This is a genomic window from Streptomyces sp. NPDC088733 (genome assembly GCF_044751185.1).
In the GTDB taxonomy this organism is placed as follows: Bacteria; Actinomycetota; Actinomycetes; order Streptomycetales; family Streptomycetaceae; genus Actinacidiphila.
Genome location: NZ_JBIVLH010000003.1, coordinates 110772 through 167624 on the forward strand (window position 1 = coordinate 110772; position 56853 = coordinate 167624).

Annotated in this window: 50 protein-coding genes, 3 tRNA genes and 1 pseudogene (2 of these 54 running past the window's edge); 18 read left to right on the plus strand and 36 right to left on the minus strand. The window is 73.8% G+C overall.

Going from position 1 to position 56853, the window contains the following annotated elements:
• The 8 genes from ACIP64_RS06585 to ACIP64_RS06620 all read right to left on the minus strand — a co-directional run.
• A protein-coding gene (locus tag ACIP64_RS06585) for a pyridoxal phosphate-dependent aminotransferase (RefSeq protein WP_401582563.1) crosses the window boundary here: on the minus strand, nt 1-1042 show its 5' portion. 578 nt of this gene lie to the left of the window's left edge; the window shows 1042 of its 1620 coding nt (coding positions 1-1042); the start codon lies at nt 1040-1042; its stop codon lies beyond the left edge, outside the window.
• 287 nt (nt 1043-1329) lie between these two features.
• A complete protein-coding gene (locus tag ACIP64_RS06590) occupies nt 1330-2547 on the minus strand; it encodes a pyroglutamyl peptidase (protein ID WP_401582564.1) in 1218 nt (405 codons plus the stop codon).
• A gap of 110 nt (nt 2548-2657) precedes the next feature.
• Entirely contained in the window at nt 2658-3878 is a 1221-nt protein-coding gene (locus ACIP64_RS06595; RefSeq protein WP_401582566.1) for an exo-alpha-sialidase, read from the minus strand.
• Between the two features lie 102 nt (nt 3879-3980).
• Nucleotides 3981-4763 (minus strand): class I SAM-dependent methyltransferase, encoded by a 783-nt coding sequence (locus tag ACIP64_RS06600; RefSeq protein WP_401582568.1) that lies wholly within the window; start codon nt 4761-4763, stop codon nt 3981-3983.
• Between the two features lie 60 nt (nt 4764-4823).
• Nucleotides 4824-5018 (minus strand): hypothetical protein, encoded by a 195-nt coding sequence (locus tag ACIP64_RS06605; RefSeq protein ID WP_401582569.1) that lies wholly within the window; start codon nt 5016-5018, stop codon nt 4824-4826.
• 37 nt (nt 5019-5055) lie between these two features.
• A complete protein-coding gene (locus tag ACIP64_RS06610) occupies nt 5056-5256 on the minus strand; it encodes a hypothetical protein (protein ID WP_401582571.1) in 201 nt (66 codons plus the stop codon).
• Nucleotides 5257-5293: 37 nt separating this feature from the next.
• Nucleotides 5294-6103, minus strand: a complete 810-nt coding sequence (locus tag ACIP64_RS06615; RefSeq protein WP_401582572.1) for an EI24 domain-containing protein — start codon at nt 6101-6103, stop codon at nt 5294-5296.
• Between the two features lie 61 nt (nt 6104-6164).
• A complete protein-coding gene (locus tag ACIP64_RS06620; protein WP_401582574.1) occupies nt 6165-6743 on the minus strand; it encodes a hypothetical protein in 579 nt (192 codons plus the stop codon).
• A 390-nt stretch (nt 6744-7133) separates the two neighbouring features.
• Here ACIP64_RS06620 and ACIP64_RS06625 point away from each other — a divergent pair, with 390 nt between their 5' ends.
• On the plus strand, nt 7134-9170 hold the full coding sequence (locus ACIP64_RS06625) for an alpha-galactosidase (protein ID WP_401582575.1): 2037 nt from the start codon (nt 7134-7136) through the stop codon (nt 9168-9170).
• Nucleotides 9171-10079: 909 nt separating this feature from the next.
• Here ACIP64_RS06625 and ACIP64_RS06630 read toward each other — a convergent pair.
• Entirely contained in the window at nt 10080-12563 is a 2484-nt protein-coding gene (locus tag ACIP64_RS06630; protein ID WP_401582576.1) for a glycoside hydrolase family 3 protein, read from the minus strand.
• Nucleotides 12564-12724: 161 nt separating this feature from the next.
• Here ACIP64_RS06630 and ACIP64_RS06635 point away from each other — a divergent pair.
• Nucleotides 12725-13281: pseudogene (locus tag ACIP64_RS06635) on the plus strand (TetR/AcrR family transcriptional regulator).
• Nucleotides 13282-13426: 145 nt separating this feature from the next.
• Here ACIP64_RS06635 and ACIP64_RS06640 read toward each other — a convergent pair.
• Complete coding sequence (locus ACIP64_RS06640; RefSeq protein WP_401582577.1) at nt 13427-14434, minus strand: NADP-dependent oxidoreductase; 1008 nt, start codon at nt 14432-14434, stop codon at nt 13427-13429.
• 86 nt (nt 14435-14520) lie between these two features.
• On the opposite strand from ACIP64_RS06640, the gene ACIP64_RS06645 reads away from it, so the two are divergent.
• Nucleotides 14521-14946, plus strand: a complete 426-nt coding sequence (locus tag ACIP64_RS06645) for a MarR family winged helix-turn-helix transcriptional regulator (RefSeq protein WP_401582579.1) — start codon at nt 14521-14523, stop codon at nt 14944-14946.
• 182 nt (nt 14947-15128) lie between these two features.
• Nucleotides 15129-15503, plus strand: a complete 375-nt coding sequence (locus ACIP64_RS06650; RefSeq protein WP_401582581.1) for a hypothetical protein — start codon at nt 15129-15131, stop codon at nt 15501-15503.
• A gap of 471 nt (nt 15504-15974) precedes the next feature.
• Here ACIP64_RS06650 and ACIP64_RS06655 read toward each other — a convergent pair whose 3' ends face one another.
• Together ACIP64_RS06655 and ACIP64_RS06660 are read right to left on the minus strand one after the other, a co-directional pair.
• Nucleotides 15975-16838 (minus strand): SMP-30/gluconolactonase/LRE family protein, encoded by an 864-nt coding sequence (locus ACIP64_RS06655; protein WP_401582583.1) that lies wholly within the window; start codon nt 16836-16838, stop codon nt 15975-15977.
• Nucleotides 16835-17611, minus strand: a complete 777-nt coding sequence (locus ACIP64_RS06660; RefSeq protein WP_401582584.1) for an IclR family transcriptional regulator — start codon at nt 17609-17611, stop codon at nt 16835-16837. Before ACIP64_RS06660 ends, ACIP64_RS06655 begins: the two co-directional genes overlap by 4 nt.
• Before the next feature lie 294 nt (nt 17612-17905).
• Here ACIP64_RS06660 and ACIP64_RS06665 point away from each other — a divergent pair, with 294 nt between their 5' ends.
• A complete protein-coding gene (locus tag ACIP64_RS06665; protein ID WP_401582585.1) occupies nt 17906-18274 on the plus strand; it encodes a chaplin in 369 nt (122 codons plus the stop codon).
• 74 nt (nt 18275-18348) lie between these two features.
• Here ACIP64_RS06665 and ACIP64_RS06670 read toward each other — a convergent pair whose 3' ends face one another.
• Complete coding sequence (locus ACIP64_RS06670; RefSeq protein ID WP_401582586.1) at nt 18349-19620, minus strand: S8 family peptidase; 1272 nt, start codon at nt 19618-19620, stop codon at nt 18349-18351.
• 171 nt (nt 19621-19791) lie between these two features.
• Between ACIP64_RS06670 and ACIP64_RS06675 the strand changes: the two genes are divergently transcribed.
• Nucleotides 19792-20112, plus strand: a complete 321-nt coding sequence (locus tag ACIP64_RS06675; RefSeq protein ID WP_401582587.1) for a chaplin — start codon at nt 19792-19794, stop codon at nt 20110-20112.
• 1095 nt (nt 20113-21207) lie between these two features.
• On the opposite strand, the gene ACIP64_RS06680 is transcribed toward ACIP64_RS06675, so the two are convergent.
• The 7 genes from ACIP64_RS06680 to ACIP64_RS06710 form a co-directional block, all read right to left on the minus strand.
• Nucleotides 21208-22446 (minus strand): beta-ketoacyl synthase N-terminal-like domain-containing protein, encoded by a 1239-nt coding sequence (locus ACIP64_RS06680; protein ID WP_401582588.1) that lies wholly within the window; start codon nt 22444-22446, stop codon nt 21208-21210.
• Nucleotides 22443-23807 carry a beta-ketoacyl-[acyl-carrier-protein] synthase family protein gene (locus ACIP64_RS06685; protein ID WP_401582590.1) on the minus strand — a complete coding sequence of 455 codons (1365 nt, stop codon included), beginning with the start codon at nt 23805-23807 and terminating at the stop codon, nt 22443-22445. Before ACIP64_RS06685 ends, ACIP64_RS06680 begins: the two co-directional genes overlap by 4 nt.
• Complete coding sequence (locus tag ACIP64_RS06690; protein ID WP_401582592.1) at nt 23804-24697, minus strand: cupin domain-containing protein; 894 nt, start codon at nt 24695-24697, stop codon at nt 23804-23806. The genes ACIP64_RS06685 and ACIP64_RS06690 overlap by 4 nt, the downstream gene beginning before the upstream one ends.
• 101 nt (nt 24698-24798) lie before the next feature.
• On the minus strand, nt 24799-25257 hold the full coding sequence (locus tag ACIP64_RS06695; RefSeq protein ID WP_401582593.1) for an SRPBCC family protein: 459 nt from the start codon (nt 25255-25257) through the stop codon (nt 24799-24801).
• A 61-nt stretch (nt 25258-25318) separates the two neighbouring features.
• Nucleotides 25319-25504, minus strand: a complete 186-nt coding sequence (locus ACIP64_RS06700) for a hypothetical protein (protein ID WP_401582595.1) — start codon at nt 25502-25504, stop codon at nt 25319-25321.
• Nucleotides 25505-25532: 28 nt separating this feature from the next.
• Nucleotides 25533-26339 carry a family 1 encapsulin nanocompartment shell protein gene (locus ACIP64_RS06705; protein WP_401582596.1) on the minus strand — a complete coding sequence of 269 codons (807 nt, stop codon included), beginning with the start codon at nt 26337-26339 and terminating at the stop codon, nt 25533-25535.
• Nucleotides 26336-27367: a Dyp-type peroxidase gene (locus ACIP64_RS06710; RefSeq protein ID WP_401582597.1), complete on the minus strand. Its 1032-nt coding sequence runs from the start codon at nt 27365-27367 to the stop codon at nt 26336-26338. Before ACIP64_RS06710 ends, ACIP64_RS06705 begins: the two co-directional genes overlap by 4 nt.
• A 145-nt stretch (nt 27368-27512) precedes the next feature.
• Here ACIP64_RS06710 and ACIP64_RS06715 point away from each other — a divergent pair, with 145 nt between their 5' ends.
• From ACIP64_RS06715 to ACIP64_RS06725, 3 genes are all read left to right on the plus strand, one after another.
• Entirely contained in the window at nt 27513-28169 is a 657-nt protein-coding gene (locus tag ACIP64_RS06715; protein ID WP_401582599.1) for a YoaK family protein, read from the plus strand.
• Between the two features lie 283 nt (nt 28170-28452).
• Complete coding sequence (locus ACIP64_RS06720) at nt 28453-30168, plus strand: PHP domain-containing protein (protein WP_401582600.1); 1716 nt, start codon at nt 28453-28455, stop codon at nt 30166-30168.
• The gene (locus tag ACIP64_RS06725; RefSeq protein WP_401582601.1) at nt 30165-30809 is read left to right on the plus strand and encodes a hypothetical protein; all 645 of its coding nucleotides are present in this window, start codon (nt 30165-30167) and stop codon (nt 30807-30809) included. Before ACIP64_RS06720 ends, ACIP64_RS06725 begins: the two co-directional genes overlap by 4 nt.
• 43 nt (nt 30810-30852) lie before the next feature.
• On the opposite strand, the gene ACIP64_RS06730 is transcribed toward ACIP64_RS06725, so the two are convergent.
• Nucleotides 30853-31767, minus strand: a complete 915-nt coding sequence (locus tag ACIP64_RS06730) for an NmrA family NAD(P)-binding protein (protein ID WP_401582603.1) — start codon at nt 31765-31767, stop codon at nt 30853-30855.
• A gap of 177 nt (nt 31768-31944) precedes the next feature.
• Between ACIP64_RS06730 and ACIP64_RS06735 the strand changes: the two genes are divergently transcribed.
• The 3 genes from ACIP64_RS06735 (at nt 31945) to ACIP64_RS06745 (ending at nt 33976) form a co-directional block, all read left to right on the plus strand.
• The gene (locus ACIP64_RS06735; protein WP_360906700.1) at nt 31945-32103 is read left to right on the plus strand and encodes a hypothetical protein; all 159 of its coding nucleotides are present in this window, start codon (nt 31945-31947) and stop codon (nt 32101-32103) included.
• A 116-nt stretch (nt 32104-32219) separates the two neighbouring features.
• On the plus strand, nt 32220-33455 hold the full coding sequence (locus tag ACIP64_RS06740; RefSeq protein ID WP_401582605.1) for a glycoside hydrolase family 88 protein: 1236 nt from the start codon (nt 32220-32222) through the stop codon (nt 33453-33455).
• A gap of 110 nt (nt 33456-33565) precedes the next feature.
• Complete coding sequence (locus ACIP64_RS06745; protein ID WP_401582606.1) at nt 33566-33976, plus strand: hypothetical protein; 411 nt, start codon at nt 33566-33568, stop codon at nt 33974-33976.
• A 32-nt stretch (nt 33977-34008) separates the two neighbouring features.
• Here ACIP64_RS06745 and ACIP64_RS06750 read toward each other — a convergent pair whose 3' ends face one another.
• The 6 genes from ACIP64_RS06750 to ACIP64_RS06775 all read right to left on the minus strand — a co-directional run bounded on the left by ACIP64_RS06750 (nt 34009) and on the right by ACIP64_RS06775 (nt 35771).
• Nucleotides 34009-34236, minus strand: a complete 228-nt coding sequence (locus ACIP64_RS06750; RefSeq protein WP_401582607.1) for a hypothetical protein — start codon at nt 34234-34236, stop codon at nt 34009-34011.
• A 240-nt stretch (nt 34237-34476) separates the two neighbouring features.
• Nucleotides 34477-34674 carry a hypothetical protein gene (locus tag ACIP64_RS06755; protein ID WP_401582608.1) on the minus strand — a complete coding sequence of 66 codons (198 nt, stop codon included), beginning with the start codon at nt 34672-34674 and terminating at the stop codon, nt 34477-34479.
• Between the two features lie 56 nt (nt 34675-34730).
• The gene (locus ACIP64_RS06760) at nt 34731-35009 is read right to left on the minus strand and encodes a hypothetical protein (RefSeq protein WP_401582609.1); all 279 of its coding nucleotides are present in this window, start codon (nt 35007-35009) and stop codon (nt 34731-34733) included.
• A 363-nt stretch (nt 35010-35372) separates the two neighbouring features.
• Nucleotides 35373-35446, minus strand: a tRNA-Ile gene (locus ACIP64_RS06765).
• 165 nt (nt 35447-35611) lie between these two features.
• Nucleotides 35612-35684 (minus strand) — tRNA-Asn (locus tag ACIP64_RS06770).
• A gap of 14 nt (nt 35685-35698) precedes the next feature.
• Nucleotides 35699-35771: transfer RNA gene (locus ACIP64_RS06775), tRNA-Asn, on the minus strand.
• Nucleotides 35772-35950: 179 nt separating this feature from the next.
• Here ACIP64_RS06775 and ACIP64_RS06780 point away from each other — a divergent pair.
• From ACIP64_RS06780 to ACIP64_RS06795, 4 genes are all read left to right on the plus strand, one after another.
• A complete protein-coding gene (locus ACIP64_RS06780) occupies nt 35951-36247 on the plus strand; it encodes a YtxH domain-containing protein (RefSeq protein ID WP_360906713.1) in 297 nt (98 codons plus the stop codon).
• 62 nt (nt 36248-36309) lie between these two features.
• Nucleotides 36310-37764: an FGGY family carbohydrate kinase gene (locus tag ACIP64_RS06785; RefSeq protein WP_401582611.1), complete on the plus strand. Its 1455-nt coding sequence runs from the start codon at nt 36310-36312 to the stop codon at nt 37762-37764.
• A gap of 102 nt (nt 37765-37866) precedes the next feature.
• A complete protein-coding gene (locus tag ACIP64_RS06790) occupies nt 37867-39609 on the plus strand; it encodes an ABC transporter ATP-binding protein (protein ID WP_401582613.1) in 1743 nt (580 codons plus the stop codon).
• Between the two features lie 44 nt (nt 39610-39653).
• On the plus strand, nt 39654-41561 hold the full coding sequence (locus ACIP64_RS06795; protein ID WP_401583194.1) for an ABC transporter ATP-binding protein: 1908 nt from the start codon (nt 39654-39656) through the stop codon (nt 41559-41561).
• A gap of 82 nt (nt 41562-41643) precedes the next feature.
• Here the strand turns inward: ACIP64_RS06795 and ACIP64_RS06800 are convergent, their stop codons facing one another.
• From ACIP64_RS06800 to ACIP64_RS06825, 6 genes are all read right to left on the minus strand, one after another.
• Nucleotides 41644-42921 carry an RNA polymerase sigma factor gene (locus ACIP64_RS06800; protein ID WP_401582614.1) on the minus strand — a complete coding sequence of 426 codons (1278 nt, stop codon included), beginning with the start codon at nt 42919-42921 and terminating at the stop codon, nt 41644-41646.
• 800 nt (nt 42922-43721) lie between these two features.
• A complete protein-coding gene (gene dnaG, locus ACIP64_RS06805) occupies nt 43722-45635 on the minus strand; it encodes a DNA primase (RefSeq protein ID WP_401582616.1) in 1914 nt (637 codons plus the stop codon).
• A 31-nt stretch (nt 45636-45666) separates the two neighbouring features.
• Nucleotides 45667-46119, minus strand: a complete 453-nt coding sequence (locus ACIP64_RS06810; protein WP_401582617.1) for a GNAT family N-acetyltransferase — start codon at nt 46117-46119, stop codon at nt 45667-45669.
• Nucleotides 46120-46149: 30 nt separating this feature from the next.
• Entirely contained in the window at nt 46150-47412 is a 1263-nt protein-coding gene (locus tag ACIP64_RS06815; RefSeq protein WP_401582619.1) for an NAD(P)/FAD-dependent oxidoreductase, read from the minus strand.
• Between the two features lie 162 nt (nt 47413-47574).
• Complete coding sequence (locus tag ACIP64_RS06820; RefSeq protein ID WP_401582620.1) at nt 47575-48882, minus strand: deoxyguanosinetriphosphate triphosphohydrolase; 1308 nt, start codon at nt 48880-48882, stop codon at nt 47575-47577.
• 794 nt (nt 48883-49676) lie between these two features.
• Entirely contained in the window at nt 49677-50105 is a 429-nt protein-coding gene (locus tag ACIP64_RS06825; RefSeq protein ID WP_401582621.1) for a gamma-glutamylcyclotransferase family protein, read from the minus strand.
• A gap of 38 nt (nt 50106-50143) precedes the next feature.
• On the opposite strand from ACIP64_RS06825, the gene ACIP64_RS06830 reads away from it, so the two are divergent.
• Both ACIP64_RS06830 and ACIP64_RS06835 read left to right on the plus strand, forming a co-directional pair.
• Nucleotides 50144-50845 (plus strand): vancomycin high temperature exclusion protein, encoded by a 702-nt coding sequence (locus ACIP64_RS06830; RefSeq protein ID WP_401583195.1) that lies wholly within the window; start codon nt 50144-50146, stop codon nt 50843-50845.
• 107 nt (nt 50846-50952) lie between these two features.
• Nucleotides 50953-51150, plus strand: a complete 198-nt coding sequence (locus ACIP64_RS06835) for an antitoxin (protein WP_401582623.1) — start codon at nt 50953-50955, stop codon at nt 51148-51150.
• Nucleotides 51151-51204: 54 nt separating this feature from the next.
• On the opposite strand, the gene ACIP64_RS06840 is transcribed toward ACIP64_RS06835, so the two are convergent.
• From ACIP64_RS06840 to dusB, 3 genes are all read right to left on the minus strand, one after another.
• Nucleotides 51205-52566: an O-antigen ligase family protein gene (locus ACIP64_RS06840; protein WP_401582625.1), complete on the minus strand. Its 1362-nt coding sequence runs from the start codon at nt 52564-52566 to the stop codon at nt 51205-51207.
• Nucleotides 52567-52698: 132 nt separating this feature from the next.
• Nucleotides 52699-55395, minus strand: a complete 2697-nt coding sequence (gene ppdK, locus ACIP64_RS06845) for a pyruvate, phosphate dikinase (RefSeq protein ID WP_401583196.1) — start codon at nt 55393-55395, stop codon at nt 52699-52701.
• A gap of 417 nt (nt 55396-55812) precedes the next feature.
• On the minus strand, nt 55813-56853 hold the 3' portion of the coding sequence (gene dusB, locus ACIP64_RS06850; protein WP_401582626.1) for a tRNA dihydrouridine synthase DusB. Its footprint extends 111 nt past the window's final position; only the last 1041 of its 1152 coding nucleotides appear in the window; the start codon falls outside the window, past its right edge — the gene reads right to left on this strand; it ends in the stop codon at nt 55813-55815.

Below are 56853 nucleotides of genomic sequence, written 5' to 3' on the forward strand. Positions count from 1 at the left end.
CGCACTCGCGGACCAGGACGCCGTGCTCGGCCAGCAGCCGGTCGCGCAGGATCGCGCCGTCCACACCGTCGGGCAGCTTGACGAAGACGAAGTTGCCCTGCGACGGGTAGACCGTCAGGCCGGGCAGCGCCGCCAGCTGCCAGATCATCTCCTGGCGGTCGCGGGAGACCATGCGCAGGCTCTGCGCGTACTCCTCTCGGTGGTCCTTGAGCATGAAGACCACGGCCTCGGCGAAGGAGTTGAGGTTCCACTTGGGCAGCATCCGGCGCACCTTCCCGGCCAGCGCCGGGTTGGCGACCATGTAGCCGAAGCGGATGCCGTGCAGGCCGAAGTTCTTGCCGAGGCTGCGCAGCACGATCACATTGGGCCGCAGCACGGCCTCGTCCGCCACGCTGGGCCACGCCTCCGCGTCGGCGAAGTCCAGGAACGACTCGTCGATGACGACCAGGTCGAGATCCGCGAGGGCGTCCATCAGGCCGACGACCGCGTGCTTGGGGAGGAGGCCGCCGTCGGGGTTGTTCGGGTTGCAGATGACGGCGGTGCGCGAGCCGCGGGCGCGGACGAACGAGACGAAGGCCGCCGGGTCGAGTGCGAACCCGGCGGCCTCGGGGAGGAGGAACATGTCGACGCGCTTGCCGGTCTCCATCGGCTGATCGGTCCAGCGGCCGAAGGTCGGTATGGGGATGGCGAGACTGTCGCGGACCAGGAGGTGGTCGATCCAGGTGATCAGCTCGGTCGAGCCGTTGCCCATGGCGACGGTCTGCGGATTGAGGCCGAGCAGCGAGCACAGCTCGCCCGTGATGACGTCGGTGCTGCTCGGGTAGTAGGTGAGGATGTCCTGCATCGACTGCTGGAGCTTCTCGTACATCGCCGGGCTCGGGAAGTACGGATTGCACGGGATGCAGAAGTCGACGATGCCGGCGGCGCCTTCGGGGGAGGACGCACCGCCCGCGCGGCGCAGGGCGAAGTACGAGGGACTGTGCGCGGTATTGGCGCGGAACAACTCGGTGGCATTACCGGTGACGCCGACGGCGACGGTCACGGCAGGACCTCCCTCGATCACGCGGGCCGCCCCGCGGCGGCCTGCTTCCCCTTGCCCGCGCAGCCCGGCCCGGTCGCCCGCCCCGCACCGGCGGGCATGCGGGACACGAACGGGACCTGAGGTGCGCGAGGTGTCTGTCTTGCGGTCTTCCGCAGTCCCTTACGGCTCCGTCCCGGCTTCCGTTCAGCCCTCCGCGGCCGCCACCGGCCGCGGACCGGTGCGCGGTGGTGGCGGCGGGGCGCCCCGCCGGCGCCGCGCGCCCCGGCGGTCGTCGGGTGGCTCGGGCCTCAGGCGCCGGCGGCCGCGGTGAGGATCGCCCTGATCTGGGCGGTGATGGCCTGGCGGTCGGCCACGAACGCGGGATCGGTGACGCTGCCGGTGCCGGGGTCGGTGTTGCCGGGGCCGAAGTGCAGGAGGGGGGTGTGGACATGCCCGCCCGGCGCGTGGAGCGCGAGTTCGTCGCGGAGCAGGGTGGCGCGGTAGGCGATCTCGTTGGAGAGGTAGTCGCCGCCGCCTCCGGCGCGCGCCGCGGAACCGGGCGTCGGACCGAAGTCGCTGACCACGGGCACACCGGCCCCGGCGGGGAGCTCCGTGACCTCGGTGCGGTCGTACACCGGGAAGGGGCCGGTCCCGGCCGCGGCGACCGCCCGGTACGGCAGTCCCGTGGTGGTCCACTGCGGCGGCTCGTGGCCGTACGGGACGGGAACGGGACCGGTGGCCGGGACGCCGGCGTTGTCCGGGAGGCCGCCGCGCCAGGCCCCGTTGAAGCGTTCGAGGTCGAAGCGGCCGTCGCGGCCCTGGCTGACGGTGGCGAACAGGTCGACGCGGTGCGGGCCCGGGCGGAACCACGGGCGCAGCGCGCGTTCGACGCTGCCCCGCGTGAAGTCGGCCCAGCGGACCGGGAACACGACGGCCGCCACGCGGGCCGGCCCGCGGGCGGTGCGGAGCATGACGCCGTCCAGGGCGAGCGCGGCGGCGCCCGAGGGGTTGCTGCGGCGGACGTCGGCGTCGAGCCGGAAGGGGTCGAAGCCGGTCAGCAGGATACGTCCGACCCCCTCTTCCACGGGCGGCAGGACGGTGTCATGACCGCGTGAGGTCCACTCCAGCCGGTCCAGCAGGGCGGCGCGCCCGGCGTCCCCCAGCGGGAAGGACGGCTGCCACGCGCCCAGGGCCCGGGTCAGGGACAGCCGGGCCCAGTACAGCGGCCGGTCGTCGTCGGGGCTGAGGTCGCCGCCGGCCGGGCCGCGTCCCTGTGCCCTGCCGACCGCGTCCTGCCACAGGGCGCGGCCGTGGCGGCGCACGACGCGTTGCGCCGCGGCCCTGGAGTGCGCCGCCGCCAGCTCCCGCGCGAAGCGGGGGGCCGCGGCGTCGAAGCCGCTGCGGCGCAGGATCTCCTGGGGCGCGGCCCGGTCCAGCCGGGCCTCCTCCACGGTCGGCGCAGCAAGGGTCGGGGCGGACGCGGGCGGCGCGAGGGCCGGCACGCCGCTCTGGGTGGGAAGCCGCACTGTCCGGGACCCTCCGAGCCGATCAGGTGCGCGCCCGGCGGACGCGCGCTCCCAGCATCGCCGACCGGCCCGGCGGAACGCCAGGGGCCCCCGCCCCGGCACCCGGCGGGTCAGCGCAGGATCGAGGCGAGGGTGAGCCGGGTGAAGGTGATGGTGTCGTAGGGGGTGTCGCGCCCGGTCTCGTACAGCAGGCCCACGTGCTCGCTGTCGATCTGCACCAGGTCCGAGTAGGCCGCCTTGGCGTCCGACACCCGGTATCCGCGCGACCAGGTCGCGCCGCCGTCGAAGCTGGCCCGCACGGTCATCCCCACCCGGTCCCGGGGCTCGCCGGGAGCGGCCAGCAGCAGCGGGCCCGAACCGCGGCCGTTGTACGTCTGCAGCAGGCTGCCCTCGACGGACGGCGCGATGATCCCGGGCACCGTCCTGAAGGGTGCCTGAAGTGTCGCGCCGCCGTCGTCGCTCCAGGCGTGGGCCCGGCTGCCGCGCTCGCTGCCCTTCTGGTCGCGCGCATTGAAGTAGACCCGGCCGTCCGGGAGTTGGGCGACGGCCGTTTCGTTGACATTGACCCGGCCGTCGACGTCGGTGTCGACGTAGCCGATCCGCCAGGTCCTGCCGCCGTCGTCGCTCAGCAGGCTGTGGCCCGCGTACCAGCGCGGCTCCGAGCCGTTGTCCCCGCTGCCCGGCGACGGGGTGACGGAGTGGTTCGCACCGACGACGAGCCGGCCCTTGTGCGGGCCGGTGGTCAGCGCGACGCCGTGCCCGGGGCCGGTGGCGTACCAGCGCCAGCCGGGACGCTTGACCTGCGCGGTGATCTCCCGCGGACGCGACCAGGTGACCCCGGCGTCGTCGCTGGACCGCACGAAGACGCGCCGCCCGTCGGCGGGGACGGCGTCGCCGGACATGATGTCGGCCTCGGTGGCCGCGGCCCCGTTGCGGGTGGTCAGCAGCACCAGCCGGCCGGACGGGGCCACCACCGGCGCCGGGTTGCCCAGGGTGTTCGGCCCGGCGTCCGCGATCCTGCGCAGCGCCGTCCAGGTGCAGCCGCCGTCCGTCGAGCGGCGCTCGACGACGTCGACGTCCCCGTGGTCCGCGCCGGACTCCCGCCGGCCCTCGGCGAAAGCGACGAGCACCGGGCCCTCAGCACCGGACCCCGGCACCTGGACCACCGCGGGGATACGGAAGGCGCTGTAGCCCTTCTGGCCCGCGACGAAGACACGGGTCGGCGCGCACCCGGCGCCGGACGCCGCCAGTTCCGTGGTGTTCGTGGAGTGGCACGCCGCGGCCAGGACCGCGCACACGGCCGTCACCAGACGCCCAGCCCACCGCACCACGCGCCACTCCCCGTACCGGCCGCCGCAAACACTCCGGACAGTAACAAAAGGGATGCCGCGGCCTCCGTCCCGGCGTCCGTCCGGCGCGGCGTGCCTGACGGCTTACGCGGCCTTGCGGACCAGGAAGAAGATGCTCGGCCCGAACGTCACCCGGGCCAGCGGCCGCTGCAGCGCCACCTCGGCGCGGGCCAGGGCGCCCCGCGACACCACCCGCTTCAGCCGCGTGCTGCGCAGGTTCGACACCGACAGCCGCTGCTGCACCCGCAGCCCGGCGGCCTCCAACTGGGCCGCCACGGTGGCCGGGTGGTGGTTGACGAACGGGATGCTGTCGCGTTCGCGGTTGGCGGCGGAGCGTATGTCGACCGGCTGCCGCGGGACGCGCCGGCGCCGGGCCGCGTACCGCAGCCGGTTCGCGGCGTGCGCGAGATTGGCGCTCTCCACGACCGCGGTGCCCCCGGGTCGCAGGACGCGGGCGATCTCGGCCAGCGCGGGCGCCGGGTCCGGCAGGTGGTGCATGACCCGCACCATCGTCACCAGGTCGACGCTGCCGGAGCGCAGGCCGAGCCCGGCCACGGTCGTCAGCCGCATGGTGACGCCCGCCAGGCCCGCCAGGTACTCCTCCGCGTCCTGGAGTTGACGGCGGCTGGAGTCCAGCAGCGTGACCCGGTCGGCGAACTCCCGCAGCACCGGCACCAGACGCCCGTACCCGCCGCCGACGTCCGCAGCGTGGCCGAAGTGGCGGCCTGCCAGCAGCCGGCGCAGCGCGGCGACCTCGGCGTCGTGCTCGTAACCGCGCCCGTCCCAATAGGTCCGGTAGCTGCGCTGGTTGTCGTCGTACTGGTCGGCCCGCTGCTCCATCGCGTCCCCCTCGCGTCCTGCCGTCACCCTTCACCGTTCAGGTCACACACCGGACGGGGAACGGTTCCCTCCGGACGGCGGGCGGCGCTACGGCTTGCGGAAGTCCAGGGGACGCGACGCAGGCGCGGGCACGGTACCGGGCTCCCCGGACTCCCCTTCCATCCGCGGCGGCAGCAGGTCGCGGACGAGAAGGGTGGCACCGGCCACCGCCGGCAGCCGGCGCAGCGCGGCGACCTCGGCGTCGCGCTCGCGGCCGCGGCCGTCCCCATAGGTCCGACACACCGGACGGGGAACAGTTCCCTCCGGACAGCGGGCCGCGCTACGGCTTGCGGAAGTCCAGGGGACGCGACGCAGGCGCGGGCACGGGCACGGGACCGCGCTCCCCGGGCTCCCCTTCCACCCGCGGCGGCAGCAGGTCGCGGACGAGAAGGGTGGCACCGGCCACCGCCGGCAGCCGACGCAGCGCGGCGACCTCGGCGTCGCGCTCGTGGCCGCGGCCGTCCCCATAGGTCCGACACACCGGACGGGGAACGGCTCCCTCCGGACAGCGGACCGCGCTACGGCTTGCGGAAGTCCAGGGGACGCGACGCGGGCGCGGGCACGGGCACGGTACCGGGCTCCCCTTCCACCCGCGGCGGCAGCAGGTCGCGGACGAGAAGGGTGGCACCGGCCACCGCTCCCGGCATCAGGAAGACCGCGACCACCGGCACGAGGAAGCACAGCACCAGCGGCACACCGAACCCGAGGCTCAGCATCATCCGGCCGCGCAGTATCCGCAGCCGCTCGCGCAGCGGCACCTCGCGGCGCTGGAAGGCGACGCCGCTGAGTTCCAGGGCCAGGAAGAAGCCCGACACGCAGAAGCCGACCACGGGCACGACGGTCTGCCCGACGACGGGGATGAAGCCGGCGGCGAACAGCGCGACCGTCCAGGCCGTGACCCGCACCAGCACCCGCAGGCTGTCCCAGGCGGACTGGAGCAGCTCCCGCCACAGGGGGAGGTCCGGGCCGGCCGGGGCGCCGCCCTCGGTGTCGTCGACGCGCTCCGCCAGCGACTCGTAGAAGGGCTGCCCGACCAGCAGCGTCACCGCGGTGAAGGAGATCACCGCCAGCACGAGGCCGCCGCAGAAGACGACGGCGGTGAGCAGACCGCGGAAGAGCCCCTGCCACGGCGAGCCCCAGCCGTCGGCGAAGGGGGTCGCCCAGGCGGTCGCGTCGTCGGCCCAGAACGCCAGCACGACCAGCGCCGCGACGTAGCCGACGAGCGTGATGAGCGCGGGCAGCAGCCCGAAACCGAACCAGCGGCCGTGCCGGACGACCCAGCGCTGGCCGTCCACGAAGTGACGTATCCCGGTCGCAAGATCTCGCATGCGCGACAGGGTATGCGACCTCCCCGGGACGGCGGGACCGTCCGGCCGCCGCGGAGCGGGATCAGGCCAGGATCTCGCAGTCCGCCGGGCCCGTCGGCTCGGCGTCGAAGAGGCACACGTCGGTGTCGGCGTCGCCGGTGACGCTGCCCGGGCCCGCGTCGTCGGCCTCGACGGAGATGAAGTCGGCTCCCGCACCGCCGTTCACGGCACCGGAGTTGGCGACGGTGTCGGCGGAGAGGTCGATGATGTCGGCCTCGGTGCCGCCGGTCACCGTGCCGGTGTTGCCGCCGTCGATCTCGATCAGGTCGGTCCCGGCGCCGCCGTCGACCGTGCCCGCGTTGACCCCCGTGACCGTGATCACGTCCACGCCGCCCCCGCCGCTGACCACCGTCCCGGCGGGCACTCCCGCCGGGCAGTCGATCTCGTCGGCGCCCTCCGTCCCCGTCACCACCGCGCCCGCGACGGCCGTGCCGTTCACCGTGCAGCCGGCGGCGGCCACCACCGCGGTGGGGTCCGCCGGGTCCGGCGGACCGGCGACGGCCGTCGCGGAACCCGACAGCAGGGCGGTGGCGGCGGCGAGGACGAGCGCTGCGCCGGCCGCGACCGGCCGGGGACGTATCCGGGGACGTATAGCGGGCATCTACGGCTCCTTGGGGGGACGCCTCGGGTCGGCGCGGATGCCACGAGCGTCACCGCGCCCGCCCCGCCCCGCAATCGGGCCGCGTCCGGCCGGGGGACGCCGGGCGCCCGCGCGCGCCGGAGCGGGCCGCGCGGCGATCCGCCGCCGCCGTGCCGCGGGACGCGCCAACACGCCCCGCCAGACCCCGCCAGCCCGGCACGCGCCCGTGAACAGGGGCGGGACCGCCGCGCGCGGTGCGTCCGCGGGCAAAGCGGAGCGGCCACACGCCGGGCCTCAGTCTTGCGTTCGGGGGCGCGTCAGGTGCTCGTAACGTCGAGTGGGGAACGTGAGATCGCACGGCCGCACGTCAACACGCCGCATCTCGACGCCCTGAAGAGCATTGGAGTCCGTGTGTACGCATGGGGAGACCTGACCGTCCGCTGCCCCGCCGACCGAGGTGTGCGGGCGCTGGAGCTCCTTCCCACCGCGCTCGCGGCGCGGGCCGCCACGGGTGACGGCCGGGCCGCCGAGCCGCTGGCCACGGCGGCGCGCGCGGGCGACATGGCGACCGAACCCCACGTCGCCGCACGCACATTGCGGCGCGGGACGACCGCGGCCGCGGTGCGCGAGCGCGCGCACGAGGCCGCGGACGACGCCGTCACCACCGAACTGGCCACGGACGACGGACTCGTCCTGCACCACCGGATCGTGCGGGGGGACCGCTTCGTCCGGGTCCGTACGAGCGCGGTCAACGAGGGCGACCGGCCGCAGACGCTGGAGATGCTCAGCTCCTTCACCCTCGGCGGGCTGACGGCGTTCGCCGCGGAGGACGCGGAGGCCCCGGAGACCGAAGGGCGCTACGTCGTGCACCGCCTGCGCTGCGCCCGCGGCGCCGAGGCCCGGCTGGTCTCCGAGCCGGTCGAACGGCTCGGCCTGGAGGGTCCGCGGGACGGCGACGCCGGCACGGTGGCGGAGCGGTTCGGCGCCACCGGGCTGCTGCCGGTGGCGGGATGGCTGCCCTTCCTGGCCGTGGAGGACACCGTCGCGGGCGTCCTGTGGGGCGTCCAGCTGGCCGCGTCCGGGCCGTGGCAGCTGGAGGTGCTGCGCTCCGGCGCGGGGCTGGCCATCGGCGGCGGTCCCGCCGACGCCGCCTTCGGCGGGTGGCGCCGCACGCTGCCGCCGGGCGGCCGCCTGGACGCGCCCGAAGCGGTGCTGTCCGTGGTGCGCGGCGGCCTCGACGAGCTGTGCCACCGGCTGACGTCGGCGCAGTCCGGGCATCCGCGACCGGGAGCCGAGACCTCGCTGCCCGTCGGCTTCGTCGTGGACGACCCCGGCCACGACCGGGCCCTCGCACTCGCCGACCGCCTCGCGGGCACGCCCGTCCGTACCGTCACCCTGGGCCCCGGCTGGTACGGCGACCCCGGCACCGACGCCGACCGGACCCACGGCGACTGGGAGCCCAGCGCCGCCCGCTTCCCCGACGGCCTCGCCGCGACCGCCCGCGCGCTGCGGGAGCGCGGTTTCGTGCCGGGCCTGTGGTGGGCACCGGAGACCACCGGCGAACTGTCCAAGCGCCACGCCACGGAGGACGGGCACGTCGCCGGCGAGGACGGCCCGGCGGCGGCCGCCGGACGGCGCCTGCTCGACCTGCGCCGCCCGGACGTCGCGGAACCGCTGCTCGACCGGATGACGGCGGTGCTGCGCGACTTCGGGCACGTGAGCGTCGACTGCGGCGCGGACCCGGCCCTCGACGGCGAGACCGCCCGCCAACTGGGCGACGCCGCCGTCTCCTTCCTCACCGCGTTGGCCGCGCGCCTGCCGGATCTCGTGATCGAGAACCGTGCGGGCGGCCACCGCGTCACCCCCGCGTACACCGCCGTCACCGCACTGTCCTGCGGAGCGGGCGCCGTCGACGCGCGCGAGGTCCCCGTCGTCGCGGCGAACCTGCACCGCGTGCTGCTGCCCCGGCAGTCCGTGGTCCCGGTGGAGCTCGCGGCCGAGGACGACGACCGCACCCTCGTCTCCCGCCTGGCCGCGGGCTTCCTGGGCCGCATGTGCCTCACCGGCGACCCCGCGCGGCTCGACGCGGGCCGCTGGGCGCTGGTGCGGCGGGCGCTGGCGCTGTACGAGCGCGCGGCGCCCGTCATCGCGGACGGGATCTCCCGGCACGGCGGTACGCGGGCCGCCGACGCCGCGGGCAACGCCACGGGCTCCCAGTCCGTGCTGCGCGTCTCCCCCGACGGCCTGCGCGCCCTCGCCGTCCTGCACACCTTCGGCGACCCCGGCGACTCGGCCGGCCTCGTCCTCCCCGAGGGCCTGTGGACCGTCGACGCCGCGCTCACCCCCTTCGGCGCCCCGCTGTCCCTGGCAGGCGCCCGCCTCCGCTGGCACCACCCGGGCCCCTGGGCAGGCGCAGTGGCCCTCCTGTCCGCGACCCCCCGCCCCTGATCCCGCCCCCGGGGAGGCTGCGACGGCCTCCCCGGGGACACCCCGCCCTGGCGTCGGCGCGGCACCATGCCCGGGCCCTGCCGGCCCGCGACCGACCACGGCACTCCCCGCGCCCAACCGGAGACCGCCACCGGCACGACGTGCCTCGGCATAGGCCTGTCTCGCCGCCGCGGCGGCGGGGACGGCTGCCCGCAGCCGTCCCGGCAATGACCGACCGCCGCAATCCCGCGGCCCGCGATGCCGACCGCACCGCGGGTCCGGACCCGGGCAACTGCCGCACGCCGATCCCGTGGTCAGCACGACTGCGGCCGACCTCAGCGGGCGGCGACGGCCGCCCACACGGTGAGCCCGCAGCCGTCCCGGCAAGCCAGGACCGGCCGCGACAGTCCCCCGCCCGATACGCCTGCCGCACCGCCGGCCCCGGCCGTCGCAACTGCCGCACCACGAGCCCGTCGTCAGCAGGACCGCAGCCGCAGCCGATCCCGGCAGGCGGCGGCGGCCCCCGGCACTACGACCTCTGCCAAGCCGGGCCACGGCGGCGCAATGCCCGGCCCCCCGGCCACTGCCGCACGGTGGGCACGAGGGCGACCGGAGAGCGCCGACCCCGACAGGGGCCCCTGGCCACGGGATGCCGTGACCGCCCCCGTCAACCGGCGCCGTACATCCCACGGTGAGCCTCAGCCGTCCTGCTCCTGGGCCGACCACGGCAAGCCCCCTGCCCCGCGTACCGGCCGGCCGACAGCGCGGGCCGCGGTCTGCAGCGCCGCAGTCGACCTGGGCAAAGGCCCAGCATGCCCGTGGAGGCGGCAGGGCCTCCACCGTCAACCGGCCGCGTGCCTCGCCACGGTGGGCCCGCAGCCGTGCCGACCTCCGCGCGGCTCGCCCCCCAGGGAGGGAGGCAGCCACGCGTCAACCAGAGACCACCACCGGCACGGTGAGGCGGGGGTCGGTCAGGCTGCGGCCGATCTCGGCGGTGTAGGTGCCGGCGGGGGTGCGCCAGGCGGCGGCCGTCTCGTCCCAGGTGCGGGCGGCCCGCCGGGTCAGCGGTACGCGGACCTCCGTGGCGCCGCCCGCGGGCAGTTCCACGGAGACGAAGCCGGCGAGGACGCGGCGCGGCCGGTCGACGGTGTCGTCCTCGGGGACCGCCAGGTAGACCTGGACGACCTCGCGGCCCGCCCGGTCCCCGGTGTTGCGCAGCCGCACCGTCACCGCGCCCAGGGTGCCGGGGTCGCCGTCGGCCTCGTGGCCGGCGCCCTCGTACTCCCAGTCCGTGTAGCCGAGTCCGTGCCCGAAGGCGTACGCCGGGGCGACGTCCGACCGGTCCCAGGCGCGGTAGCCGATGAAGACGCCCTCCTCGTAGGCCAGGACGCCGCCGCGCGGCTCGACCCGGGTGACCGGGGCGTCGGCGAGCCTCACGGGCCAGGTGGTGGGGAGCCGCCCGCCGGGCTCCTCCGCGCCGAGCAGCACGTCGGCCAGCGCGGCGCCCGCCTCCTGCCCGGGGAACCAGCCGAGCAGCACGGCCGCGACCTCCTCGCGCCACGGCAGCTCCACGGGGGCCCCGGAGTTGACGACGACGACGGTGCGCGGGTTGGCGGCGGCGACCGCGTGCACGAGGTCGTCCTGGCGCCCCGGCAGCCGCAGGTCGCGGCGGTCGAAGCCCTCGCTCTCGACCCGTTCGGTGGTGGCGACGACCACGACCGCGACCTCGGCGTCGCGGGCGGCCGCGACCGCCTCCGCGATCAGCTCGTCCGGGTCGCGCCGCGGTCCGCGGTGGACGAGGGAGAACGCGACGGCCTGGATCGGCATGCCCTCCATCTTGAAGACGTCGTAGGCGAGGGACACCGGTACGGTCGCACCCGCCTCCAGTTCGACGGTCCCCCGGTCCAGGGGCGCGCCGAAGAACGCCTCGAACGGGTCGGACTCCTGGCCCATCTCCTGCACGCCGTCGAAGACGACCGTGTCCGCGACGACCAGCCGGAACCCGCCGGTCCCGCGGGTGCCGAAGTGGTGGGCACCGCTCTCGCGCGGGGTGAAGGTGCCGGTGATCTCGACGGTGTGGAGCGCGTCGTAGGCGACGCCGTCGGGCAGGGCGTCGCCCGTCCACTGCACCTGTCCGCTCGGCAGGGCGGTCTCCCCCAGGAGCTGTCCCGCGGCGTCGCGGCACTGCGCGCGCAGCGCGAACCCCTGGCCGGCGGGGGCCGGTTCGTCGCTGGGGTCGGCGCCGACGGCGTACGTCAGCCGGGTGCCCGCGGGGAGCGCGGCGCGCAGCCCGTCCAGCGGGGAGACGACGTGTGCCGGGAAGACGTGCGCGGAGCCGCCGCCGAGGACGCGGGCGTCGCGCGCGGCGGCGCCGATGAGCGCGACAGAGCCCACCCCGGAGGAGTCGATCGGCAGCACGGGCCGCCCCTCGCGCAGCTCGTTGCGCAGCAGGACGAACGAGCGCCGCGCGATCTCGCGGGCCAGGGCCTCGCCGTCGACCGCGGCGGGCAGCGCGTCCGCGGGCACCGCGGCGGGCACGCCCTCCAGGAGCCCGGCGCGGGCGGCGAGCAGCAGGACGTTGCGCACGGCGGCGTCGACGACGGACTCCTCCACCCGTCCGTCCCGCACCGCCTGGGCGAGGGCCTCGCCGTACACGGTGTGCGGGCCGGGCATGGCCACGTCGAGACCGCCGGTGATGGCGGCGACGGTGTCGCGGGCGGCGAGCCAGTCGGAGACGACGAAGCCGTCGAAGCCCCATTCCTCGCGCAGCACTTCGTTCTGGAGGCGGTGGTGCTCGGTCATGGTGGAGCCGTTGACCCCGTTGTAGGCGGCCATGACGCCCCAGGGGCGGGCGTTCTGGACGATGGCCTCGAAGGGCGCGAGGTAGAGCTCGCGCAGGGCGCGTTCGCCGACGGCGTTGTCGACGGTGAAGCGCTCGGTCTCGGCGTCGTTGGCCACGAAGTGCTTGACGGTGGTGCCGACACCGCCGTCCTGGACGCCGGCGACATAGCCGGTGCCGATCTCGCCGGTGAGGTATGGGTCCTCGGAGTAGGCCTCGAAGTGCCGCCCGCCGAGCGGCGACCGGTGCAGGTTGACCGTCGGCGCGAGGAGGACGTGCACGCCCTTGCGGCGGGCCTCCTGGGCGAGCAGCCGCCCGGTGCGGCGGGCGAGCCCGGGGTCCCAGGAGGCGGCGAGCGCGGTGGGGCTGGGCAGGGCGACGGACGGGTCGTCGGCGGTGGAGCGCACGCCCCGTACGCCGACCGGCCCGTCCGACATGACCAGGGAGCCCAGTCCGATCTCGGGGACCGGGGGCAGCGACCACATGTTCTGCCCGGCCAGCAGACGTGCCTTGGTGTCGAGGTCGAGCTTGCCGAGGGCCTGCTCCACGGCGGCCGCGCGCTCGGTGTCGGTCATCCGGTCAACTCCCATGTCGGGGACGGGTTGTCGTCGCCTTGCCCACGGGGCATCCTGGCCCTCTCACCTGATGATCGCCAGGTGTCGTCCCCCGCTCGTCACCTGGACGCGCCGCGGCCCGGTCAGGCTCGCCGTCGTGACAGCCGACGACCGCGGCCGGGATCGTCCAGGCCGCCCTCGAAGTGATCGCCGAGCGCGGCTACCGGGGTGCCTCGCTCGCGGCCGTGGCCGAGCGGGCCGGCCTCACGCAGCAGGGGCTGCTGCACTGCTTCCCGAGCAAGGAGGCCCTGCTGATCGCGGTGCTGGACACGCGCGACCAGTGGGACATGGCCTCGGCGGCGCTGCACGGCACCGCCTGGCCGCTGGAGATGATCGCCGGCCTCGTCGAGTACAACGCGACCCGGCCGGGCGTCGTCCAGGTCTTCACCGTGCTCGCGGGCGACAGCGTCACCGAGGGGTGCGCGCGTGGGCGGCGCAGTCGCTGCGCAGCGAGTACGGCGACACGCTGCCCGGGGGCCTGACCCCCGAGCAGGCCGCGCCGCTGCTCGTCGCGGTGATGGACGGCCTGCGGACGCAGTGGCTGCACGACCCCGGCGCGGTGGACATGCCCGCCGCCTTCCGGGACTTCGTCGCGCCGCTGACCGCGCCGCACGCGGCGGACGGGACGCCGGGAACCGCCCAGCGGGCGGTTCCGCCCGGATCATGCGGCGGCGCGTGACATCGCTCCTCGCGGCCAGGGGAGGCACCTGGGACCGGGCGGGCCCGAACCGGGCGGCCACGGTGGGGCATTGCCGCCCGCCTCGACGGCGTCCGGGGCACGCCCCCCGAGGGAGCGCACCCCTGGACACGGACCGGGAACCGGCCTATTCGGGCAGGCGGACCAGCATCTTGCCGGTGTTGTCGCCGCGCAGGACGCCGAGGAAGGCCTCCAGGTTGTTCTCGATGCCGTCCATGACGGTCTCGCGGTAGCGCAGCTTGCCCTCGCGGATCCAGCCGCCGACCTCCTGGACGAACTGCGGCTGGAGGTCGTAGTGGTCGCCGACGAGGAAGCCCTCGATGCGCAGGCGGTTCTGGATGAGGCGGGCCAGGTTGCGCGGGCCGGGGGCGGGTTCGGTGGCGTTGTAGATCGCGATCATGCCGCAGACGGCCACGCGGCCGCGCAGGTTGAGGGCGCCGATGGCGGCCTCCAGGTGCTCACCGCCGACGTTGTCGAAGTAGACGTCGATGCCGTCGGGGGCGGCGGCGGCCAGTTGCTCGGCCACGGGGCCGTTCTTGTAGTTGAAGGCGGCGTCGAAGCCGTACTCCTCGGTGAGCAGCTTGACCTTCTCGTCCGAGCCGGCGCTGCCGACGACCCGCGAGGCGCCCTTGAGCCTGGCGATCTGGCCGACCTGGCTGCCGACCGCGCCGGCCGCGCCGGACACGAAGACGACGTCGCCCTCCTTGAACTCCGCGACCCGCAGCAGGCCCGCGTAGGCGGTGAGGCCGGTCATGCCGAGCACGCCGAGGTAGGTGCTCAGCGGCGCGAGGCCGGGGTCGACCTTGACCGCGGTCTTCACGTCGACGAGGGCGTACTCGCGCCAGCCGAGGAAGTGCAGCACGTGGTCGCCGACGGCGAAGCCCTCGGCGTCGGAGGCGACGACCCGGCCGACCGCGCCGCCCTGCATCGGCTTGTCCAGCCGGTACGGCTCCGCGTACGACTTCGTGTCGTTCATCCTGCCGCGCATGTACGGGTCGACGGACACGTACAGGTTGCGGACCAGGACCTGCCCGGGGCCGGGCTCGCCGACCTCGGTCTCGCGCAGCGCGAAGTCCTCCGGCTTCGGCCACCCGTGCGGGCGGGAGACCAGGTGCCATTCACGGCTCTGCGGCATGGGGAAACGCCTCCAAAAGCTTTAGGTTCTCAATCAACCATGTACCTGAATGTTTGATGATGTCAAGCAACAGGTAGCCTGGGGTCATGCCACGCCGCACCGATCCGCTGACCGTGGAGGTCGTCGACCTCATCGCCACCGTCGTGGCGCGCTATCACGAGGAGTACGAGGAAGCCGCCGCGGCCCACCGGCTGACCGGCGCCCAGGCACGCGTGCTGACGCTGCTCGCCCGCGAGCCGCTGCCCATGCGCGGCATAGCGGCACGGCTGAAGTGCGAGCCGTCGAACGTGACCGGCATCGTGGACCGCCTGGAGGCGCAGGGCCTGGTGGAGCGGCGCGCGGACCCGGCCGACCGGCGGGTCAAGCTCGCGGCCCCCACCGACGCGGGCGAGGTCACCGCGGGACGGCTGCGCGGCTCACTGGACTTCGCGCGGGAACCGCTGGCCGCGCTCTCCGCGGACGAGCGGGCGACACTGCGCGACCTGCTCAAGCGGATGGTGGGCCGGGACTGATCCGCCCCGCCGACGACGGCCGGCGAGCCGGCAGCCGCACCACCACAGGATGCGGGTGCAGGTGGGCGGCGGAGGCGCGACAGCCGGGTTCCGGCTCACCGCGCCGGACGCCGTCGCCGAAGGGCTCGACGAGGCTGATGCCGAGGCGACGGGCGGCGACCCGTCAGCTGCACCACCACAGGATGCGGGTGCAGGTGGGCGACGGCGTCGAGGACGGGGGCGGCGGGGGCGCGCTGGCCGGGTTCGAGGCCGGGCTGGAGGAACCCGAACCGCCGCCGCTGCCGCCGGGGGCGGTCGGCGGCCCGGAGGTCGCCGGGTTCTGGCTCACCGCGCCGGACGCCGTCGCGGTCGGCGAGCCCTTGCCGCTCGCCGAAGGACTCGACGACGCCGAGGCACTGGACGAAGCCGAGGCCGAGGCGGAGGAGGCGTCGGACGCGGGCTTCGTGGTGACGCTCGCCGCCGAGGAGGCGTGCGCCGAGGACGTCGCACCCGGTGAGGCGCTCGGGCTGGGCACCTCGTCGGAACCGGCGGACTGGGTCCGGTCACCGGTGACATAGCCGGCCAGCGGCAGTTCGGCGACGCTCCAGCCGACCAGCACGATCGCGGCACCGATCAACGTGCCCACCAGCAGGCGGGACTTGCGCCGGGTGCGAATGCTGCGGGTGCGGTTGCGCCGGCCGGAGCGGCGCGGCGCCGCCGGGTCGCCGCCGCGGGCCGCCGCGCGGCGGCGCTCGGCCCGGCCGGGCGCGACGGTCTCCATCGCCTCGGTGTCGGCGGACGCGGCCTGCGCCGCGGGCACGCCGCCGGAACCCTTCTCACCGAGCTGGTGGGCGGGCGCTCCGCACCCCGGGCAAGACAGGGCGCCGTTGATGTGCCGTCGGCAGGCTGCGCAGTAGTCCATCGTCCGGGCAGCGTATGTGAGGCACTGGTACGACGTACACATGAGCCGTTCGTCGAACTGGTGAAACCTCTGTGAAAGCCGGGACATGCGGGTTTAGGAACCCGATCAGCCCTGAATTCCGCTCCAATCAGCCCGCATACGGCACTTCGGGCATACCCTGCCCGGCTCCGGGCAGCACCAGCAGCGACCCGGCCAGCGGCCGGGCGGCCAGCTCCCGCTCCCCCAGCCCGGTCCGCGCCGAGGTGATGTAGAGGTCGGTGAGGTGCGGCCCGCCGAAAGCGCAGGCCGTCGGCCGCCGCACGGGCACCTCCACCACCCGGTCCAGGGCGCCGCGCGGGGTCCAGCGGCGCACCGCGGCCCCGTCCCACAGCGCCACCCACACGCAGCCGTCGGCGTCCACGGTGAGCCCGTCGGGGAAGCCCGCGCCCTCCTCGACCACCGCGAACGGGCGCCGCTTGCGCACCTGCCCTGTGTCGGGGTCCACGTCGAAGACGTCGATCCGGCGGGTGGGGCTGTCCACGTAGTACATGAGCGAGCCGTCGGGGCTCCAGCCGGTCCCGTTGCTGACGGCCACGTCGTCCAGGACCGTTTCGACCGTGCCGTCGGCGGCCACCCGGGACAGCGTCCCGCCGCCGGGCGCCTCGTCGTAGCGCATGGTGCCGGCCCACAGGGCGCCGGACGCGTCGACCGCGGCGTCGTTGGCCCGCCGCCCCGGCACCGGCTCGCGGTGCAGCCAGCGGAAGGCGCCGTCGGCGTCGTACACCGCCACGCCGTCACGGAGGTTGACCACGATGCCGCCGCCCGCGCGCGGCTTGGCGGCGCCGACGTGCTGCCCGGTCGCCAGGACCGAGGTCCGGCCGTCCAGCGGGTCGTACCCGTGCACGCGGGAGGCGAGGATGTCCACCCAGAGCAGTCGGGCACCGGCCGCGTCCCAGGTCGGCCCCTCACCGAGCGACGCCCCTGCGGCGAGGGCGAGTTCGACGCCGCTCATCGCATACCGCCGCGGTGGCCGAGGCGCTCGGAGAGCTCGGCGGCCCCCTTGACCGCCAGGCCCTCCAGCTCCGTCAGGCGCTCGTCGCTCCACCGGACCATCGGCACGGAGATGCTGAGCGCCGCCACCACGTGCCCGGCGGAGTCCCGCACCGGGGCGGCCACGCAGGAGACGTCGGGGTTGGACTCGCGCTGCTCGACGGCGATGCCGCGCTCGCGCACCAGGTCCAGCTGGCGGCGGAGTTCACGCGGCGAGGTGATGCTGTGCGGGGTCATCGCGGTCAGCGGGCGGTCGTCGGGGAAGCGGTCGTCGATCGCGGCGGCGGGCAGCGCGGCGAGCAGCATCTTGCCGACCGAGGTGCAGTGCGCGGGCAGCCGCCGGCCGGCCGCGGAGACCATCCGCACCGCGTGGGTGCTGTCGACCTTGGCGATGTAGATGACGTCGGTACCCTCGAGCACCGCCACGTGCACCGTCTCGTCGCAGGTCTCGGCGACGGACCGGGCGACCTGCTGCCCCTCGGCGGCCAGGTCCAGCTGCTCGGCGTAGCGGCTGCCCAGTTGGTACGTGCGCACGCCGAGCCGGTAGCGGCCGGCCTGCCCCGGCAGCGGGACGAGGTAGTTGCGCGCGGCCAGTGTCGTCACCAGCTCGTGCACGGTGGTGCGCGGGAGCTCCAGCCTGCGGGTGATCTCCGGCGCGGACATCGTGCCGTCCCCCTCGAGGAAGAGTTCCAGGATGTCCAGCGCTCTGGTCACCGCGGGTACGAGACGTCCCATCTCTGCTCGCTCTCTCCGAGCGGTCGTTCACGGCCGTTCTCGGCTGTTCGAGATTCCGAAAAGCGATCGGTATCGCGAACGCAGCGTATCCGCGCCGGGGCGGGCCGGGCAATGGCCGCGCACCGTGCACACGCGACACCAGGGGCACGTCCGAACGACTGGCCCACCTGACGATCCATCACCCAGTGTGCTTATCTGACAGGACTATATGGGTGATGGTTCGCATCTCCGGACATCAGCAGGCGTTGATTCGGTCACGACGTTTGGAGTCGGACCGATCCGAAGGGAATAAAAGTGAACCGCTTCACCAAGGTCGCCATCTCGACCATCATCGCCGGGGTCACCGTTTTCGGCGCCAGCACGGCGGCTGTCGCCGGTGGCAACGACAACCGCGGCGGCGGTTTCGGCGGCGGCCGTAACTTCGGCCACGGCGGTGGCTACGGCGGTGGCTACGGCCACGGCGGTGGCTACGGCAACGGCTTCGGCGGCTTCGGCCGCGGCGGCGGTGCCCACGCGCGGGGCGCCGCCATCGGCTCGCCCGGCATCCTGAGCGGCAACGTCGTCCAGGTGCCGATCAACATCCCGATCAACGTCTGCGGCAACGGCATCGGCATCATCGCCCTGCTGAACCCGACGGCCGGCAACGTCTGCATCAACAGCTGACGCAGTCCTACTGTCTCGATCGAGGCCGCCGGAGGATTCCTCCGGCGGCCTCGTCGCGCTCTCCGCCCGCCGTGTCACAGGCCGTTGGTGAAGGCGGCGAGCCGGACCGTGCCGAACCCCCCGTCCAGCGGGACATTGCGGATCGCGTGCTCGCCCAGCCACGCCGACAGCGCCGCGAAGGACGCGTCGCCGTAGGTGTCCTTGTACAGCGCGGCGATCCCGGTGACATGCGGGGCGGCCATCGACGTGCCGTCCATGTCGCGGAAGCTGCCGTTGAGGTACGCGGACAGGATGCCCGTGCCGGGCGCGTGGATGTCCACGCACGTGCCCCAGTCGCTGAACCAGGCCCGGCGGTCCTCCTGGTCGATGGCGCCGACGGTGAAGGCGCCCGGCGAGGAGGCCGGGGAGACGAAGCAGGCGTTGATGTTGTCGTTCCCGGCCGCCACCACCGGGAAGACCCCCGTCCTGGACAGCGCCTCCACCGCGCGGTTCACCGCCAGGGACCAGCGTCCGGCGAACGACAGATTGGCCACGGCGGGACGCTTCGCGTGCCCGGCCACCCAGTCGATGCCCGCGAGGATCACCGAGTTCGCGGTCCGCCCCACGCAGGGGAAGACCCGCACCGACACCAGCGACACCTTGCGCGCGACCCCCGTGTAGCTGCCGCCGACCGTGCCCGCCACATGCGTGCCGTGGCCGTTGCAGTCCCCGCCGTCCAGGCCGTCGCCGATCGCGTCGTACCCGGGCACCGCGCGGCCGCCGAAGTCCGGGTGCGAGAACTCGATGCCGCTGTCGACGACATACGCCGTCACCTTGGCCCCCGTCGCCTTCACGGAGAACCCGGTACCGCCGAGCGCCCGGTTGTTGATGCGGGTCAGCCCCCAGGGCGTGAAACCGCCCATGCGGAGCGCGGAGGCGGACGGCAGGGGGGCCGGGGTCTCCTCCGGCAGGTCCACGGGCCCGCCGTCCGGGCCGCCGGAGTACGGCGGTTCGAGGTCGCTGTCCGCGGGGGCGTCCTCGCCGGGCGGCACGTTCACCATCGCGTCCTGCTCCACCTCGTCCACCCCGGCCGCGGTGCGCGCCTTCTCCGCCTGGGCCTGCGTCAGCTGCGCCGCGAAGCCGGTCAGTGCGTGCCGGTAGGTGAAGAGCGGCGTGGCCCCGAGCCCGCCGAGCACCGCGTCGGGCGAGGCGCCCGGCTTCAGCGTGACGATGTACCGCCCGGGTATCGCCCCCGGTGGGCCGGGCCGGGGCTCGGCGGCACCGGGTGCCGCGGGCAGGGCGAGGGCGAGGACCGGCAGGACGGCTATGAGGGCGGCGGACGCGGTCCGCCGCAAGGACAGGCGCATGTGCGGGGCTCCTTGACGGCTCGGTGGATCGGACGGCCCCCCGGACCCCTGGTTATCAGCTGGTATTCCCGCCCGCTCGGCCCGGACGGCTATCCGGGTGACGCTCCGCATCCGCGACGCGGGGGCTTCGTTGACCAGTCGGCAGGCAGTGATCAATGAAAGGAACAGCTCGTGAAGCGTTTTTCGAAGGCAGCCGTCCTGACCGTCGCGGCGGGCGCCGCGGTCCTCGGCAGCGCGGGCGGAGCCCTTGCCGACGGCGGCTACGGCGGCGGTTACGGTGGCGGCCACGGCGGTGGCTTTGCGGGCGGCTACGGCGGCTTCGGCCGCGGCGGTGCGCACGCGGACGGCGCCGCGATCGGCTCCCCCGGCGTGGTCAGCGGCAACGCGATCCAGGTCCCGGTGAACATCCCGGTCAACGTCTGCGGGAACAGCGTCAACCTCCTGCTCTCGCTGGTCAACCCGACCGTCGGGAACGTCTGCATCAACTCCTGACGGCACCCCCCTCGCCGGCGCACTCTCCCGCGCGGCCCTGTCCGTCCCCGCCATCGGCAGCGCCGCGGCCCTCCCGCTCCCGGCCTTGGCCAACGACGTCCACGGCCGCGCGAAGGTGCACCGCCCGAAGCGGCGGCATCGGCGATCCCCGACTACGGCCGCCCCACACCCGTGGGGCGGCCGTCGTCGTGCCCGGGCGCTCCGCTCGGGCCTCGCGCCAACGTCCGGGCGCCAACGCGCGGTTGAAGCCTCCGCTCCACCCATCCGTCCCGACCGCCACTGGCAGACGCCCCGAGACCCCAGGGGACGGCCGCCATCGCCCCCGGCGGCTTGTGCGGGCCTCGCCAACGCTTCCGCACAGCCACGCTGTTGAAGCCATCCGCACCTGGAGCCACCACCGGCGCCGACGGCAGTCGGCCCGGCCCCCCCCGTCGGCCGCCGCCCTGGACGGCCTGCACGGGCTTCGCCAACGCCCCTGTACAACCACGCTGTTTAAGCCGTCCGCCGTGCAAGCCACCGCCGGCGCCGACAGCTCGGCCCCGCACCCGTCAGGCATACGCGGGCGCCGGCCCACGCGGCACTCCCCCCAAGGCCCTTGCTCGACCGTACGGTTGAAGCACCCGGCCGCCCCCCGCAGGCACCACGGCAAGACGCACCGCGGGCCCATGGTCCCGGACGGCCCACCCGCGTCCCTCCAACGCCCTGCCACGACCGTGCTGTTGAAGCCGCCGCGCCGGGAGACACGACCAGCACGGGAGGCAGTCAGCCCGGCCCCGCCGCCACCGGCAGGCGCCGCCGATCCCGTGGGACTGCCGCCCTCCGTCACCCGCCCGCACCGTGAGCCAGCACCAGCACCGGAAGCAGTCAGCCCCGCGCCGCACCCGTCGGGCGTCCGCCGTCGCCCCAGGCGGCACACACCGCGCGACCGCGCTGTTGAACACGCGGCCGGCCCGGCCGCGACTGGCAGGCGCCAAGGCAGAGCGCATCGCGGTCCCGTGGAACGGAAGCCGTTGCCCCGCCCCCGCACAACCGCGCTGGTGCAACCGCCCGCACCGCGAGCCACCGCCGGCACCGGAAGCAGGAGGCCCACGGGCCTCACCCCAACGACCCCAGCACCACCGCGCTGTTGAAGCCGCCCGTGCCGCGGGCCACCACCAGTGCCGTGCGCAGGTGGTCCGGGCGGTGCCAGCGGGTGACCAGGCGGAGCCCGTACCGGTCCCGGCAGGTCGCCTCGTCCGCGCCGCGGGTGGGGGGGATCAGGCCCGTGCGCAGGGAGAGCGCGGCGGTGGCGGCGTCGAGTGCGCCCGCGCCCGACACGAGGCGGCCGACCGCCGCTTTCGGGACCGTCACCGGGAGCGCGGCCAGCCGGTCGCCGAAGACCCGGCGCAGAGCGGCGGCCTCGGCGGCGTCGCCGTCCGGGTCCGCCGCGCCGTCGGCGAAGACCACGTCCACGTCCTGCGGTTCGCGGCCGGCCTGCTCCAGGGCGGTGGTCATCGCCCGCGCGAGCTGTGCGCCGTCGGGGGCGGGCAGGGTGTGGTGGTACGCGTCGTGCGTGGCGGCGTGCCCGAGCAGTTCGGCGTAGGCGAGCCGGCCGCGTTCCGCGGCGTACGCCTTCTCCTCCAGCACCATCAGCGCGCCGCCCTCGCCGGGCACAAAGCCGGAGGCGTCGGGGCTGAACGGCAGGTAGGCGCGGTCGGGATCGGTGCCCCGGTGCACGGTCGGCAGGGTCGCCTGGCAGGCCAGCGCGTACGGGGACAGCGGCGCCTCGGTCCCGCCGACGAGCACGGCCTTGCTGCCGCGGCGCAGCAGCCGCCACGCCTGCTTGAGCGCGTCGAGGCCGCCCGCCCCGTCGGAGGCGACGACCCCGCAGCCGCCGGTGAATCCGTGCCGGATGGAGATCTGCCCGGTGCTGGCCGCGTAGAAGGACGCCGCCGGTCCGCGGGCGGCCGTCCTGCCGGACCGTCCGGCCAGCAGGTGGTGGAGTTCGCGCTGCCCGTACTCGTTGCCGCCCGAGCCGCCCGCGGTGACCACCGACAGATGGAACGGGGGATGGTCGGCCGGTTTGAGGGCGGCGTCGGTCAGCGCCATCTCGGCGGCGGCCAGGGCGAACCAGGTCCACCGGTCGGTCTGCGCCCGCAGCCGGTCGCCGATCCACTCGCCCGCGTCGAAGCCGGTGATCTCACCGGCCACAACGACCGGGGAGCGGCCGGCGTCCGGTCGGCCCAGCGGGCGCAGGCCGTTGCGCCCGGCGAGGGTGGCCCGCCAGTAGGGGCCGGTGCCGATGCCGGTGGGGGCGATCACGCCGATGCCGCTGACGACCGCGCGCGTGGTCATGCCGCCGCCTCGTCCCGGTCGGCACGGTTGTCCCGGTCGGCACGGCCGTCGCGTTCCGCGACCCCGCGCGCGCCCGCGTCGCGCCCGTCCGCGTCCAGGGCGGAGAAGACCATCGCCGACTGGAAGCCGCCGAAGCCGCTGCCGACCGACAGCGCGTGCCGCACCCGCTGCTCGCGGGCGAAGACGGGCGTGTAGTCGAGGTCGCACAGCGGGTCGGGGTGGACCAGGTTCGCCGTCGGCGGGATCTTGCCGCGGCTGATGGCCAGGGCGCACGCGGCCGTCTCCAGGGCGCCGATCGCGCCGAGGGAGTGGCCGATGACCGACTTGATGGAGCTGATCGCCACCTTCCGCGCGTGCTCGCCGAGGGCCCGCTTGTAGGCGGCGGTCTCGTGGCGGTCGTTCTGCGTGGTGCCGGAGCCGTGGGCGCTGATGTAGTCCAGTTCCTCGGGGGAGATGCCGGCCTCGGACATGGCGGTGATGATGGCCTCGCTCAGCTCGTAGCCGTCGGGACGCAGCCCGGTCATGTGGTAGGCGTTGGCCCGGTTGTCGTAGCCGCGGACCTCGCAGTAGACGCGGGCGCCGCGGGCGACGGCGCGCTCCATCTCCTCCAGGACGAGCACGGCGCCGCCCTCGCCGAGGACGAACCCGCTGCGGCGCGCGTCGAAGGCGGTCGCCGCGCGCCCGGGGTCGCCGTCGAAGTCGGTGGTGGCGCGGACCGCGTCGAAACAGGCCACCGTGACGGGCGAGATGGGCGCGTCGCCGGCACCCGCGAGCACCACGTCGGCCTCGCCGTCGCGCAGGGTCTGGAAGGCGTGGCCGATCGCGTCGATGCCCGAGGTGCAGCCGGTGGAAACGACGACGGAGGGGCCGTGCAGCCCGTAGCGCAGGGACAGTTCGGCCGCCGCGGAGGAGGGGTGCATGGCCCGGTGCAGGAAGGGGACGCCGTACTCGGCGCGCACCTCCCAGTCGCGGCCGCCGTCGCTGGCGACGGCGTACTCCTCCTCCAGGGTGGCGGTGGCGCCCGCGGCGGTGCCGAGGCACACCCCGATCCGGTCGGTGTCCTCCTCCTGCGGCGTGATGCCGCTGTCGGCGAGCGCCTCCGCGGCGGCCACCAGGGCGAACTGCGCGTAGCGGGCGTTGCGGCGCACCTCCTGCGGGGTGAGCCCGGCCGCGACCGGGTCGAAGTCGGCCTCGGCGGCGATCTGCGAGCGGTAGCCGGAGGCGTCGAAGCGGCTGATCCGGCGGACCGCCGGCTGCCCCCCGACGATCCGCCGCCAGAACGCCTCCCGCCCGGCGCCGCCGGGTGCGACCGCGCCGACGCCGGTGACCACGACGCGGCGCGCGGCCGGGCGTCCCGTCACCGGTCGACCAGTTCGCGGCCCGGCTCCGACGGGCCCTCGGTGACGGCGGCCTGCGCCACGGCGGCCGCCTCCTCCCGGCTCTCGGTGTTGACGTGGCCGAGGTCGGGGCGGGGCGCCAGCGGGCTCAGGAAGAACACCGCGCGTCCGACCGCGCCGGAGGCGTTCACCACGCGGTGCCGCACCTCGCGGGGGATGAGCAGGGCCTCGTTGGCGGCGACGCTGCGTGGCACGCCGTCGAGGTCGACCCGCAACTCGCCCTCCACGACGACCAGGTACTCCTGCGAGTAGGGGTGGTAGTGCTCGGCCACCGCCTCGCCGGGGCCGACCGTGACCATGCCGCAGAAGCCGTCCGTCGTGCCGACGGAACCCGTCGCGAGCAGGGTGCGGATGTCGCCGCCGCGGCGCGTGTCGGCCGGTACGTCCAGGGTGCCGACCGGGCGGATGCGGCGGGCCTCCAGGCGCTCCTTGATGAGCTGCATCTGCACCTTGGAGTTGCCGTTGATGCGCTGCCGCATGCCCTCGTCGTCGACGGGCGCGTCGGCCTTCATGCGGAAGTCCTGCACCCAGCGCAACCGCGTGCTCTCCGGGCCCAGTTCCTCGTACTGCCAGAAGATGTTCATGAACTCGAACGGGCCGGTCTCCACCCGCCGCGCCCGCACGGTGCGCGTCACCGGGTCCGCGGTGCGCTCCGAGACCCACGACCAGACGCGGCCCTTCTCGTCCGGGTGCATCGTGAGCCGGAAGCGCACGGTGTCGCCCTCCTGCGCGATGACCTCGGCCGACGCGTACTCGCTGAAGAGCGAGGGCCAGGCGGCGACGTCGTTCGTGCGCAGCCAGACGTACTGCAACGGCGCGTCGATGACGATCTCGTTCTCCGTGTGCGCGCTCATCGTGGGGATTCCTCCAGAAGGGACGGCGAATGATCACACAAACGGTCCCCACCGTGACGGAACGTGTCACGCGCTCCCGGCCCGGTCCACCCGTACGGACGTCAGGCGCGCCGCTCCAGGCGTTCGGCCAGCACCGCGGCCCGTGTCGCCTGCACCGCGCTCGCCTGGGAGGCGGCGAAGCGCAGCAGGCCCGGCGGGGTACTGAGGCGCAGCACGTCGGTGACGACGCTGCCGGAGCCGTCAGCCGCGATGGCGAAGCGGTAGCCCATGCGGACCCGGCCGGGGCTGCGCACCTCGCCGCCGACCGACGCGGTGTCCGGCAGGCCGGCCGGGTCGGCGTTCAACGTGACGTCGATGGCGTTGTCGTGGCGCAGGCCGAGGAACCTGAAGCGCTCCACGGCGGTGTAGCGCACCGTGCCATCGTCCTCGCGGCGCACCTCGCGGACGGCGACCACCAGCGGCGACAGGCCGATGTAGTGCTCCGGTTCCGCCAGGTGCTCGTAGACCTCCCGCGGCGGCGCGGCGATCCGGAAGACATGCGTCAGTTCGGTGGACGGCACGTTCAACCCCCTTGGACGCACGGCGCGTCGGCACCGGCGATCCTCCCAGAAGGGGGCCGGTTCAGGCCCTGTGGTGCGGCGCCTGGCTTCCGTCGACGTGGGTGCCGGGGACCAGCGGCGGCGGGGTGGCGGGGCCCTCGCCGATGACGCCGGCGCCGGGCGGGCCGGCCGCGTGGCGGGTGTGCGGCTCCCGGCGCTCGGGGTGGCGGTGCGGCCAGAGCGACGGTTTCCTGTGCTTTCCGGTCATATCGGTCCGTTACCCGGAACCGGCCGGGCTACGCGGCGGCCGGGGCGAGGGCGACCGCCGCCTCGGCGGTGTGCACCAGGAAGGCCAGCGTCTCCTGGAAGTACAGCCGCACGCTGGTGTCGTCGTGCGACAGGTAGCCGATGGCGACGTCCGAGCCGATGCGCAGTTCGAAGTCGCCGCCGCGCGTCGAGAGCAGGAAGGCCCCGTCGATCGCGGGGGCCCAGACGATCTCGCCGTCCAGGACGCGGGCCAGGTGGGTCTGGATGGGATAGCCGTAGTGCGACGTCTCGTTGACGGCCGTGTACGCCTCCGCGCTGAGCGCGAGCGTGTAGGGGCCGCCCACTCCGGCGAGGCGGAGCGCCGAGACGGCCTGGCTGACGGCGTTGGGGTAGTCCCGCACGTCGGACGGCAAGGTGAGCGGCGGGTTCGACGCGCTCGCGCGGATGCCGTCGATGCCGGCGGCCGCCCAGCCCTCGAAGATCGCCCGGTCCTCGGTGAAGGCCAGCCGCCGGGCGGCGTCCTTGACCGGCTGCCAGTCGGCGTCCTTGGCGCCGCGCTCCACGTCGTCCACCTGGCGGCGGTCGACCGTGAACGGCACCCGCAGCTCGACGACCGGCTGCGAGCGGCGCAGGTGCGCGAGGACGTCCGGCGAGGGCGCCTCCACGTCGGCCAGGTGACCGGTCGTCACCGCGGCCAGTTCGGGCCCCTCGGCCTCGGGGACGTCCACGATCCGGCGGCCCGCGACGTGGCGCTCGAAGGTGCGCCGCGCCTCGTCCTCCAGGTCCGCCCAGGCCGCGTCGGAGATCGGGGCGAGTTCTCGGTGCAGGTTGTTCATGGCGTGGCGGTCTTCCTGAGGTCTCCGATCCCCAGCGACTGCGGGGCCGGTACGGTCGCGGGCACCGCGGTCGCCGCCGGGGCGGGCGGGCCGGGCAGGTCGTCGAGGAAGGCGGCGGGCGGGGCGAAGAACAGGGTGCCGGTCACGGCGGTGGAGAAGTCCAGGATGCGGTCGTAGGACGCCTCGTCGTCGCCGAGGAACATCCTGCGCAGCATCGTCTCGGTGACCTCCGGCGTCCGCGCGTAGCCGATGAAGTACGTCCCGAACTCGGCGCTCCCGACGGTCCCGAAGGGCATGTTGTCGCGGAGGATCTGCCGCTCGGTGCCGTCCGGGTCGACGACCGTGGTGCGGGCGACGTGCGAGTCGGCGGGCTTGACGTCGTCGTCCATCTCGATGTTGCCCATCTTGCTCCGGCCGATGACCAGCTCCTGCTGCTCGACCGTGAGGGCGTTCCAGGCGTCCATGTCGTGCAGGTACTTCTGCACGATCACATAGCTGCCGCCGGCGTGGCCGGGGTCCTCGTCGCCGATCAGGACGGCCGCGGCGGCCTCGGCGCCGACGGGGTTCTCGGTGCCGTCGACGAAGCCCAGCAGGTCGCGGACATCGAGGTAGGTGAAGCCGTGCACCTCGTCGCGGACCGTCACGGCGCCGCGCAGCCGCTCCATGATCTGCACGGCGAGCCCGAAGCACAGGTCCTGCCGGGTGGCCCGGATGTGGAAGAGCAGGTCGCCGGGGGTGGCGGGGGCATGGTGGACGGGCCCGGTCAGCTCCTCGAAGGGGTGCAGGTGGGCCGGCCGCGGCGCGTCGAAGAGGCGGTCCCAGACCTGCGAACCGAGGCCCGCGACGACGCTGAGCCTGCCGCCCGGGGAGCCGAAGCCGATCGAACGCCGGAGGCCGGACAGGTCCTCCAGCAGATCGCGGACGGTGTCCTCACCCCCGTCGTCGACGGTGACGACCAGAAAGATGGCGGAGGTCGTGAGAGGGCTGAGCACCGACTGCGACAGCGCCTCCGGGGAGGGTTCCGCCATCACCACGCTCCTTCGGGTCCGGCCCGGTCCGGCCCGGCCCGTTCCGGACCCGTACCCCTGATCGGCCACGCACCAGTCTGCTCCCCGCGCTTGCGCGGTGCATCCTGACCGGGAAAGGGCACGGCATCGGCGAAGGGCGGCGGACATGAGCGGTGGAGCGGCCGCCGGGCCCGGACGCCTGCTTCCCGCGCTGCTGCTCGCCCTCACCGTGCTGAGCGGGCTGATCGACGCGGTGAGCATCATCGGCCTGGGCCATGTGTTCGTGGCCAACATGACCGGCAACCTCGTCTTCGTCAGCCTCGGCATGGCGGGCGTCTCCGGCTTCTCCCCCGTCACCTCCGTGGTGGCCCTCGGCGGATTCGTCGCCGGCATCCTGATCTGCCGGGCGACGGTGGGCCGGCTGGAGCCGCCGACGGCGCTGGTGCGGGCCGGTGCGGGCTGCGAGGCCGTGCTGCTGGGCACGGCGGCGGGGCTGTCGGCGGTGGGCGTGCCGCACGACGCCCTGGTCGCGATCTGCGCGGTCGCGCTCGGCATGCAGAACGCCATGGCCGGACGGCTGAAGGTCGGCGGACTGACGACGAGCGTGATGACCCGGACCCTGGTCGCCCTGGTCAGTGACGCCGGCGCCCCGAGGCATCCCCGGCCGCTGGCCGTGCGGCAGGCGCTGAGTGTCGTCGCGCTGATCGCCGGGGCCGCGATCGGCGCCCTCGTCGTGCTCCATGTGAGCGCGGCCGCCGCGATCGCGGCCGCGGCGGGCTGCGCGCTGCTGGTCGCGGGGGCGGCGGCGGTCGCCGAGGCCTGAGACCGGGCCCCAGCAGCCCGCGCGCAGCGGGAACGCCCGTGCGGGCCCCGGACCAGCGCGTACGCCCAACTCACGGTAAAAAAGCGGCTGTTCAGACAACCCACGGCCCATCAGCCCCCGGCGTGAGGCGAACTGACACGTTCCGGAACAAGCGACCCGGATCACATGTGGCGTAACTCTCGCCTCCACCTTGCCGGTCCGAAGAATTCATCCAGCCTCCGCAGGCTCTCTTCCTGCACGTCTCCTAACAGCGCGGACCGGCGCTCAGAGCAAGGAGCGAAACATGGGCCACGGCCACCACCACGGACACGACCACAGCCACGGACACCACCACGGGCACGGCGACGCCTCGCAGTCGCTGCCGCCCGCCCTGGACATGTCCGTGCCCGACGAGGAACTGACGCCGAACCAGCTCTCCCGTCGCGGGATGCTGCGGCGCACCGGCCTGCTCGGCGCGGGCCTGGCCGCGAGCGGCGTGCTCGCCGGCGCGGCGACGGGCGCGACGCCCGCCTTCGCGGACGAGAAGACGGGCCGCAGCGGCACCTGGAACGGCGACTTCCTGTGGCTGGCCGGTGACCACCACATCCACACCCAGTACAGCTCCGACGCGAAGTACCGCGTCGCCGACCACGTCCGGCACGCCAACGGCAACGGCCTGGACTGGATGGTCATCACCGACCACGGCAGCGAGCAGCACGCCAAGATCGGTGTGGAGAAGGTCAACCCCGACATCCTCGCCGCGCGCGACGAGGTCGAGGACACCCTGGTCTTCCAGGGCCTGGAGTGGAACATCCCGGGCGCCGAGCACGGCACCGTCTTCGTGCACCCCGGCGCGAACGAGGTCGCGGTGCTCAAGGAGTTCGAGAACTCCTTCGACGGCTCGGTCAAGGGCGCCACGGACAGCACCCCGGCCAACGAGGCGCTGGCCATCGCGGGCCTGAACTTCCTCGCCGACGCCGTCGACCAGCGCCGCGTCCGCGACGCGCTGTTCCTGGCGAACCACCCGGCCCGCAAGGGCCTGGACTCCCCGCACGAGATCCGCGCCTGGCGCGACGCCCAGCCGACCATCGCGGTCGGCATGGAGGGCGCCCCCGGCCACCAGGCCTCCGGCATCCGCGCCCCGCAGGGCCCCGGCGCCGGCCGCGGCGCGTACGACAGCAGCCCGAGCGCCCAGTCCTGGGCCGGCTACCCCCTGGTGAGCTACCGCACCTGGGGCGGCTTCGACTGGATGACCGCCACGGTCGGCGGTCTGTGGGACAGCCTGCTCGCCGAGGGCAAGCCGTGGTGGATCACCGCCAACTCCGACGCCCACAACGTGTACGCGGACAACTCGGTGCGCGGCCCGGGCAGCGACTTCAACGCCAACGGCAAGTACAACGACCCGGTCTACGGCGGCGCGCTCAACCTGACTGACGGCGACTTCTGGCCCGGCCAGTACAGCCGCACCCACGTCGGCGCCGTCAGCTTCTCCTACCGCGCCGTGATGGACGGCATCCGCGACGGCCGCGTCTGGGTCGACCACGGCGGTCTGATCAGCGGTCTCAACGCCCGCCTGAAGGCCGGCGGCGACGAGCAGACCCTCGGCGGCATGCTGCGCATCCGCCGCGGCGACAAGGTCGACCTGATCCTCGAGATCGACCTGGCGAACGGCCCCAACTGGGCGCAGTTCGTGCCGACCCTCGCCCGTGTCGACGTCATCCAGGGCGACGTCACCGGCCGCGCCTCCGACAAGGACACCTTCGCCGCGCCCACCGCCAAGGTCGTGACGTCCTTCGAGGTCAACCAGTCCGTGGGCTCGGTGCGTCTGCGCTGGTCGCTCGGCCGCGTCGACCGCCCGCTGTACGTCCGCCTGCGCGGTACGGACGGCAACCGCAGCGCCGTCGGCCTGAACGGTCCCGCGGTGGACCCGCACGGCCCCGCGATCGACGTCGTGGGCGACGCCGACCCGTGGCGCGACCTGTGGTTCTACACCAACCCGATCTGGGTGCTGCCCGCGTGACGAACGGCACGGTCCTCGGCGTCGACGCCGGAACGTCCGGCCTGCGGGAGGCCGACCACCTGATCCACCATCTGGTGGACCGGCTCGGCCTTCCCGCGGGCACGGTCGCCTGCACCCACCTCATCCGGACCGGCACCCCGCACACGGCGGTGTCGTTCACCCTGCCGGACGAGGAGGGGCCCGCGGCGGCCGAGGCGGCCTGGCGGGCGCTGACCGCTCCGGACGCCGCAGCCGCCGATGAGGGCGCGGACGGGCCGGAGACCGCGGGACCGAAGCCGTGGGGCGTGCATCTGGCCGGCCGCACCCACGGCCCGGCCCCGCTCGCCGCCGCCGCCTCTCAGGCCGCGGAGGAGGCCGCCGCCCGTACCGGCGGCCGCGCCGTGGTCTTCCCCGGCGTGGAACACCTCACCGGCGTGATCACGGTGGCCGATGTGCTCGCGCACACCCCCATCACCGGGCTCATGGTCCTCGGTTCCCCGGCGGACGAGCGGCCCGAGCCCGGCGTCGAGGTCCTCACCAGGGACCACGTCCGCCCGGAGTGGCAGGCCGGCCGGCTCGTCCTGCCGCTGGTCCCCGCCGTCGGCGGGCGCCTCGCCCCCTTCGAGGTGCCCAACCCGACGCCCTGCTGCGCCGACCACTGAGTGCGTGCGGCCCGTCCCGCCCCCGGCCGGGACGGGCCGCACGTCAGGCGAAGACCTCCGGGTGCGCCGCGACGAGTTCCCGGACGCCCGACGCCGGACGCCCGATGAGCTGCTCCAGGTCGCCGGTCGCCCGGTCGTAGCGGTTCTGCGCGTGCAGGCGCGCCATGACGGACAGATGCTGCCGGACGTGCTCCGGCAGCCCCAGCGCGCCCAGATCCTCGGCGACCCACTCCTCGTAGGGGACGTCGACGTACCTGACGGGCCGTCCGAGCACCTCGGAGAACTCCGCCGCGATCGCGTTCATGTCGCGGGACGCCGCCCCAGTCAGCTCGCGGACCTGCCCGATGTGCGGTGCCGGGTCCGCCAGGATCGCCGCGACCGCCTCCCCGACGTCGCGCCCCATGATGGGCGAGGTGCGGCCGGAGCCGAAGGGCAGGCGGATCGTGCCGTCCCGGGTGACCGAGCCGAAACCGGCCGCCAGGAAGATCGGGTTCTCCATGAAGGCGGTCGGCCGGACCTCGGTGACGGGGACCCCGGACCAGTCCATGACCTGCTCCACAAGCCACTGCTGCCGGTGCTGCCGGGAGTCCGAGCCGCCGGTGAGGTCCATCTGGGAGATGGTCATCTGCGACATGTTGACCAGCACCTCCAGCCGGCCGTAGTCACGGGCAACGGCTGCCGCGACCAGGGCGGCCTGGAGGTACTCCGCCGACACGCTCATCCCGAAGTACATCCGCGCGCAGTCGCGCACCGCCTCGGCCACGTCCGCGGTGCTGGTCAGGTCCCCGACGAACACCTCGGCACCGATGGCCCGCAGCGCCTCGGCCCGGTCGTCCTCGCGGCGGACGAACGCGCGCACGGGGAAGCCGCGGTCCCGCAGGACCTCGACCGCGGTGCGGCCGACGCCTCCCACGCTCCCCGCGGCACCGGTCACGAGAATCCTCGGCTTTCCGGGCATCGCCTTCTCCTTCTCCGTGGCTGTGCGGCATCCACAGGATCGCAGTCGCACCCCGCGCCGGCCGGCAACGGCGATCACGGGAGTGTCCCGGTCCGGCGGGGTTCCACAGACCAGGACCCGCACATTAGTGCGAATCACCGATTGGCAGCGGGCCCCTCGGCGCGGTCTCCTGTACGCATGGCACAGAACCCGATCATCCGTTTCACCACCGAACTGATGCGCCTCACCGACGACCTCGACCAGGCGACCGCCGCCGAGTTCGTCCAGCGCGTCTACGCCGCCGGCCGCGAGGACGGCGCAGCCGAGGCCGCGGGGGGCGCGCCGGGAACGGAGTGACGCCCGGGTTCACATACACAAATCCACGCCACGTATATGTACTTCAGCGGGAACGCCGTGCCACGCTTGCCTCGCCTCTTCGTGATCCGTCCCCCCACTCGAAACGGCGGGCACCCATGAGCATCTCCCGGCGACACCTGCTGAGCACCGCGGCCGGCGCCGCGGCCGCGACCACCGTCACCGCACCCTCCGCGCGGGCCGCGTCCTTGCTCCCGGCCCCCGATCCGGCCGAGACCGAGCAGACCCTGCGCGCGGCGGCGGACTACGCCGTGACCAAGCTGCGGGCGGTCGCCCCCGGCGTCACGTCGTTCCCCGTCATCACGAAGTTCGAGAAGTGGACCTACTCCGACAACGGCGACTGGGTCGGCGGCTTCTGGCCCGGCACGCTGTGGATGGCCTGGCTGCACAGCGGCGACGCCCGCTTCCGTTCCCTCGCGCTCGCCGCCGCCGACCGCCTCGCCCCGCGCCGCACCGACACCGGCACGCACGACCTGGGCTTCCTCTTCTCCCCCTCGTGGGTCACCGCCTGGCGGCTCACCGGCGACCCCAAGTGGCGCGACGGGGCGGTCCAGGCGGCGTCCTCGCTCGTCAAGCGGTACAACAGCGCGGGCCGGTTCATCCGCGCCTGGGGCGCGCTGAACGACCCGGCCAATGCGGGCCGCGTGATCATGGACACGATGATGAACCTCGACCTGCTCGCCTTCGCGACCGAGCAGACCGGGGACTCCCGCTACCTCGACGCCGCCACCGCCCACGCACGCACGACCCAGCGCAACTTCCCCCGCCCGGACGGCTCCACACCGCACGTCTACGACTTCGACCCGGCCACCGGCGCCCCGATCGGCCCCAACACGGTGCAGGGCTACAGCCCCGCCTCCTGCTGGTCCCGCGGCCAGGCCTGGGGCGTCTACGGCTTCACCACGATGCACCGGCGCACCGGCGACCCCCAGTTCCTCACCACGGCGGCGAAGCTGGCGGACTACGCGCTCGGCGCCCTCACCCCCGACAACGTCCCCGTCTGGGACTACCTCGCGCCCCAGCAGCCGAACGACGTCAAGGACTCCTCCGCCGGCGCCGTCCTGGCCTGCGGGCTGCTCGACCTCTCCGCCGCCACCGGCCGCACGTCCTACCGCGAGGCCGCGCTCCGCATCCTCACCGCCCTGGCCACCACCTGCCTCACGACCAGGTCCACCCGCGCCCAGGCCGTCCTCGCCCGCGCCACCCGCAACCGCCCCGCCGAGGACGGCGTCGAGGTCTCCGTCCCCTACGGCGACTACTACCTCCTGGAGGGCATCCTCCGCGTCCTGCGCCCCGCCGACGTCGACCGCGCGATCGACCTGTCGTCCGTGTGACGGCCGGGGCGGCGCCCTGCGCAGCCGGGGCCACGGGATCCTCCCCGCCCGCGACACGCGGATGCGCCGACTCGGCCCCCGCACGCCCGGGCCCCGTCACAATGCCGGGCATGCGTACTCACCTGACAGCCGCCGTCCTCGCCGGCGCCGCCCTCCTGCTCGGGCTCACCGCGTGCACCTCCGGCGGCGACGGCAGCGGCGCGCCCGCGGACAGCCACCCGACGTCCTCCCCCACGGCCGCCGGCTCCCCCGTGCCCGACATCGCCGACCTGCTGCCGGACGAGCCCACCGGCGTCGAGCGCACCGCCCTGCTGGCCGCGCTGACGGCCATCGACCCGGCGTACACCAAGGACGCGGACAAGGCGATCGCCAACGCCCGCAACCAGTGCGCGACCATCAGCGGCGGCGGGGACGCGGTCTCGTCGGCCCAGGCCCGCTTCGGCACCGGCGACCACCAGGTCACCGCGGCGCAGGCCGAGGCCGTCAACGCGGCGCTGCGCAAGACGCTCTGCGTGTCCTGACCCCCGCGCGGCACGGGCAGGCGGCCGGGCGCTCAGCCCTCCGAACGACCTTCGGGCAGTTCGTTGTTGCGGCCCAGGGCCTTGCGCCACGCGATGCGGGACGCGAAGCCGAGCCCGACCAGCCAGGCCAAGGAGAAGGGCAGCGCCCAGACGGTCTGGGCCGACACTCCGCGGCTCAGGGTGACGACGATGCCCGCGACGGTCGACAGTGCCATGACACCGAGCACGGTGCCGGCAAGGGTCCAGGGAACGGATTTCATGCCGCGCACCCTAGCCAGCCCGCCACCGCGCCCGATCACGAGGGTGCCGCGCGCAGCCCGGCCAAGTCACCTTTCCCGCAATTCCCTTGGCCCGAACGAAGCAGGCCCCCGCCACGCCGTTGTGGTGGGGGCCGACTCGGGCCGCGGGCTCCGCTGAGGGGGAGGCGCGAAGCCCGCCGCATCCGAGCCTGCCCGAGGCCCGGTCCGCCCGCACCCGGGGCGCCGCCGGGCGGGCGAACGTCACCTGTTGCGGGCGGCACAGCCCTCACGTGCCTTGCCGACGGCCCAGCCCGTGGCCAGGCCGCTGACGATCACGTGCCCCGCATCGACGGCAACGCCGGCGAGCCCGCTCGGGAACCCGGTGATGATCCCGACCACGGCGGACACGGCAAGAGCGCCGAAGAAGAGCGCGGCCAGCGCCCACAGCACGGTTCTCATGACGGCACCCTAGAACGCCGCCGTACGGGGTCAAGGGTGGGCGTCCGCGGGGCTGTTCACCGCCCTGCCCCTCGATCGCTGCTCATGAACTGGGCCGGCAACAGCACGATGACACCGGCCAGCAGGATCGCACTGCCGGCCAAGGTGCCCCAGGCCCGGGCGCCGGGGTCGTTGATCACCCATGCGAACAGCGCCTGCCAGTAGAGCCCGAAAGCAAACACCAACTGGCCGCAGCCGTAGAGGCCCGGACGGCTGACACGGCGCCGGTTCCACGGAACCACCCAGCCCTGGGTGATCCCCGCAACACCGGAGGCGGCAAAGAGCGATGCCAGCACAACGAGAGCTATTCCTAGCCAGAGCTTCACGGTTCCCCCCTGGAAGCCGGACCCCACCGCGATATTCGCGTGATCATGGCACCGGCCATGCCGTACGTCCAGCCTCCCGCACCGCCCTGACCGGTCGGCACGTCCTGGCCCCAACGGCGTCGCCATGGCATGTCCGGGCGAGCGACGGCGATTTCCCCATCAGCCGCGAAGCGGCGACGGCTTGGCCACACGGGCGGCCCCGCTGCCCGGTTGGGCGCGACCGTTCCGCGCCCGGGCCGGCAGGCGATCGGTGCCGCGGGCCGACGGGCCGTGTGCGGGCCCCAGTTGGGGGCTTGGCGCAGGCCGGCTGGATTGCCGACCTGCCGCCCAGGGTGGGGCGGGTGGGACTCGAACCCACGACCGACGGATTATGAGTCCGCTGCTCTAACCGGCTGAGCTACCGCCCCGTACGGCGCGCCTTCACGTGTCGTGCACGCCGTCTGCCGCAGCATAGCTGCTCATACGATCTGTCGCCCTCGCGGGTCACAGACGCACCACCTGGGAGACCTCGATCACCCGGTGATCGGTTCCCGCACACGAAAAAGGACCCCCGAAGGAGTCCTTGATCACCGCTCCCCCGACTGGACTCGAACCAGTAACCTGCCGGTTAACAGCCGGCTGCTCTGCCAATTGAGCTACAGGGGAAAGACTTGCGCGAGCTCCCCCGACTGGACTCGAACCAGTAACCTGCCGGTTAACAGCCGGCTGCTCTGCCAATTGAGCTACAGGGGATTGCTCCGCTTGCACCGAATGTACCCGTTTCCGGCATCCCGGACGGCGTGCGCTCGCTGCGACACATACATTAGCGCAAGGTGGGGGGTGCTCCGCCAACCGGTAACGCCGCGGTTGTCCGCAGGCCACAGCGGGTAGGCGCGGAACACAGCCCCAGAGGACCCACGAGAGGTGGAGCCATGCGCTACCGACTGACGTTCATCAGCGGGATCGCCGTCGGGTACGTGCTCGGGGCGCGGGCCGGCCGCGAGCGGTACGAGCAGTTGCGCAAGAGCGCGCAGCGGATCGCCCAGAACCCCGCGGTGCGGAACACCGTGGAGACCGCCGGGCAGACCGGGCGCGAGGCGGCCGTGAAGGCCGTGGACGCGGTGTCGGCGAAGGTCGGCGACCGGCTGCCGCCCGCGGTGGCCGACCGGGTGCGCCGGCTGCGCGGCAACGGCGGGGACCAGGACGACTGGGGCACCGGCACCACCTGACGGCCGGGGCCGGCCCGGCCCGGTCGCCCTGCGTGCGGCGCGCGTACGGCATGATGCGACGCATGGGGATTGTGGCGGGGATCGACAGCTCCGGTGCCGGTACGACCGTGGTCGTGTGCGACGCGGACAGCGGGGCCGTGCTCCGGCAGAGCCACGCCCCGCATCCGGCGCAGGGGGCGGAGGACGCGGGGGCGCTGACGGAGATCGATCCGGAGGCGTGGCTGCTGTCGCTCGGCGAGGCGGCCAGGAGCGGGATGCTGGAGGGCGTCCAGGCGATCGGCGTGTCGGGGCAGCAGCACGGCCTGCTGGCGCTGGACGCCGGCGGCGCGCTGGTGCGGCCCGCACTGCTGCGGAACGACAAGCGGGCGCAGATACAGGCCGCGGACCTCACCGAGGAACTGGGCGGCAAGGCCGGCTGGGCGGCGGCGGTCGGGTCGGTGCCGCAGGCGGCGTACCCGGTGGCGAAGCTGCGCTGGCTGGCGCAGCACGAGGCGGCCGCGGCCGGGCGCATCGCCGAGGTGCTGCTTCCCCACGACTGGCTGGTCTGGCAGCTGATGGGCCGGCCGCAGCGGCGGACCACCGACCGCGGCGAGGCCTCCGGCACCGGCTACTGGTCGGCGGCCACCGGCCAGTACCGCACCGACATCGTGGAGCGGGCGCTCGGCCACGCGGTGGCGCTGCCGGAGGTGCTGGCGCCGGCCCAGCCCGCCGGACGCACCCCGGAGGGGCTGCTGATCTCGGCCGGCACCGGGGACAACATGGCAGCCGCGCTCGGACTGGGCGTCGGGCCGGGTGACGCGGTGGTGTCACTGGGCGCCGCCGGCACCGTCTTCGCGGTGCACCACCAGGCGCTGAACGACCCGTCCGGCACGATCACCTCCTTCGCGGACGCGACCGGACACCATCTGCCGATGCTGCACACCCGCAACGCCGTACGGGTGCTGCGCGGCACCGCCGATCTGCTGGGCACCGACCTCGCGGGGCTGTCGGAGCTGGCGCTGCGCTCCACCCCGGGCTCGTACGGACTGGTGCTGCTCCCCTATCTGGAGGGTGAGCGCACCCCCGATCTGCCGCACACCGCGGGCACCCTCACCGGCCTGCGGCGCGAGAGCATGAAGCCCGAGCACCTGGCGCGGGCGGCCTTCGAGGGCATGCTGTGCGGGCTCGCGGACGCGCTCGACATGCTGCGCGGGCGGGGTGTGGAGGTGCGCCGGATCTTCCTGCTGGGCCCCGCGGGCGATCTGCCGGCGGTGCGGTCGCTGGCCCCGGCGCTGCTGGGCGCGCAGATCGTGATCCCGCCGCCGGCGGAGTACGCGGCGCTGGGCGCGGCCCGGCAGGCGGCGTGGGCGCTGGCGGTGGCGGAGGGGAAGGGCTCGCCCGAGCAGCCCCCGTACTGGCAGCAGGCGGAGTACGCGGTCGTCGACGCCGGGCCGGACGACGGGGCGATCGGGCACTCGGTGCGGCAGCAGTTCGTCGCGGTGCGTGAGCAGACGCATCCGGGGGCGTTCGGGGGCTGATCCGCTCGGCGCGCGGATGTCCGTCAGAGTCTTTCCGGGTGTGAGGAATGCCCCGGTAAATCGGGTGCCTGTGGCAACCTTCGGACTATAGGGTCAGCGGTCGTGCTGATCCGACTCCTCCGCTCCCACCTGGGCCCGTACCGGCGTTCCATAGCCGTGCTCGTGGTCCTCCAGCTCGTGGCGACCATCGCCATGCTCTACCTGCCCACGCTGAACGCCGACATCATCGACAACGGCGTCGTGAAGGGTGACACGGGCTACATCCTGAAGCTCGGCGGCATCATGGTCGCCGTCACCCTCGCGCAGCTCGCCTGCTCCGTCGGCGCCACCTTCTTCGGCGCCCGTACGTCCATGGCCGTCGGCCGGGACATCCGCGCCTCGGTCTTCGACCGGGTGCAGCGCTTCTCCGCCCGCGAGGTCGGGCAGTTCGGCGCCCCGTCGCTGATCACCCGCTCGACCAACGACGTGCAGCAGGTCCAGATGCTGGTGCTGATGACCTTCACGCTGATGGTCACGGCGCCGATCATGTGCTTCGGCGGCATCGTCATGGCGCTCGGCCAGGACGTTCCGCTGTCCTCCCTGCTGCTCGCGGTCGTGCCCGTGCTGGCGGTCCTGATCGTGCTGCTCGTCCGGAAGCTGCGCCCCCTGTTCCGCGGGATGCAGCAGCGGCTGGACACGGTCAACCGCGTCCTGCGCGAGCAGATCTCCGGCATCCGGGTCATCCGCGCCTTCAACAAGGACGAGTTCGAGCAGCAGCGCTTCGGCAAGGCCAACGACGAACTCACCGACGTCTCGCTGCGCGCGGGGCGGATGATGACGCTGATGTTCCCCATCGCGATGGCGGTGGTGAACCTCACCAGCGTCGCCGTCCTGTGGTTCGGCGCGCACCGCATCGACAGCGGGGGCATGCAGATCGGCGCGCTCACCGCCTTCATCAGCTATCTGATGCAGATCCTGATGTCGATCATGATGGCGACCTTCATGGTGATGATGGTGCCCCGCGCGGAGGTCTGCGCCGAGCGCATCGAGGACGTGCTGGGCACCGAGACCAGCGTCGTGCCGCCCGCGCAGCCCGTACGGCTGCCGGTGCGCCGCGGCGAGCTGGAGCTGCGCGCCGCGGACTTCAAGTACCCGGGGGCCGAGGCCGAGGTGCTGCACGCGATCGGCCTGGTCGCCCGGCCCGGTGAGACCACCGCGGTCATCGGCTCCACGGGCAGCGGCAAGAGCACCCTGCTGGGGCTGGTGCCGCGGCTGTTCGACGCCACGGGCGGCCAGGTGCTGATCGACGGGGTCGACGTCCGCGAACTGGACCCGGTGGACCTCGCCGAGACCGTCGCCCTCGTCCCGCAGAAGCCCTACCTCTTCTCCGGCACCGTCGCCTCCAACCTCCGCTACGGCAACCCGGAGGCGACCGACGAGGAGCTGTGGCAGGCCCTGGAGACCGCGCAGGCGCGGGAGTTCGTGGAGCGGCTCTCCGAGGACGGCTCCGGGCTCGACGCCCCCATCGCGCAGGGCGGCACCAATGTCTCCGGCGGTCAGCGGCAGCGCCTGGCGATCGCCCGGGCCCTGGTCCGCAAACCGCGCATCTACCTCTTCGACGACTCCTTCTCGGCGCTGGACTACGCGACCGACGCCGCCCTGCGGCGCGCACTGGCCCGGCAGACCGCGCAGGCCACGGTCGTGATCGTCGCCCAGCGGGTCAGCACCATCCGCGACGCCGACCGCATCGTCGTCCTCGACGAGGGCCGGGTCGTGGGCACCGGCACCCACCGCGAACTGATGGACGGCAATCCGACGTACCGGGAGATCGTGCTCTCCCAGCTCACCGAGAAGGAGGCCGCGTGAGCGTCCCCACCCCCCGCCGCGGGCCTGTGCCGGCGGCGGGACCGATGCGCTTCATGAGCGGCCAGCCCACCGAGCGCTCCATGGACTTCAAGGGCTCGGGCAAGCGCCTGCTCGGCCTGATGCGCCCCGAACGCACCCTGCTGTACGCGATGCTGGCGTGCACGATCCTGGGCGTCGGCCTCAACGTCCTCGGGCCGCGCATCCTGGGCCGTGCCACCGACCTGATCTTCGCGGGCGTCATCGGCCGGTCCATACCCGCCGGCACCGACAAGGCCACGGCGATCGAGCACCTGCGGCAGCAGGGCAACGACACCGTCGCCGACCTGCTCCGGTCCATCGACTTCACCCCTGGGCACGGCATCGACTTCGACGCGGTCGGCCATGTGCTGCTGATCGCCGTGGCGATCTACGCGGCCGCCGCGGTCTTCTCGATCGTCCAGGGCCGGCTGGCCACCCGGATCATCCAGCGCGCGATCTACCGGCTGCGCCGGGACGTCGAGGAGAAGCTGGCCCGGCTGCCGCTGTCGTACTTCGACCAGCAGCCGCGCGGCGAGGTGCTGAGCCGGGCCACCAACGACATCGACAACATCGGCCAGACGATGCAGCAGACGCTGGGCCAGATCATCTTCGCGCTGCTGTCGATCGTGGGCGTGCTCGCGATGATGTTCTCCATCTCGTGGCTGCTGGCGCTGGTGGCGCTCGTCACGGTGCCGCTGTCGGTGGTGGTCGCCACCGCCGTCGGCAAGCGCGCGCAGCCGCAGTTCGTCGCGCAGTGGCGGACCACGGGCAAGCTCAACGCCCACATCGAGGAGATGTACACCGGGCACACCCTGGTGAAGGTCTTCGGCCGCCAGGAGGAGTCCGCGCAGGCCTTCCACGAGCAGAACCAGGCGCTCTACGAGTCGGGCTTCCGGGCGCAGTTCATCTCCGGCATCATCCAGCCCGCGATGATGTTCATCGGCAACATCAACTACATCCTGGTGGCGGTCGTCGGCGGTCTGCGGGTGGCCAGCGGCGCGCTGTCCATCGGCGACGTGCAGGCGTTCATCCAGTACTCGCGGCAGTTCAGCCAGCCGCTGACGCAGGTGGCGAGCATGTCCAACCTGGTGCAGTCCGGTGTGGCGTCCGCCGAGCGGGTCTTCGAACTCCTCGACGCACCGGAGCAGAGCGCCGACCCGAAGACGCCCAGCCTGCGCAAGGAACTGCGCGGCGAGGTCCGCTTCGAGGACGTCGCCTTCCGCTACGAGCCCGACAAGCCGCTCATCGACGACCTGTCGCTGGCCGTCGAGCCCGGCCACACGGTGGCCATCGTCGGCCCGACCGGTGCGGGCAAGACCACCCTGGTCAACCTGCTGATGCGGTTCTACGAGGTCACCGGCGGGCGGATCACGCTGGACGGCACCGACATCGCGTCCATGTCGCGGGAGGAACTGCGGTCCGGGATCGGCATGGTGCTCCAGGACACCTGGCTGTTCGGCGGCACGATCGCGGAGAACATCGCCTACGGCACCGAGGGCAGCACCCGCGAGCAGATCGAGGAGGCCGCGCGCGCCGCGCACGCCGACCGCTTCATCCGCACCCTCCCCGACGGCTACGACACCGTCATCGACGACGAGGGCACGGGCGTCAGCGCGGGCGAGAAGCAGCTGATCACCATCGCCCGGGCGTTCCTGTCCGACCCGGTCATCCTCGTCCTGGACGAGGCGACCAGCTCGGTCGACACCCGCACCGAGGTGCTGATCCAGCGGGCGATGGCCCAGCTCAGCCACGGCCGCACCAGCTTCGTCATCGCCCACCGGCTCTCCACGATCCGCGACGCGGACGTCATCCTCGTCATGGAGAGCGGCGACATCGTCGAACAGGGCACCCACGAGGAGCTGTTGCTCAAGGACGGCGCCTACGCCCGCCTGTACGCGGCGCAGTTCGCCCAGGCGGTCGCCGAGGTCGACTGACCGCGACTCCCGCGGAAGCGAAAGGGACCCCCGGCGGACTGCTCCGCCGGGGGTCCCTGCCGTCGGCCGGGACGCCGAGCGCTCAGTCCAGATAGCCGCGGAGCTGATCGGCGAACGCGTGGTCGCGGAGCTTGTTGAGGGTCTTGGACTCGATCTGGCGGATGCGCTCGCGCGTGACGCCGAAGATGCGGCCGATCTCCTCCAGGGTGCGCGGCCGGCCGTCGTCGAGTCCGTAGCGGAGCTGGACGACCTTGCGCTCGCGCTCGCCGAGGGTGGACAGGACGGCCTCCAGGTGCTCGCGCAGAAGCAGGAAGGCGGCGGACTCCACGGGCGAGGCGGCGTCACCGTCCTCGATGAGGTCGCCGAGGGCGACGTCCTCCTCCTCGCCCACGGGAGCATGCAGCGAGACGGGTTCCTGGGCCAGGCGCAGGACCTCCGCGACGCGCTCGGTCGGGATGTCGAGATGGGCGGCGACCTCTTCGTTGGAGGGCTCGTAGCCGCGTTCCTGGAGCAGCCGGCGCTGGACGCGGACGACGCGGTTGATGAGCTCCACGACGTGCACCGGGACGCGTATCGTGCGGGCCTGGTCGGCCAGGGCGCGGCTCATGGCCTGCCGGATCCACCAGGTCGCGTAGGTGGAGAACTTGTAGCCGCGGGCGTAGTCGAACTTCTCCACGGCCCGGATCAGGCCGAGATTGCCCTCCTGCACCAGGTCCAGCATGGTCAGGCCGCGGCCGACGTAGCGCTTGGCGACCGAGACGACGAGGCGGAGGTTGGCCTCGATGAGCCGCCGCTTGGCCATCCGGCCGAGGACGACCAGGCGGTCGAGGTCCACGGCGAGCCGCGAGTCGAGGTCCGGGGTGCTGCTCAGCTTCTCCTCGGCGAACAGGCCGGCCTCGACGCGGCGGGCGAGTTCGACCTCCTCGACGGCGGTGAGCAGGGGTATGCGGCCGATCTCCCGCAGGTACTGCCGGAACAGGTCGGCGGACGGCCCCGCCACGTCCTCCTTGAACGGCCGTACCGGGCCCGGGTCGTCGTCCTCCGGGCCTTCCCCGTCAGGGTCGGGACCGGCCTCCGGGTCCGGCCCGGGCGCGGCGGCCCCCTCCGGGTGCAGGGCGGCGTGCTGCTGCTCCGGGACCCGTTCCAGCAGGTCGTCCGTCACGAGGGCCGGGGGCGTCAGGGTCTGGATCTGCACGGGAGCGACCTCCACGGTGTGCGCAACCACGGACTCGGAGGCGCGCGGCAGCGGAACGGTTGCGGCGCCCTCGCCGCGGCCCGTCCGGGAGTTCGCCGTCAGCGGTACTCCCTGGGCGCCGGCGTCGGCGCCTCCCGGAATTCCGCGCTCCGAGGACTCTTGCACCGCCCCCAGTGTGGCGTACGGCACACCGGGCCCACGAGGGTCGTGCGCCGCTTTTTCCGGCCGAGTGTGACCGAGGGCGACCCCGCGGTCACGCCTCCGGCGCGGCGGGCGGTCCCGGGTGACCGCTGTCCCGGACGGCAGCTTCTCCACCTCCGGCTCGGGCACCACGCGCCGTCGGCCGTCGCCCTGGGTGGCCGCTGCACGGGACTGTGGACCTCCGGGCACAAGACCCGCCCCTGGTCCCCCCGTTCGGTCCGACCCCGCTGGGCCGCCGCATGCTCGCCGCCGCCCTGGAGAGCGCACTGCCGGGACGGGTCGGCCCGCGCGCCGACACGCAACGCCGTGGGCGGCCCCCGCGGCAAGCCGGGCGGCAGCAGACCGGCGGGGGGCCACCAGGCCACCCGGACCAACCACGCGGGCAGGCCGCCCCCACCCCGCGTTCCGGGCCCGACCCGCAAGACGCTCACACGCCCGCCCGGCCGACCGCACTCGGGCCGATCCGCACAGGGACGGACGGGGCGTGCCCGGCGCGGCGGGCGGTCCCCGCGGCGTGCCGGGCGGCGGCGTACCGGCGGCCAGAGTTCCGGGCGCGGCAGGCAAGGGGCTTCACATGCCCGCCCGACCAGCCGCACTCGGGCCGATCGGCACAGGGACGGACGGGGCGGCCCGCGCCGACGCGCAACGCCGTGGGAGGCCGCCGCATGCCGGGCGGCGGCGTACCGATGCCCCGCGTTCCGGGTGCGGCCCGCAAGAGGCTCCGCATGCCCGCCCGGCACAGGGGCGGACGGGGCACGGCACGGTTACAGGGCGGCAGCGCCCTGCTCGCGGAGGCGGTGGTCGTACTGCTGGAGCGCCCACAGTTCGCCGCCGATCGCCGCGAGCTGGTCCTGGTCGGCGCGGGGGCCCTGGGCGGTGAGCCGGGTGTGATCGGCGTTGAGCTGCGCGACGCGGCGGGCGACGGCCTGCCGGCGTACGTCGACGAGGATCTTGCCGGCGTAGACCTCGGGGGTCTTGTGCTGGACCGGCTCCACGGCGAGTTCGGTGACCAGCGAGCGCACGGTGTCGTCCGGGGCGACGTCGCGCACCCGGGTCAGGAACTGCGGGTCCGCGTACTCCGCGCCGCCCGCCTCGCTGATCGCGCGCCGCACGGCGATGTAGGGCGGGGCGGTGAACTCGTCCTCGCCGTACGCGTCGAAGGCCGGCGAGACCAACTCCGGGTACTGGAGGGCGAGTTTGAGCAGTTCACGCTCGACGCGCTGGGCGGGGCTGCGCATGTCCAGCCGCGGGCCGCGGGGACCCGCGGGCGCGGCGGGGCCGGCCGGGGGTGCCGCGGGACGTGCGGTGCGGGGGCCCGCGGCTCCCGCACCGGACTGGCGGCGTTCGCGCTGCCAGCGGGCGAGTTGGCCCACCCGGCGCACGACGAACTGGGTGTCGAGGATGCCCAGCATGCCAGCGAGCTGCACGGCGTACTCGTGCTGGATGGCGGAGTTCTTGATGCCGGCGACGATGGGCGCGCCCGCCTCCAGCGCGGAGGCGCGGCCCTCTGCGGTCTCCAGGTTGTAGCGGGCCACCGCCGACCGCAGGGCGAACGCGAACAGCGGAGTACGGGAGTCGACCAGCCGCTCCACGGCCGCGTCGCCCTCGGCCAGGCGCAGGTCGCACGGGTCCATGCCGCCGGGCGTGATGGCGATGGAGGTCTCGGCGGCGAACTTCTGGTCGTCCTCGAAGGCGCGCAGGGCGGCCTTCTGGCCGGCCTCGTCGCCGTCGAAGGTGAAGACCACCTCCGCGTTGGCGTTGTCCATCAGCAGCCGGCGCAGGATCTTGATGTGGTCGCCGCCGAAGGCGGTGCCGCAGGTCGCGATGGCGGTGGTGATGCCGGCGAGGTGGCAGGCCATGACATCGGTGTAGCCCTCGACGACGACGGCCCGGCTGGTGCGGGCGATCTCCTTCTTGGCCAGGTCGATGCCGTACAGGACCTGCGACTTCTTGTAGATCGGCGTCTCGGGCGTGTTGAGGTACTTCGGGCCCTGGTCGTCGTCGCGGAGCCGGCGCGCGCCGAAGCCGATGACCTCGCCGGTGATGTCGCGGATCGGCCAGATCAGCCGGCCGCGGAACCGGTCGATGGCCCCGCCGCGGCGGCTCTCGCTGGCCAGGCCGGAGACGATCAGCTCACGGTCGCTGAAGCCCTTGCCGCGCAGGAAGCGCACCAGGTGGTCCCAGCCGGCCGGGGCGTAGCCCACTCCGAAGTGCTCGGCGGCCGCCTGGTCGAAGCCGCGCTCGGCGAGGAACGCGCGGCCGATCTCCGCCTCGGGGCTGCCGAGCTGCTCCACGTAGAACTGCGCGGCGGCCTTGTGCGCCTCGATGAGGCGGATCCGCTCGCCCTGCTGGCGGCCCGGCGTGTAGCCGCCGTCCTCGTACCGCAGGGTGATGCCGGCGACGGCGGCCAGCCGCTCGACGGCCTCGGAGAAGGACAGATGGTCGACCTTCATCACGAAGTCGAGGGTGTCGCCGCCCTCCTGGCAGCCGAAGCAGTGGTACAGCCCCTTGCTGGGGCTCACCTGGAAGGAGGGGGACTTCTCGTCGTGGAAGGGGCACAGGCCCTTGAGGTTGCCTCCGCCGGCGTTCCTGAGCTGCAGGTACTCCGAGACGACGGCGTCGATCGGGACCGCGTCCCGCACCGCCCTGACGTCCTCGTCCCTGATCCGCCCTGCCACACAGGGATTCTACGGCGCCGCCCGGGCGCGGTCAGACCAGCTTGGCGACGAACAGGAAGTGCGGGCCCGCGGGCTGCAGGACGAACTCCTCGCCCACCGCCGTGAAGCCCTGGCCCTCCCAGAAACCGCGGGCCGACGTGCGGCCGTTGCACCAGACCAGCTCCGCCCCGCGCTCCCGGGCCTCCGCGAGGGCCGCGCCCAGCAGCGCGGAGCCCAGTCCGCGGCCGCGTACCTCGGCGGCGGTGGCCATGCCGCGGATGCGGTAGGCGGCCTCCTGGTGCCCCGGCAGCTGCTCCGGGAAGAGCGTGACGCATGTCACGACCGGGGCGAGGGCGCCTTCGCCGTCGTAGCCCGCCATGTGGAACGCGGCCGGGTGGCCGTCCTCGACGAAGATCGCGGATGCGCGCGGCAGTCCCGGCCTCAGCACGGTCCAGCGCAGATCGAAGATCTCCTCGACGGGCACGACAGCGGTACGGAACTCCATGAGGACCATGCTAGGCGACCGTGCGGGCGCTCATTCCAGCAGGGAGTTCAGGGGCACGGCGGGGTCGGCGAGCGCCTCGGCGTCGACCCGGCGGCCGGAGCGGATGAGTTTCTGGATGCTGTCGGTGACGTCCCACACATTGACGTTCATCCCGGCGAGCACCCGGCCCTCGCGCAGCCAGAACGCGATGAACTGCCGCTTGCCGACGTCGCCGCGGGCCAGCACCTGGTCGTACGTTCCCGGGGCGGCGTGCCCGGAGAACTCCATGCCCAGGTCGTACTGGTCGGTGAAGAAGTACGGGACGCGGTCGTAGCTCACCTCCTTGCCCAGCATCGCGCGCGCCGCCACCGGCCCGCTGTTCAGCGCGTTCGCCCAGTGCTCCACCCGCAACCGGCCGCCCAGCAGCGGGTGTTCGGCGTTGGCGACATCCCCGGCCGCGAAGATGTCGGGGTCGGAGGTGCGCAGCGACGCGTCGACGGCGATGCCGCCGCCGGCCTCGCGGTCGGCGAGGGCGAGCCCGGCGGCCTCGGCCAGCGCGGTGCGCGGCGCGGCGCCGATGGCGGCGAGCACGTCGTGGGCGGGGTGCTCCTCGCCGTCGTCGGTGAGGGCGGACAGCACCATGCCGTCCTGGCCGGTGATCCCGGTGAGTTTCGCGCCGAAGTGGAACCGCACGCCGTGCTCGCGGTGCAGGTCCGCGAAGACCTCGCCCAGTTCGGGGCCGAGCACCGAGTGCAGCGGGCACGGCTGCGCCTCCACCACGGTGACCTCGACGCCGTAGCCCCGGGCGGCCGCCGCGACCTCCAGGCCGATCCAGCCCGCCCCGGCGACGACCAGATGGCCGTTCTCCCGGCCGAGGGTGGTCAGCACGTTCTTCAGCCGCTCGGCGTGCGCGAGCCGCCGCAGGTGGTGCACGCCCGCGAGGTCGGTGCCGGGGATGTCCAGCCGGCGCGGCTCCGCCCCGGTGGCCAGCAGCAGCTTGTCGTACGGGATGGAGGTGCCGTCGCCCAGCGTGATGCGCTTGGCCGCCCGGTCCAGTCCGGTGACCGGCTGGCCGAGATGGAGCTCCACGTCGTGCTCGGCGTACCACGCGGCGGGGTGCACGAAGACCGAGTCGCGCTCCTCGTTGCCCAGCAGGAACCCCTTGGACAGCGGTGGGCGCTCGTACGGGTGGTCGCGCTCGTCCCCGATCAGTATCACGCGGCCGGTGAACCCCTCGGAGCGAAGCGTCTCCGCCGCTTTCGCCCCCGCGAGTCCCGCCCCGACGATGACGAATGTCTGGTCTGCGTCCACCACTGTGCGCCTCCCTGAAAGTCCCTCGGGTGCCCGGGTGCCCTCCCTCTGGCAATTGCCAGTGAGGTGAGCGTCCCGCACGGCACGGCCCACGGGAAGAGTGCCGCGCCGGGTCGGGCGTCTCCCGGACACCCTCCAGGGGGCGGCCGGGGGCCCGCCGGGGGCTCACCGCCCGGCGGTGAGCCGGGCGTGCAAGGCGGTCGCCGCCGAGTCGGTCAGGGAGGCGATCTGGTCGACGACGGCCCGCTTGCGGGCCCGGTCGTCCTTGGCCGCGTCGAACATCCCGCGGAACTGCGGGTCCAGCCCCTCGGGCGCCCGCGCGAGCAGCGCCTCGGCCAGCTCGCCGATCACCACCCGCTGCTGGGCGCGCCGCCGCTCCTGCGCCTCTCGCTGCATCACATAGCGGTCGGCGACCGCCTTGAGCACCGCGCACTCCAGGCGCTGTTCGCGCGGCACGACCAGCTGCGCGCGGTAGCGCGTGAGCCGGCCGGTGCCGTAGGCGTCCCGGGTGGCGCGCTCGGCGGCGAGGCAGAACCGGCCGATGAGCTGAGAGGTGGCGTCCTTCAACCGGGCCTGCGCGATGGCCGATCCGTCGAAGCCGTGCGGCCACCACTCCATGTCCAGCAGCCGGTCCAGGGTCTCGGCGAGCTCGTCCTCGGCGGCGCCCGGCGCGTAGCGCGCGGCGGCCACGGCGAAGATCTCGCGCCGCTCCGGCTCGGCCAGCAGCACGGCCGGGTCCAGATGGCCGGCGTGCAGCCCGTCCTCGACGTCGTGGACGGAGTACGCCACGTCGTCCGCCCAGTCCATGACCTGCGCCTCGAAGCACTGCCCGTACGGGCGGTCCGCCGGCGCGGTGCGGCGCAGCCACGCGAAGACCGGCAGGTCGTCCTCGTAGACCCCGAACTTCGGACTGCCGGGCTGCGTGGGATGGGCCCCCCGCGGCCAGGGGTACTTGGTGGCCGCGTCCAGCGCCGCACGGGTGAGGTTGAGGCCGACGCTGACCAGCGCGCCGTCGTCGTCGTGCGTGAAGCGCTTGGGCTCCAGGCGGGTGATGATGCGCAGGCTCTGCGCGTTCCCCTCGAAGCCGCCGCAGTCCTGGGCGACCTCGGCGAGCACCATCTCGCCGTTGTGCCCGAAGGGCGGGTGGCCGATGTCGTGCGCCAGGCACGCCGTCTCCACCAGGTCCGGGTCGCAGCCGAGCGCGGCACCGAGCTCCCGGCCGACCTGGGCGCACTCCAGGCTGTGGGTGAGCCGCGTGCGCGGGCTGCTGTTGATCGCCCGCTCGTCGTCGACCGGATCCACCACCTGGGTCTTGCCGGCGAGCTTGCGCAGCCCGGCCGAGTGCAGCATGCGCGCGCGGTCCCGCTGGAACGAGGTGCGGCCGGGCCGCTTGTCCGGCTCGGGCACATAGCGCTCGGTGTCGGCCTGGCTGTAGGGGGCGTACTCGTCCGCTGCCTGGTGGTTCAGGTCCATACAGCGACAGTATCCGGCGCGGCCCCGCACGGGCCGCTCCGCGCCGCCCGGCCGGTCCGCGCCGCTGGGTGGACCTTCCGGGCGCGGCCCGTGCCTGGTCGCAGCGGGGTGCCGCACCCGGTGGCGCGGCGGCCGCGAATCAGTCCGGCCCGGCAATTCGCGAAGCGGCGCCTCGGCCCCTCGGCAACCGGCTCGGGCACCCCGTACCCATCGGGGCGCCGCCGGCCGTGCCCGCAACGGACCCGCGTCCTGCGCGGACCTCGGGTCGCACGACCCCGCGGCGGCCGGCCCCGGCCACCGGGACGTGCAGTGCTTCCGCAAGCGGGGCGTGCGGCCCGGCGATCCGGGCCGCCCAGTTGCGGCCCGGGGCCAAGACCCGGGGGGACCGGCGGCGACATGCTGACCCCGCGCCGGCATGAGACGGACCGGCACGGCGTTCAACTCCGGAGCCCAGCACACCGTCAGCGTCCGCGGCGCCGCCGGGTCACGGCCGCCCTGCGCGGCGCGGCGACGGGCCGTCGGGCAGGGGCCGTCGGGGCCGGAACCGGGACACGCCGTCAGCGCCTGCGCCGGTCCGCAGCTCCCCGGGGCCACGCGCCGCACAGCCTCACCGCGCAGCGCAACGCAGGCCGCGAGCACTCATCGTGGTCAGGACAGCCCGGACGCACCGTCAGCGCCCGCTCCGTCCGCGGGCCCCAGGGCCACCGCAACCATCCGCGACGACCCCGGCCCCGGCCGCCCGGATGCCCGCGCCCGCATGAGCGGGACCCGCACGGCGCGGCACGGCCGCCGTATCAGCGGTGTTTCCAGTCGCCGCCGTGGATGGGGCGGCCGGAGGCGCGCAGGTCGCGTTCGTGGGCGGGGGCGGCGAGGTACACCCAGGCGGGGAGGGTCCGGCCGGCGTAGGTGCGGACGTCGCGGACGACGCGTTCGTAGAGGTTGTCGGCCGCGCCGGGGGTGTACTCCTCCAGCCGGTCGAGGTCGGCGAGGACGTCCTCGTAGAGGTCGTCGACCGGACGCACAACATCGCCCTGGACATGACCGCGCGCGTCGGACACGGCGTACGGGTAGCCGGGGCCGTCGAAGAGCAGGGCGCCATGGAGGACGGCCGGGGTCTCCGTGGCGATGCGGCCGCGCAGCAGCCAGGAGTGGTTGATCTCGCCGGGCCGCAAGGTCCCGTACACGAAGAACGGGAGGCGGGAGTGGTCGTCTCGCACGGTCATCATGGAACCGCAGGGACGTGGGCGGCGTCGACTCGGGCGTGAAGCGGTTGCGCGGGAAGGTACGGACAGGTGCCGGGGCCCTGGCGGCACGCCTGCCCAGGTCCAGGCGGGGCAGGCGGCGGTTGCTGCGTGCGGCCGTGGCGGTGTGCGTGCTGGCGCTGCTGCCCGCCACATGGCTCCAGCTGACCGCGGACCCGCGGGTCCGCACCCTGGCCGACGCGCCCGCCGAACCGGTCGCGGTCGTCTTCGGCGCCGGGCTGTGGAACGGCGAGCCCTCGCCCTATCTGGCCCACCGGCTCGACGCGGCCTCGGCCCTGTACTCCGCCGGGAAGGTGCGGGCGGTCCTGGTCACCGGCGACAACAGCCGCACCGACTACGACGAGCCGACGGCCATGCGGGACTACCTCGCCACGCACGGCGTCCCGCGCGCGAAGGTCGTCCTGGACTACGCCGGCTTCGACACCTGGGACTCCTGCACCCGCGCCAGGCGCATCTTCGGCGTCGACCACGCGCTCCTGGTGAGCCAGGGGTTCCACATCCGCCGTGCGCTCGCCCTGTGCCGTGCCGCGGGCATCGACGCGTACGGGGTCGGTGTCGACGAGCCCCGCGACGTCACCTGGTATTACGGCGGCGCCCGCGAGATCGCCGGCGCCGCCAAGGCCGCCGTCGACGCCGCCCTCACCCCGGACCCGCGGTTCCTCGGCCCCCGCGAGCAGGGCGTCGCGCGAGCGCTGCGCTGACCGCCGAACCGCTCCCCACCTGCGGCATTGGGCGCGGTTCCGGATGCGGATCTTCAGTGGGGCGGTGATGCTGGGAGGAGTCCCGCCTCACGGCAAGGAGGACAGCGATGTCCATGTTGGACAAGATCAAGGCCAAGCTGAAGGGCCACGAGAGTCAGGCCCAGAAGGGCATCGACAAGGGTGGCGACACGATCGACGAGAGGACCGGCGGCAAGTACCAGCGCCAGGTCGACACCGCCCAGGACAAGCTGAGCGACGAGTACGGCACGGGCGAATCGGGCGGGAACCGGCCTCCGCAGCCCTGACGCCGGCGGGCCGCCGCGCCCGCTTCCGGCGGCGCGCGGCGGCCCGGCCCGCGCTCAGCCCAGGGTTTCCGGCCGCTGCGTCAGGGCCGGCACCGGTGCCGCCGGCCGGGCGGAGATGGGCCGTCCGGCGCCGTGCCGGGGCGCGGGCAGGGCGGCGGCCGGGGGCGTGTGGGGGGCCGTGGGGGCGGGGCGGCGCCAGCGTGCGGGCACCTCGGCCATGACGACGCCCAGAACGAGCCAGAGCAGCGCGGCGATGCGGTCCTGGTTGGCGGGGTGGTCCACCATCGCGCTCAGGAAGAACCCGGTGAGGGCGGCCAGCCCCGCGGTGCCGATCACCGACTTCTCGCGCGCGGCCCGGGCCGCGCTCAGCAGGGCCACCACCGTGATGCCGAGCATGCCCAGCAGTCCGACGGGGCCGGTCTCCACCAGCCAGTTCAGCCACATGTTGTGGGTGTGCACGAAGACCTGGTCGCCGGGGACGGCCGCGGAGACGACCGCGCCGGCCCGGTCGAGCCCGACGCCCATCGGGTTGTGGGCCGCGATCCGCAGCGCCGCCTCCCACACGCCCCCGCGCACGCCCAGCGAGTCGCCGGCCCGGGACGTCTGCCAGATCGCCGCACCGCCGCCCAGCAGGAGCAGCAGGCCTCCGGCGGTCGCGATCCGGCGCTGCCGCCGGTCGAGGCGGGGCGCGACCCAGTAGGCGCCGCCCAGCACCAGCAGGCCCGCGACGGCGGCCACGTAGCCGGCGCGCGAGTACGTCGTGAGCACGGCCCCGTACGCCACCACCGCCACCAGGGTGACCGCGGTCGCCGCCGTGCGCTCGCCGACCGCCACGAAGGCGAGCAGCAGGAACGGGGTCAGCAGGACGAGGAAGGCGGACAGCAGGTTCGGGTTGGAGAAGGTGCCCACGGCCCGGGTCAGCGCCGCGTCGCCGCCGGCGCCGCAGCCCACGTCGGTGAGCAGCCCGGTGCGGCAGAAGCCGGTGGGCACGTCATTGGTGACCTGGGTGAAGGCCGCCGTGCCGGCCGCCGCGACGCAGACCGTCGCCAGCAGGCCGAAGGCCCGCCAGGACTCGGGCTGGGTGCGCCGCAGCCCGACGACGAAGTAGAAGCCGGCGACCACGGTCAGCAGTCCGCGCAGCGGGGCGGTGGGGTGCCCGCCGAGGAAGGTGGTCGCCGTCGCGGCACCCAGCAGGACCACGACGGGCAGGTCCAGCCGCGTGCGGAAGCTGCTCAGCCGTGCGCCGCCGGCCACCAGCGCCACGAGGCCGAGGCCGAGCGCGAGGCGCGCCGGGGTGACGACGCCGGTCAGCGGGTCGTCGGGGAAGAAGTCGGTCGCGGAGTCGAGGAGGACGACCGCGAGCACCATGAGCGGCACGACGTGGAGGACCGCCTGCAGGGGCCGGGGAGCTGCCATGCGCCCCACCCTGACCGCGGAACCGGGCGGCCCGGTGTCGTGGGGACGAACAAAGGGAAGCGGGGGCGGCACCTTCGCACAAAGGTGCCGCCCCCGGTGAGGGTGGGAGATGGTCTCTGGGTGCCGGGTTGGTTACCGGGTGCCGTTGCCCCTGTTCTGCGCCGCGGCCCGGCCCGCCTCCAGGCGGGCGACGGGGATGCGGAACGGGGAGCAGGACACGTAGTCCAGGCCCACCTCGTGGAAGAAGTGGACGGACTCGGGGTCGCCGCCGTGCTCGCCGCAGACGCCCAGCTTGAGGCCGGGGCGGGTGGCGCGGCCGGCCTCGGCGGCGGACTTCACCAGCGAGCCGACGCCGTCGCGGTCGATGGTCTCGAACGGGGAGACGCCGAAGATGCCCTTCTCCAGGTACGCCGTGAAGAAGCTGGCCTCCACGTCGTCGCGGGAGAAGCCCCACACGGTCTGGGTGAGGTCGTTGGTGCCGAAGGAGAAGAACTCCGCGGCCTCGGCGATCTGCGCGGCGGTCAGGGCGGCCCGGGGCAGTTCGATCATCGTGCCGAGCGCGAGGGCGAGTTCGGTGCCGGTGGCGGCCTGGACCTCGGCGATGACCGACTCGGCCTCGTCGCGGACGATCTCCAGCTCCTGGACGGTGCCCACCAGCGGGATCATGATCTCGGCCCGCGGGTCGCCCTTGGCGTGCTTGCGCTCGGCCGCTGCCTCGGCGATCGCCCGCACCTGCATCGCGAACAGGCCGGGGATGACCAGGCCGAGGCGTACGCCGCGCAGGCCCAGCATCGGGTTCTGCTCGTGGAGCTTGTGGACGGCCTGGAGCAGCCGCAGGTCGTTCTCGTTGGCGTCCTTGCGGGACTCGGCGAGCGCGACGCGCACCGACAGCTCGGTGATGTCGGGCAGGAACTCGTGCAGCGGCGGGTCGAGCAGGCGCACGGTCACCGGCAGGCCGTCCATCGCCTCGAAGAGCTCGACGAAGTCGGACCGCTGGAGCGGCAGCAGGGCGCTCAGTGCCTGCTCGCGCTCGGTGTCGGTGTCGGCGAGGATGAGGCGCTCGACGAGTTCGCGGCGCTCGCCGAGGAACATGTGCTCGGTGCGGCACAGGCCGATGCCCTGGGCGCCGAAGCGGCGGGCGCGCGAGGCGTCCTCGGCGTTGTCGGCGTTGGCGCGCACCCGCAGCCGGCGGACGCGGTCGGCGTAGGCCATGATCCGGTGCACGGCCTGCACGAGTTCGTCGGCGTCGTCGGCGCCCGCGTGCATGCGGCCCTCGAAGTACTCCACGACGGGGGACGGCACGACGGGGACGGTGCCCAGGTAGACCTTGCCGGAGGAGCCGTCGATGGAGACGACGTCGCCCTCCTCGACCACCACCCCGCCGGGCGCCGTCATGCGCCGCCGCTTGGTGTCGACCTCCAGCTCCTCGGCGCCGCAGACGCAGGTCTTGCCCATGCCGCGGGCGACGACGGCGGCGTGCGAGGTCTTGCCGCCGCGCGAGGTGAGGATGCCCTCGGCGGCGATCATGCCGTTGAGGTCGTCGGGGTTGGTCTCGCGGCGGATGAGGATGACCTTCTCGCCGGAGCGCGACCACTTCACCGCGGTGTACGAGTCGAAGACGGCCTTGCCGACCGCCGCGCCCGGCGAGGCGGCGATGCCCCAGCCGATCCGCTCGGACTTCGCCTTCTCGTCGAAGCGCGGGAACATCAGCTGCGCGAGCTGGCTGCCGTTGACCCGCTGCAGGGCCTCGGCCTCGTCGATGAGCCCCTGGTCGACCAGCTGGGTGGCGATGCGGAAGGCGGCGGCCGCGGTGCGCTTGCCGACCCGGGTCTGCAGCATCCACAACTTGCCGCGCTCGATGGTGAACTCGATGTCGCACAGGTCCTTGTAGTGCGTCTCGAGGGTCTCCATGATCTTCATGAGCTGGTCGTACGAGGTTTTGTCGAGCTGCTCCAGCTCGGCGAGCGGGACGGTGTTGCGGATGCCCGCGACGACGTCCTCGCCCTGCGCGTTGCACAGGTAGTCGCCGTACACGCCCTGGTGGCCGGTGGCGGGGTCGCGGGTGAAGGCGACGCCGGTGCCGGAGTCGGGGCCGAGGTTGCCGAAGACCATGGAGCAGATGTTGACGGCCGTGCCGAGGTCGCCGGGGATGCGCTCCTGGCGGCGGTAGAGGATGGCGCGCTCGCCGTTCCAGGACTCGAAGACGGCCCGGACGGCCATGTCCATCTGCTCGCGCGGGTCCTGCGGGAAGTCCCGGCCGGTCTCCTTGGCCACGACGGCCTTGAACTGCTCGACCAGGCCGCGCAGGTCGGCGGCGTCCAGGTCGAGGTCGCTGTGGGTGCCCTTGGCGCGCTTGGCGTCCTCCAGGGCCTCCTCGAAGAGGTCGCCCTCCACGCCCAGCACGGTCTTGCCGAACATCTGGATCAGGCGGCGGTATGAGTCCCAGGCGAAGCGCTCGTCGCCGGCCTGCGCCGCGAGCCCGGCCACGGAGTCGTCGGACAGGCCGATGTTGAGGACGGTGTCCATCATGCCCGGCATGCTGAACTTCGCCCCGGAGCGCACGGAGACCAGCAGGGGGTTGTCCGGCTGGCCGAGCTTCTTGCCCATCCGCTGTTCCAGCGCGTCGAGGTGCGCACTCACCTCGTCGCGCAGGGCCGCGGGTTCGGAGCCGGAGCCCAGGTAGACCTTGCAGGCCTCGGTGGTGATCGTGAAGCCCGGAGGGACGGGCAGGCCGAGGTTGGTCATCTCGGCCAGGTTGGCGCCCTTGCCGCCGAGAAGGTCCTTGAGGTCCTTGTTGCCCTCGGTGAAGTCGTAGACGAACTTCTGGATTTCTTGTTCTTCCGACACGGGACTCGCTCCTCGCGGCCGGGATGCCCTGACGGCGGGGAGCGTACCCATCTCTAAGGCGCTGCAGTACGTCCATCACCAGGTCACACGGCTGTAACCACCCATCGGCCGATAGATCGAAAGCGCGGGACCGGTTCGGGCGGGCATCGGATGCATTCAATCCTCGAACACATGATGCCGCCCGGTGATCACCGTCAGCGGTTTCTGTTACTCCATGCGAGGGATGGCTTGACCGGATGGCGACGACAACGATGGCACCCAGTGCCAGCTCTAAGAGAGGTGATGCGACACTCGGCGTGCTCATCTGAGCAACACACCTATCAGACGTGGCGAGAATCACTCGCCCCGCCGACGCCGCATCAGGCCCGTTGGACGGCCACACGGCCGCCCGGAATGCCGTCAGCCGCCGGAAGTGTCCGACTCCGCGTCCGCGTCGACGACCACCGAGCAGTCGTACGGGTCCTCCAGCCAGCCGTCCGGGAGCGCCACGCGCTTGCCCGCCGCCGTACGGCCGCGCGGGCCCTCGGCGCCATCCGGCCATTCCTGGTCGAGTTCGAGTCCGTCGAGGTGCGCGTCGAGCTCGGCCAGGGAGGACGCCATCGCGAGCTTGCGGCGCATCTCGGAGCCGACCGAGAAGCCCTTGGTGTACCAGGCCACGTGCTTGCGGAAGTCGATCACGCCGCGCTCCTCGTCACCCAGCCACTCCCCGAGCAGCTCGGCGTGGCGCCGCATCACCCCCGCGACCTCGCGCAGCGCCGGGGTGGCCAGGTCGCCGCCGCCCTCGAAGGCGGCGACGAAGTCGCCGAACAGCCAGGGCCGGCCCAGGCAGGCACGGCCCACGACCACGCCGTCGCAACCGGTCTCGCGCATCAGCCGGATCGCGTCCTCGGCGCTCCAGATGTCGCCGTTGCCGAGCACGGGGATCTCCGGGACGTGCTCCTTCAAGCGGGCGACCTTCTCCCAGTCGGCCGAGCCGCCGTAGTGCTGGGCGAGCGACCTGCCGTGCAGCGCGACGGCGGCGATCCCCTCCTCGACGGCGATACGGCCCGCGTCCAGGTAGGTGACGTGATCGTCGTCGATGCCCGTGCGCATCTTGATGGTGACCGGCAGGTCGCCCGCGCCCGCGACGGCCTCGCGCAGGATCGACCGGAACAGGTTGCGCTTGTACGGCAGGGCCGCACCGCCGCCCTTGCGGGTCACCTTGGGGACCGGGCAGCCGAAGTTGAGGTCGATGTGGTCGGCCAGGTCCTCGTCGACGATCATCCGGACCGCCTTGCCGACGATCACCGGGTCCACCCCGTACAGCTGGATCGAGCGGGGGTTCTCGCTCTTGTCGAAGTGGATGAGCTGCATGGTCTTCTCATTGCGCTCGACGAGCGCGCGAGTGGTGATCATCTCGGAGACGAACAGCCCCTTGCCGCCGGAGAACTCCCGGCACAG

Bases quoted from the DNA above. Each gene is read 5' to 3' on its own strand.
- ACIP64_RS06680 (WP_401582588.1), bottom strand. From the start codon at position 22,446: ATGACCACGCGCGCGGTCGTCAGCGGCATCGGCGTGATCGCCCCCACC.
- ACIP64_RS06660 (WP_401582584.1), bottom strand. From the start codon at position 17,611: ATGGGACGTCTCGTACCCGCGGTGACCAGAGCGCTGGACATCCTGGAA.
- ACIP64_RS06745 (WP_401582606.1), top strand. From the start codon at position 33,566: ATGCGTACTCACCTGACAGCCGCCGTCCTCGCCGGCGCCGCCCTCCTG.
- ACIP64_RS06720 (WP_401582600.1), top strand. From the start codon at position 28,453: ATGGGCCACGGCCACCACCACGGACACGACCACAGCCACGGACACCAC.
- ACIP64_RS06750 (WP_401582607.1), bottom strand. From the start codon at position 34,236: ATGAAATCCGTTCCCTGGACCCTTGCCGGCACCGTGCTCGGTGTCATG.
- ACIP64_RS06630 (WP_401582576.1), bottom strand. From the start codon at position 12,563: ATGACCGACACCGAGCGCGCGGCCGCCGTGGAGCAGGCCCTCGGCAAG.
- ACIP64_RS06645 (WP_401582579.1), top strand. From the start codon at position 14,521: ATGCCACGCCGCACCGATCCGCTGACCGTGGAGGTCGTCGACCTCATC.
- ACIP64_RS06780 (WP_360906713.1), top strand. From the start codon at position 35,951: ATGCGCTACCGACTGACGTTCATCAGCGGGATCGCCGTCGGGTACGTG.
- ACIP64_RS06705 (WP_401582596.1), bottom strand. From the start codon at position 26,339: ATGAACAACCTGCACCGAGAACTCGCCCCGATCTCCGACGCGGCCTGG.
- ACIP64_RS06785 (WP_401582611.1), top strand. From the start codon at position 36,310: ATGGGGATTGTGGCGGGGATCGACAGCTCCGGTGCCGGTACGACCGTG.
- ACIP64_RS06690 (WP_401582592.1), bottom strand. From the start codon at position 24,697: ATGAGCGCGCACACGGAGAACGAGATCGTCATCGACGCGCCGTTGCAG.
- ACIP64_RS06840 (WP_401582625.1), bottom strand. From the start codon at position 52,566: ATGGCAGCTCCCCGGCCCCTGCAGGCGGTCCTCCACGTCGTGCCGCTC.
- ACIP64_RS06650 (WP_401582581.1), top strand. From the start codon at position 15,129: ATGCGGGTGCAGGTGGGCGACGGCGTCGAGGACGGGGGCGGCGGGGGC.
- ACIP64_RS06715 (WP_401582599.1), top strand. From the start codon at position 27,513: ATGAGCGGTGGAGCGGCCGCCGGGCCCGGACGCCTGCTTCCCGCGCTG.
- ACIP64_RS06820 (WP_401582620.1), bottom strand. From the start codon at position 48,882: ATGGACCTGAACCACCAGGCAGCGGACGAGTACGCCCCCTACAGCCAG.
- ACIP64_RS06655 (WP_401582583.1), bottom strand. From the start codon at position 16,838: ATGAGCGGCGTCGAACTCGCCCTCGCCGCAGGGGCGTCGCTCGGTGAG.
- ACIP64_RS06640 (WP_401582577.1), bottom strand. From the start codon at position 14,434: ATGCCGCAGAGCCGTGAATGGCACCTGGTCTCCCGCCCGCACGGGTGG.
- ACIP64_RS06615 (WP_401582572.1), bottom strand. From the start codon at position 6,103: ATGCGAGATCTTGCGACCGGGATACGTCACTTCGTGGACGGCCAGCGC.
- ACIP64_RS06730 (WP_401582603.1), bottom strand. From the start codon at position 31,767: ATGCCCGGAAAGCCGAGGATTCTCGTGACCGGTGCCGCGGGGAGCGTG.
- ACIP64_RS06825 (WP_401582621.1), bottom strand. From the start codon at position 50,105: ATGACCGTGCGAGACGACCACTCCCGCCTCCCGTTCTTCGTGTACGGG.
- ACIP64_RS06755 (WP_401582608.1), bottom strand. From the start codon at position 34,674: ATGAGAACCGTGCTGTGGGCGCTGGCCGCGCTCTTCTTCGGCGCTCTT.
- ACIP64_RS06740 (WP_401582605.1), top strand. From the start codon at position 32,220: ATGAGCATCTCCCGGCGACACCTGCTGAGCACCGCGGCCGGCGCCGCG.
- ACIP64_RS06620 (WP_401582574.1), bottom strand. From the start codon at position 6,743: ATGCCCGCTATACGTCCCCGGATACGTCCCCGGCCGGTCGCGGCCGGC.
- ACIP64_RS06710 (WP_401582597.1), bottom strand. From the start codon at position 27,367: ATGGCGGAACCCTCCCCGGAGGCGCTGTCGCAGTCGGTGCTCAGCCCT.
- ACIP64_RS06810 (WP_401582617.1), bottom strand. From the start codon at position 46,119: ATGGAGTTCCGTACCGCTGTCGTGCCCGTCGAGGAGATCTTCGATCTG.
- ACIP64_RS06700 (WP_401582595.1), bottom strand. From the start codon at position 25,504: ATGACCGGAAAGCACAGGAAACCGTCGCTCTGGCCGCACCGCCACCCC.
- ACIP64_RS06670 (WP_401582586.1), bottom strand. From the start codon at position 19,620: ATGCGCCTGTCCTTGCGGCGGACCGCGTCCGCCGCCCTCATAGCCGTC.
- ACIP64_RS06835 (WP_401582623.1), top strand. From the start codon at position 50,953: ATGTCCATGTTGGACAAGATCAAGGCCAAGCTGAAGGGCCACGAGAGT.
- ACIP64_RS06735 (WP_360906700.1), top strand. From the start codon at position 31,945: ATGGCACAGAACCCGATCATCCGTTTCACCACCGAACTGATGCGCCTC.
- ACIP64_RS06795 (WP_401583194.1), top strand. From the start codon at position 39,654: ATGCGCTTCATGAGCGGCCAGCCCACCGAGCGCTCCATGGACTTCAAG.